Origin of the sequence: Faecalicatena contorta (assembly GCF_003149105.1) — a bacterium.
Classification (GTDB): Bacteria; Bacillota; Clostridia; order Lachnospirales; family Lachnospiraceae; genus Muricomes; species Muricomes contortus_C.
Genome location: NZ_QGDS01000008.1, coordinates 57672 through 115342, shown reverse-complemented (window position 1 = coordinate 115342; position 57671 = coordinate 57672). Strand labels below are relative to the sequence as shown.

Below are 57671 nucleotides of genomic sequence, written 5' to 3'. Positions count from 1 at the left end.
CTTTAGGAATAACAATAATTCCATCTACCTTCTGTGTAATGACATCTTTTACCTGCTCCAACTGTTTGTTGGCATCGCCCTGGCAGTTTGTCTCAATTACCTTGATGCCCTGTTCTTCCAAGGTATCTACAATCGCCTTATGTGCAGCAACCCAGAATTCAGTTTCCAGGTCTTCTGTACAAAGTGCTATTGTCTTACTTCCACCCTCACTGCCGCTGCTGGTACTTGTGCTGGTACTTTCTTCACTTTTTTTATCAGCACATCCGGCAAACATTGTTGCCAGCATTACAAGTGCCAATAAAATACTTACTCGTTTTTTCATAATTTTTTTTACCTCCATTTTTATTATGATTTTTATAGGTTGAGTATAATAAATTAGAGAGGTTTTCAAAAGGCAGATTTTTTTAGAAGGAGAATGGGGATTTTTTTAGAGATGTTTATGCAGCTTCCTAATTGTACAAAAAAATCTCTCAGACTGTGATACTATCACTAATCTGAGAGATTCTCTCTATTTTGTTCTATTCTTCTTTTTTCGTCCTCATCACAATAGCGGAATGCCGTCCTATATTCAACACAACTTCTCCATTTATAACAAGATACTCATCAGGTTCCATCGTATATCCTTCCTCATAAGAGTAAAGCAGGCGTTCCATACGTCCCGTCACAGGTACTTCTGCCAGCCACACAGGTATTGTGACTTCTTCTAAATCCTTACTGTTGTTTAATACTACTATAATTTGTTCGTCCCCCTGAAATCTGCCATATGCCAGGATATTCTTCCTCCAATAAAGCATCCTCAGAGAACCAGTTTTTAAAGGTGCCTCATTTTTATGGAGATGAATAATCTCTTTATGAAACTTCAGCATTTCTTCATCCCCGCTGTCCCACGGATATGTTCTGCGGTTGTCCGGGTCCGTAAAGCCGCATAAGCCAACTTCATCTCCATAATATAAGGTAGGTGCTCCCACCCAGGTCATCTGAATCACAACAGCCTCACGCATAACAGCCTTGTTTATGCCTTCTTCCGCTGCCTTATACCCTAATTGTCCTACCCGTCCTACAATATGGTTTGTACGAGTGAGAAAGCGTGAATGGTCATGGTTGGATAATTCATTCATTGCTACCTGGAGAGATGGTGTAAGCATAGTCGCCATAAAATGATTCATTGTATTTACAAAGTTGTCTGCATTTCCCCAAAGGTCTGTACGCCGCTCATCACTATGCTTTTCCATTCCGGTTAAAAACCAGGTTACCGGTTCCATGAATGCATCATAGTTCATGATACTGTCCCATTCATTCCCCCGCAGCCACTCGGTAGGATCTCCGTAGTGCTCAGCCAGAATCAGTGCATCCGGATTTGCCTCCTTCACTTCTTTTCTGAAGCGCTTCCAAAACATATGGTTATACTCATTGCTGTAACCTAAATCTGCCGCCACATCCAGGCGCCACCCATCCACGTTGAAGGGCGGTGACACCCATTTTTTACCAATACTCATAATATACTGTACCAGCAAAGGAGACTCCTCATAATTTAATTTGGGAAGCGTATCATGCCCCCACCATCCATCATACTGGTAATTATACGGCCATGCGGATTCACTTTCATTAAAAAAATGAAAGAAGCTGCGGTATGGACTTTCTGCACTGACAAACGCGCCTTTTGCATAGTCCTCCTGCTGCTCATAAATTCGTTCCCTGTCCATCCATTTATTAAAAGAACCACAATGATTAAATACTCCGTCTAAGATGACACGCATTCCCCGGCTGTGCATCGCCTCCACCAATTTGATAAACAACTCGTTGCTGGCCTCGAGATTTGCCTTCGCACCGGTCCGTTTCTGATACTTAGTGGCTGCAATATTATCCGTCTCCCGCTCAAGAAGAGTGTCCCCACCATCCTCTACGATTTTCCCATAGTGCGGATCAATATAGTCATAATCCTGTATATCATATTTATGATTAGAAGGAGAAACAAACAGAGGGTTGAAGTAAACCACCTCTACTCCTAATTCTTCAAGATAATCCAGCTTATCCATGACCCCCTGCAGGTCCCCGCCATAAAATCTGCGGATATCCACGGGTGCCGGCGGCTGGCTCCAGTCCTTTACCTTCTGACAGGGTTCTCCTATGTAAATATACTCCCGGTCTTCTACATCATTGGACGTGTCACCGTTATAAAACCGGTCTACAAATATCTGATACATAACGGCGCCCTTTGCCCAGTCCGGCGTAGAAAAGCCCGGAACAATAATAAACATATAAACATCCAGGATTTCCCTTGCAGCACCGCAGCGGTTATAATAACATACTTCCTCACCTGCCTTGATTTCAAAACAGTAAGAAAATGGTTCCGTTCCCAACTGCCACTCTATCTCATAATAGTCAAACTCTCCTAAGTCGTATGCCTTCTCCATCTGATACTTACCCGTCCCAGTGGAGAGAAACACCTCATCTGCATCACCTTTTGCTGTACGGAACCGCAGCCGTACTTTCTCATGCTCTTCCGGTTCCGCGGGAATCACATAGCTGGACGTTCCATCACTAAATAGTGCGTCCTTATTCATAAAAAGCCTCCTTTGGGGCAAGTCTCTCCCACCTTGAAAGTACTTGCCCCATTCTCATTTACTCTTCGAACAGTGCTTCAAATTCACTTCTCGTAATCTTCTCTTTTTCTAACAATAATTCCGCACATGCCTGAAGAACGGACTGATATTCTAATAAGATAGACTTTGCTTTCAGATAGCACTCATCTATAATACGTTTAATTTCTTCATCAATTGTACTTGCCACTTTTTCTCCATACCCTCTTGATGTATGGCCAAAATCACGCCCTATAAATACTTCATCACTGTCATTGTCGTAATTAATCAGGCCAAGGCGCTCGGACATACCAAACTTCATAATCATAGAACGGGCAATTGCTGTAGCCTGTTTAATGTCCTGAGACGCTCCTGTTGTAATATCGTCGAATACTTTCTCCTCTGCAGCACGGCCTCCCAGCGAAACAGTAATTTCCTGAAGCATATGCCCTTTTGTATTGAACATATCATCTTTTTCCGGAAGAGGCATAGTATAGCCCCCTGCTCCTCCGGTAGGTACTATAGAAACACTGTATACAGGTCCCACATCCGGCAATACATGGAACAAAATAGCATGGCCTGCCTCATGATAAGCTGTAATTCTGCGCTCTTTCTCAGATACAATACGGCTCTTCTTCTCCGGCCCAATGCCAACCTTTATAAATGCATGGCGGATATCGGCCTGTTCCAGATATACACGCCCTTCCTTTGCAGCTAAAATCGCTGCTTCATTCAAAAGATTCTCCAGATCCGCTCCGGTGAAGCCTGCTGTAGTCTGGGCTATCTGCTTTAAATCTACGTCATCACCCAGCGGTTTATTTCTCGCATGAACTTTCAGGATTTCTTCCCGGCCGCCTACGTCAGGCCTGCCTACAATAACATTTCTATCAAAACGTCCCGGCCTTAAAATAGCAGGGTCCAGAATATCCTTCCTGTTCGTCGCCGCCATGACAATAATGCCTTCATTCACCCCAAAACCGTCCATCTCTACAAGAAGCTGGTTCAAGGTCTGCTCTCTCTCGTCATGTCCTCCGCCAAGGCCGCTTCCTCTGCGCCTGGCAACTGCATCAATTTCATCAATAAAAATAATACATGGGGCATTCTTCTTTGCATCCTGGAACAAATCACGGACACGGGACGCTCCCACACCGACAAACATCTCTACGAAGTCGGAACCGGAAATACTAAAAAAAGGAACGCCTGCTTCCCCTGCAACAGCCTTTGCAAGCAAGGTCTTACCAGTTCCCGGAGGCCCCTCAAGCAGCACACCTTTCGGAATTCTCGCTCCCACCTGGATATATTTCTTAGGTGATTTGAGAAAATCTACGATTTCTTCCAGTTCTTCTTTTTCTTCCTTTAACCCCGCCACTTCCGCAAAGGTTACCTTTTTATCTGTCTCTGTACTCATCTTCGCACGGCTCTTGCCAAAGTTCATAGCCTTTGTATTAGCACCGCCTCCCTGGCGGTTCATAAACATAAATATCAGCGTGATGCCCAGGAGTGTAATAACCAGCGGCATCAGGATATTCGTGAGCCACGAATCTTCTGGGACATTCGGCATCTTATAATCGATTCCATGCTCATCCAGAAGCACCTGTGCCTCTTTTACATCTGATACATTTACTTGTTTTACAGTTCCGTCTTCTTTCAGCGTCACCGTTATAACTCCTGTAGGAACTGCCTTATTCTGTTTTATTGTCGCTTCCTGAATATTATCACTCTGCACTTCCTGTACAAAGCTTTGGTATGTCATTTCCTGATCTCTGACCTGCATTCTGTTTGCCAGCCAGAGTGTAAGGAAAACAATTACAATAAATGTAAGGAACGTGGCACCGCCTGCGTTTTTATACTTTTTGTTGTTCAATGGTGTTACTCCTTCCTATTCTACTCCTTCCACCAAACCAATATATGGCAGATTTCTATATTTTTGAGCATAGTCTAAACCATAGCCCACTACAAACTCATCCGGTATTTCAAATCCAACATACTCCACTTTTACGTCTTTTTCTCTTCTCTCTGGTTTATCCAGCAGCGTGCACAAACGCAGGCTCTTTGGATGCCTCTGTCTTAAAACATCCATCAAATAATACAAGGTTCTTCCTGAATCTATAATATCTTCCACAATCAAGACATCTTTTCCCTCAATCGACTCATCAAGGTCTTTTGCAATACGTACAACACCACTGCTGGAAGTCCCGTCCCCGTAACTGCTGACGCTCATGAAATCCAGTGAAACTGGTGTGGTAATTCTTTTTGCCAATTCACACATAAAAAAGGCGCCCCCTTTTAATACGCAGATTAAATGTACCTGCCTTCCCTCGTAGTCTTTACTAATCTGCTTTCCCAGCGCTTCAATTTTTTCATCTACTTCTGTTTCTGATATTAAAACCTTAATTCTCTCCGACATCCATTTTTTCCTCCGTTACTTTTATCTCCAGTATTTGGCGTGTCTTTCCTGTGACTTGGTAGGCACTGCTCATCCGATATCCCAATATCCATATAATCTGCCCGTCATCTGCAATCAGCGGGAGTTTCTTCCGTATTTCAGCGGGAATTTTCTCGTTAATGAAATAGGATTTTATCTTCTGTCTCCGGCCTGCCTGATCAATTATAATGCTGTCCTTGCTCCGCCTTGTTCTGACAATCAGATTGCTTTTTATTATATCATAATCAAACCATTTCGTGTAGGCTTTTTGCGGCACATGTTTTATAGAAAAATCCTCTGTCTTTTCCAGAATCGTGCAGCATATTTCCAGATTCAACTCCGGCACTACAGTAACACCCGGAATTTTAAGTTCTCTGGGACAAAATTCTGCTTCCTGGTCCTCCCCCGCTTTTTTAAGCGCTACTCCTTCATAATTTCTGAATGCTTTCACAGAATATGGAAGATTACGGCTCTTGCCGGACTGCTTATGGAATAATTCCGCCACAGCCTCCACATGGGCCATGGTAATATTTCTCTCCGACCCTGCTGCCCTTGCCAGACAAGCTCTCACCAGCAGTTTCTGAAGCACCTCCGGCTGTCTGCTAAACGCTTCCTCTTTTATATTAATATTCCCGTCCGGTGTTTCTGCCACACAGCTTTCATATGCACTCTCTGTCTGCATCTCCATATAATCCCAGACCTGCCGTATTTGCTCCATTGCTTCATTCATATGCCGCACAGCTTGGGCATTGACCTGTTCCTCCAAAATAGGCACTACAAAATGGCGCAGGCGGTTCCTGGTATAGTCATCCTCCTCATTGGTCTCATCCCGGCAATAATCACGTCCCAGTTTCTGCAAATGTATCTCAATCTCTCTGCGGTTCAGGCACAAAAGGGGACGAATTACATAACCGTTTACCGGACGTATTCCCCCAAGCCCTTTTAGGCCGGTTCCTCTTGCCAGATTCATAAGGAGAGTTTCTGCATTGTCATTCTGATGATGGGCCATAGCAATTTTTGTCCCCTGATATTTTACAAAGGTTTCCTCAAATGCTTCCCTGCGGACAATGCGTCCTGCCTCCTCAACAGATTGTTTCCTTTTTTTGGCGATTAATTCCACATTTTCATGATAAACTACACATTCTACCTGATGCTCTTCGCACAGCTCCTGCACAAACTGTTCATCTCTCCCTGCAGTTTCTTCCCGGATGCCGTGATTCACATGAACAGCTATAATCTCAATGTCCATGGTTTTTCGAAGTTCAAGGAGCACAAAAAGCAGGCATACCGAATCTGCACCTCCCGATATACCCGCAATTACTCTGTCCCTATCTGCAATCATATGATATTTCTCAATAAACATATTCACTTTCTTCATCATATGTCATACTATACCCAATTTCCCCCCGAAATGCAAGGGGGACTCGTACTCTCCAGACAGACAAAACGGTATTTTGCCGCCCGGTTTCAAGGGGCCCCTCCCTCTAGTTGGTTTCCCACATTCCAACCGCCAGCACTGTCATATCATCCATCGGCAGTTCTCCGGTCCAGTTCAATACCTGTTCCAATATATGGTGTGCCATTTCTTTGGGGTTATTCATTGCAGTCCCCCGGATAATGGTTTCCAGAAGAATATCCTGTTCACCCACAGGCAGGGCATCCATAATTCCATCGGTTACCATGATAACAAAGTCTCCGTCCTCTAACTGGCGTTTAACGGAATCTATTTCTATAGTATGCAGCACTCCAATGGGAAGACTTGTAGAACTTAAGTGTTCTACCCCGTCCTTCTTTTTAATAAAAGTGGATGATGCACCTGCTTTAATAAATTCACAAACTCCACTGTACAAATCAAATACACTCATATCAATGGTGGAAAAATGGATTTCCTCTCTTCCCATGACGAGGGTAGTATTTATCATCTGAATGGCAGTTTTCTCTGGAAATCCGGCTTCTAAAAGCTCTTCTAAAAGCTCTATAACCAGCGTACTCTCCCGGCATGCCTTTTCGCCTGAACCCATACCATCAGACAAGGCCACACCCTGGCGTCCCCCGGGCAGCTCCAGCATCATAAAATTATCTCCGGATATCTGGTTGCAGCCCTTCCCTATTCGTGCCACGCCCTGCAGGGTATAAAATGCAGGGCCTTCTATACATACCACAGTTGTGTAATCTTTCCCCAGAATCTGTCCATGTACCCCATCCAGCACAAATCTGCGGCCCATAACTTCTGACAGGCCCCGGACCAGTTCCTTTGTAGTGACACATTCGTTCTGCATTGCACGTGCAGTGACATGGACTTCATATTTCCCTTCCCGGTTCATAAAAAAATTGGTATATAGAACACGGATTCCTTTCCGCTTCAAATGTGCGCTGATTTTTTTCTCCAGCCGCTCGTCCGTAAACATGCTATCTTCCAGCTCTTTCGCCGTATTTCGAATCATATCGGCAAAAGTATCCATCTGTACCGCACAGCCTTCCCGGCTCTGGGCAATCCGGTTAATCCATATCATATTCTGCCTTGCATCATGGAACGCTTCCAGCATCTCCCTTAAAAATCTGGGCGCCATAATACATCTCTGCTGCAATTTTCTTTTTGTCTCTGTATTCAAATCGTTTCCGTAATTATCCACTGCCGACAGGATTTCATACCCCATCTGATACGTGTGAACAAAATTTTCTCCCCAGCACCAGGAGCATTTTTCGCAGTTTTCACATACCTTGTCTTTCACCCGCTCAAACATTGCCTCTATTTCCTCATTGCTGAGGGATTTTTTTTGCTCTTCCAATTTTAAAAAAGTATGAGACAGTTGTTTCAGAGAATCTGCAAATTTTTCTATCTGGGCCACATAGGGACTAGCATGTAAAACTTGTCCATCGTCCATATTTATCTCTCCTTATTCTCTCTATATATTCTATAGTGCGCATTTCCCGGAGGTTATTATATAATGGGAAACGCAGTTCCTATTACAAAACAAAGAGTTTGCGAAGCAAACTCTTGCGCCTGGGTTGCACGCATAGCGACATCTGCCGCCTACAACCCAGTGCGGTCCCCGGAGGGTATTTATGTAATAGGAGACACAGTTTCCTAATTACATAAATAAGCTCCAGGAATTCTCCTGGAGCTTATCTTTCGTAGTGTATATATAGTGTATTCATGTAATCTCTTTATTTAGATTATTCAAACACGCCTAACCTGCCGGTTTAAATATAATCTCATTCGGATCAACCAAACCCAGCTTCTCTTCGGCAACTTCTTTTACATATTCATCTGTCTTAACATACTCTTCGTACTCTTTGATCTCTTTTGTACGGTCCTTCTGCTCATTAATCTGAGCTTTCAGCTCCGCCTCCTGCTGTTTATAATCCTTGTTCCTGGCGTGCAGTGTCAGTGCATTTACCGTCAGCACACACACCAGTAATACCAATATCATAGTAATCACAGCTACACTACGCCTGTGACTGCCAAAACCAGAGCTTCGCTTCCGGTTTCCCGACCGGCGCATTCCCGCTTTTTTCCTATTTGTCATGTATACTCACCCTACTTATTTTTTATTAGACACCCCTGCTTAATAAAATTATTCTATCGGTTTTTACCTTTTTTTTCAAGGCTTTTCTTGATTTTTCCATATGTTTTTTTTGCCAAAGAAAGTACAAAATTGGCGAAAATTATTCCACATACCACACCTAGTACAAAGAACCATCTGATGCTACCATATGTCGTTTTATACATTTGGCGGAACAAATACGCACTGACCCCAATCCAATAAAAAAAGTCCTCTAAATTGATGACAGCTATGTGATGTTTAATCAGATGTCTCAGCAGCCTGAGTATTTGATAACTGAACAGTACGACAATTCCTGAGAGTCCTGCATAAAAAAATATTACTGCTTCTTTCCCTATTCCCAGCATCATAGGCGGACCTACTTAAACAGCTTTGCAAAGAAATTTTCATTCTGCCTTCCGGCCTGATTTGCACTGGAATATGCAATACTGTCAATACTTCCTGATAAATCCACTTCTCCCTTTTCCACACTTAAACGGTTTACATGTAAATCCGTTCCCTTCACCATTAACATTCCCTGTTCTGTTTCCAATAAGATTTCATTTAAATCAAAAGAAAGAACATCCAGGACTCCCGTGACCATACTTGTCTTTCTGTTGTTTACAACCAGTTTATGCACTTTAGGCATTTGCCGCTCTTCCATACACTTACCTTCTCCCTTCACTATGCTTTTCTATATATATGACAAGTCCCAGAAAAATATAACAAAGAGTCAGGCTTTGCCGGACTCCCACGCCGAAGGGCGGCCGCTTTAGCGTCCATCTTTCTTATGCATGAAGTGCGCATTCCCCGGATGGGTTTTATATAGTAGGAAACACAGTTTCCTACTTATATGAAAAGTGAAGAAAGATCCAGTAAGTATGTCTTATAAATATCTGAACAGTTCTTTTGCCTCTTCTTTCTTTGTCGTATCCTGAAGCTGAAGTACCTCTGCCTTCACTGCTTTCGTCCCAAACTGGATTTCTATAATATCGCCGGGTTTTACTTTTACCGATGCTTTTGCTGCAGTCCCGTTTACAAATACCCTTCCTGCATCGCATGCTTCGTTTGCCACGGTCCGTCTTTTAATAAGACGGGATACTTTTAAGAATTTATCTAAACGCATTTTTAATTCCTTCCCACCCGTTTATACAAAGACGTCCCCCTCCTTCGCTCCAAGGCGAAAGCGGGGGACATCTTCTGTAAGGTTATACTACTCTTTTATGGACTCTTCGCTTATTAAGCGTTCACTTCATCTTTTAGTGCCTTGCCAGCTTTGAATTTAGGAGCTTTGCATGCTTCGATCTTCATGGTCTTTCCAGTCTGTGGATTTCTTCCTTCTCTTGCTGCTCTTTCGCTTACTTCAAAGGTACCGAATCCTACTAACTGTACTTTATCACCTTTTTTTAACTGATCTGTAACTACATCAGTAAAAGCCTTTAATGCTTTTTCGGAATCTTTCTTGGAAATTTCGGCCTTTTCTGCAATAGCTGCTATTAATTCTGTTTTGTTCATGGATTATTTCCTCCTCTTTATTGTACTAGAATACAATATTCTACGGTTTAATAAAGGCTGTCATGTACTGGCGTTCACATGATTTGCCCTTATGTACTGTTATAACCGTTTCCATTATTTTTGTCAAGGAGTTTTCCCATTAAATCGCGTTTTTTGGCACTTTTTTAGAGTTTTGAAAACCTGTCCAAGGGAAATATGTTACATCATGTTATCAATCATGGCAAGAACTTCCTTGCCCATCTTTTCTGATTTGTCATCTGCATCCTGTAATGAGACTCCTTTGACACCATAGTAGAACTTTACTTTTGGTTCCGTACCCGATGGCCTTACGCAAACCCATGCATCGTCTGTCAGATCATAGTAAAGTACGTTGGAGCCGGGCAGACCGGTTCCTGTCACCTCTCCCGTTTCCATATTCTTGATAGTGTCTTCTTTGTAGTCTCTCGCTGCCACTACCTTATATCCGCCAATTTCTGCAGGAGGATTCTTACGCAGTGTATCCAAAATCTCCTGAATCTTGGCAAGCCCTTCAATTCCCTTTAATGTGATGGACTGGATATCATCTTTGTAATATCCGTAACGGTCATACAGCTCAATCATGGCATCCCACAAATTCATGCCCTTTGTCTTATAAAAAGCGGCTGCCTCACAGAGAGCCATGGTAGCAATAATTGCATCCTTGTCCCTTGCATATGTACCAATCAGACAACCATAACTTTCTTCAAATCCAAATAAATACTCACCTTTTCCGCTTGTCTCAAATCCAAGTATCTGCTGTCCGATATACTTAAAGCCAGTCAGTACCTCAATCAGCCCCGCATTGTAATACTTTGCAATCGCATCTGCCATATTGGATGTAACAATGGTTTTAATCAAATATCCGTCATCCGGAAGACCTTTTAATTCTTTTCTCTGTCCGATTTCATAATCAGCCAGCAGGCAGCCTGACATATTTCCTGTCAGAGTATGATACTCTCCATTCTTGTCCTTCACACGGACACCCAGACGGTCTGCGTCAGGGTCTGTAGCAAGTACAATATCCGCATCAATTTCTTTTGCCAGTTTCAGGCCCAGTTCAAAAGCTTCCTCTGCTTCAGGATTAGGATAGGATACGGTAGGAAATTCTCCATCCGGCAGTTCCTGTTCTTTTACCACAAATACATTTTCAAATCCAAGTTCCTTCAAAATCCGGCGGGCCGGGATGTTTCCAGTTCCATGCAGGGGGCTGTAAACAATTTTGATATCTTTTCCGGCTGCATCAATTGCATCCTGGTGAAGCACCTGTTTCTTCAGCTCCGCAATGTAAGCATCATCCACCTGGGCACCAATAACTTCATAAAGACCTGCTGCTTTTGCATCTTCCAGGTTCATAGTTTTCATTGTGGTGTAGTCCTCCACCGCCTTTACCTCGTCCATGATTCCTTTGTCGTGAGGCGGTGTGATCTGTGCGCCATCTTCCCAGTATACCTTATATCCGTTATATTCAGGAGGATTGTGGCTGGCCGTGATATTGATTCCTGCTATACATCCCAGCTCTCTGACCGCAAATGACAATTCCGGGGTGGGACGCAATGATTCAAACACGTAAGCTTTGATTCCGTTTGCAGCCAGGCAAACGGCCGCTTCCCCGGCAAACTCCGGTGACATACGGCGGGAATCGTAAGCCACTGCCACTCCTTTGTTTACGTTCCCGCCTTTTTTAATATAATTAGCCAATCCCTGGGTTGCTTTTCTGACCGTATAAATATTCATACGGTTAGTCCCTGCGCCAATGATTCCGCGCAGGCCCGCCGTACCAAATTCCAGATCTGTGTAGAAACGTTCTTTAATCTCGTTCTCATCTTCCTTGATACTCTCAAGCTCAGCTTTTGTATCTGCGTCAAAATATGGGTTTGATAACCACGCCTCGTATCTTGCTTTGTATTCCATGCTGGTACCTCCTGCCTTAAATAATATGCTCTTATTATACAACAGGCACCTATAAAATGAAAGTGAATATATTCTCTAAAAACCGAAGTTTTTCTTCTGTCTGCGTAATGGCTGTCTGCAGCTTCGCCACATTTTTTTCCGGAATCCAGGCTTTATTAGAATGATAATAAGTATTCGCTGTTTTCCAGAACTTTTCCGGATATGCAAGGCAGAGTGCAATACACTCCAATTCCCTTGAATCCAGAGGGCGCACACTTTGATATGCCTCCAGCATGGACTGCCCCAGACTTTCCTGCCACTGATGTTTTTCCATGACCTTTCTCAGAAAATAATAAAGATCCTGCACCTGTACGTCTACCCTAAAATGTTCAAAATTAGTGGTAGCTATTCCGTTTGACGTAAATAAAACATTGTGGTAATTATAGTCACCATGTACAAGGCTCTGGTTCTCAATACTTTCTTTGTATAGAACATCATATCCGGATTTTTCCAGACGTCTTGTTACTTCCTCAGCTAAATTATACATTTTTTCAAAATACTCCAGAAGAAGAAACTCAAATACACTTTTAGAAACTTTATTCCTCATAAAGCTACGTACTTTTTTCAATTCCCGGTTATGCCTTAAAAATTCTTCCCGCAGATGTCTCCCTGTAGGCGGACGTATGACCGAGGCGTCTTCCGCTTTCTGAGGAGGCCGCCACCTCATTTTATTGTGCAGTTCAGCCAGGTTCCTGGATGCCTGTAAAATTTCATATTCCCGCTTTACATCACATTCTCTGCCGGAATACCATTTTTTCAGCATATACCTTGAGCCATCCCGTGATTCACTGACCAGCCCGCCCTCTTTATTGTAAATCGGAGTATCTACATTGAAACAACCATCCTCCTCTAAGCTGTGAAGAACGGCATACAGTAAAGGGGCACGCCGGTCCGAAACATCGGTTTCTTTCAACAGCATTATGCCCTCTTTTGTGTCGCAAAAAAACGCACCCCTTATTTTGCGGGTGCCTTTTACTTCTATCTCATATTGTTCCAAGATTTCTAATTCATACTCTCTCATGGCTGCCCCCTGATTCTACGATTCTGACTCTTTCTAATGTATGAAAAGGGCAGCCCGAGTATGCTAGATACCAAGTTTTTCTTTCACATAGCTACATAATTTTTCTTTTTCATTCATTTCTGGTTCATCAATGACAAGCTCCAGAAGTTCATTCAGCATATCTCCCATCTGGCGTCCCGGCTGCATCCCAAGCTGCATCAAATCCTTTCCACTGATGGCCAGCTGTCTGAGGGTTACACATTGGTCGTTAATGAGTATTTCCTGGTAGATCTCACGCATTTCTACAATGTTTTCAATCTTTTTTCTCCGTTCATATGGGCTCTGTGCCTTCACATCAGCCATTCGTACGGCAAGATAGTAGGGAAACAGCTCTACGCCAATCCGGTTCATGGCGCGCCGTACATTTCTGGGTGTTGCTTCAATCCGGTAATCATGGTAGCACACAAGCCGGGTTACCTTTTTCACCGTGTCATTATCGAACTTCAAACGCCTTAAAACCTTGCGTGCAATTTCTTCACTGACAAGAGCATGACCTTTAAAATGATCCACTCCCACCTCATCTGTGGTCCTCATGAAAGGTTTTCCCATATCATGAAATAATATTGCCAGACGTAAAATTTTATCTTTTTTTACATTTTTCAAAGCACAAAGAGTGTGTTCCGCCACATCATATTTGTGATGAGGGGTATTTTGTTCCACTCCTGCCATTGCATCCCACTCGGGCAAAATCACTTTCGTGATTCCCAGTTCATATGCATCCTGAATCAGCTCCGGATGGTCTGACATGAGAAGTTTCACAAGCTCTACCTGTATACGCTCCGCGCTAATATTCTTAAGAGTCGGTGCTAACTTCCGGATAGCCTCCGCAGTCTCCTTCTCAATGGGAAATGCAAGCTGGGCAGAGAACCTGACAGCCCGCAGAATCCGCAGTGCATCTTCAGAAAACCGCTCCATAGGGTCTCCCACACACCGGATTAAATGATGATTCAAATCCTGCATTCCGCCAAACACATCCACAAGGCGTACCTCATCATTATAAGCCATAGCATTAATCGTAAAGTCCCTGCGCTTCAAATCCTCTTCCAGATTTGTCGTAAAAGTCACTCCGATAGGATGCCGGCTATCCTCATACGTGCCGTCAACCCGGTAAGTTGTAACTTCAAACCCTTCCTTACCAATCAGCACAGTAACCGTGCCATGCTCAATCCCTGTATCCACAGTCCGGCGGAACAGCCGCTTAATCTCCTCCGGCTTGGCCGAAGTCGTAATATCCCAGTCCTCCGGCTTCCGGCAGAGAATAGAATCACGCACACAGCCTCCCACCGCAAAGGCTTCATATCCGTGCAACTGTAGGTTGTTAATAATCATAATCACTTTTCTTGGCAGCTCTATCTTCATGTATCTCTTCCTTTCAAAGCGGCTTCAAAAGGGCTTTTTCAAAGGGGACAGTCCCTTTTGAAAAGGGTCAGTCCCCTTTGCAAGCCATTTTCAGAATTGTTTTACAATTTCTTGCTCACGTTTTTGGCAAGTAAATATTATAGCTTGTCTTTCCTGTTCGCTCAACCATTTTAAGGTTGATTTTAATCTTTTTTCGTCATAGTATACAAATGCATCGTCCAAAATAACTGGCTGGGGCTCCTCATAAAGCAGGTCTATTGCGGCCATTCTAAGTGAAAAATAGACTTGTTCCATTGTGCCCCGTGATACCCTCTCTACCGGAATTCTCCTGCCATCCCTGAACAGTACCATATTTAACTGTTCATCTATCAGCAGTTTTGTATACCTGCCGCCAGTTATCTGCTCAAGAATCTGGGATGCATTTTGATTTAATCTGGTACCGAATCCTTGTACCATATTTTTGGAGGCCTCCAGCATTTTTTCTTCTGCCAGCAACAGGGCCTGGCGTGTTACCCGGAGATTTTTAATTGGTTCTTCGGGTATTTCAAGTTCTGCCATTTGCTCCTGTAAGTTTTGAAGCATCACCCGTTTCTCCCTACACTCACCTTGTATTCTCTGGCTCTCCCATTGAAGTTTTTTCAGAGATTCCTCTTCTATCTGTTTTTCTTTTACAGAGGAGCTATTTCTGTAATTTCTCCAGTATTTCACTGTCCCCGCACAGAGAAGTCCCAGACCGGACACTAACAAAATCCACCAAAACCCGGAGATTATGCTATTGCCCGAAATCCCCGGCGAAGCTGCTGCAGATATACTCCACAACTCCCCCAGCAAACCTGTAAAAACACCAAAAATTCCAACCACAGCCAGCTTTTTAATACTCCTGTCTTTTTCTCCTGCTTGTTCTGGCTGTACTGTACTTTGTTTTCTATCATTTTGCTCAAGCTCTTTTTGCAGTCTTTCTATATCATTCAGCACATATTGACATTCCTGGCGTATCGTCTCTTTTTTCACTTCCTGATTTTCTGCCAGCTCTTTTATCTTCCGCTCTATTGTTTTTCTGCGCAGCCGCAGCGTTTCCAGTGCACCGTTAAGATTCACCGTACTGCTGCCGCTTTCATAATAATTTGCAGCATAATTTTTCAGCTCTTCTGCCAGCCCCTGCCCAGGTTTTGCAGTGAGTTGTCCTATAGCTGCCGTATTTTCAAAAGATTCCCCGGTCACCTGACCCAGCAGTATTTCAAGGTCTCCATCCTCCAGGGATAACTCTTCTCCATCATCTTCACATACCAGACTTGTACTTCTGGAATACCTGTCAAACTGGCGCTCCAGACGGAAACTCTTTCCTCCACTGGTGAAGCGCATAATACCTGCATAGTAATTCGGGTTTTCCCAAGGTTCATAACGGCTGAATTCATCATTTTGCGCCGCCCTTCCTCTTCCCCGCTCCATTCCAAAAAGCATGGCTTTTATAAAAGCGTAAATTGTAGACTTCCCGTATTCATTTTCACCATAAAAAATGTGGATTCCTTTGTTTATAAAAAAATGCTGGTCCGAAAATTTTCCGAAGTTCTTTAAATACAGTTCCTTAATCTCCATACTTTTCCCCCGCCGTAAAAAAGATATTTGCAATCCGTTCTGCTGCCTGCTCATAAATACAGGCGGTCTTGTGCCCCTGCATTCAAATTACAGGCGGCTGTCCAGCAGGGCCTGCACCCCTTCCTGCAAAGCCTGATGCTCTATACTGCCTTCCCCGCATCCTTCAAATGCTTCAATATATCTGCCTATGAGATTATTTTTATTCTCCTCATACAAAGACTGATAATCATAAGCCGGCTGGGTCTCATCCACAATTTCCAATATGTTCCCATATGTATCCATATGCCCGGTATCAAATTCCACTGCCGGGTCACGAAGCCCGCGGAGGATAAACTTGTACATGTTGCCCACACCTCGTTTTTCTATCACATCACTGATGTAATCCTTCAAGCTTCCGTTTGTCATAGACTCATTTGTACGCAGCGCCAGATGGATATATTCCCTCACTGCAGCTGGGATAAACTCTGTAAAAGTTCCTCTTTCCGTAATTTCTCCCCAGACATATCCGTGCTGTCCCGTATCATTTTTATCTACCGGCTCCAATGCCCCTGCGTAAACCGCAAGATTTTCTACTAAAACCTGGGGCTTGTGGATATGCCCCATGGCAATGTAATCAAACCCGGAAGTCTCCAGCGTTTCCCTTTTCACAGGTATATGCCGTTCATCTCCTCCATGTGCAAGCAGAATCTCATAACGGTATTTTCCGGGTGCCTTTATATGATACTTCTCTTCCCGTATCTCCCGGGCATGATAACTGAACCCATATACAGCCAGGTCCAATTGAGCCAGTACCGCACACCCCATCTCCGCCTCCTGCAGAAAATGCACATTGTGATTCCAGTCAAAGGTCCTATAGTAGGAATCCCTTTTTATATAGTCATGGTTTCCCGCAATAAAAACAACTTGTGTATGTAATAATGTGGAAAACAAATAGTTTACTTCTTTCAATTCCCGCAAAAGCGGCTGCCTGTGGAATAAATCTCCTGCAATCAGCAGAATATCTGCTTTTTCCTTCTCACACAGAGCTATGATGCGTGAAAAAGAATCCCACAACTCTCGGGGACGCCTCTCACTATACGTTTCTCCGGCATCCGGATGTGCCCCTAAATGCACATCAGCAATGTGAATAAATCTCATAAATACCTCCGTTCGCAGAAGCAAAATCCCTTTTGGTATACTTAAAAACTCAATTGAGGACGTAACCTTGTCCAGTTCGTTACGTCCTCAAATGCTGTTCAAAGCGGAAATCCGCTTTGCTATTTTCTCGTAATCTTACTGCCCTGCAAGGTTATTTTCGTTACTGTTCACAGGCAACCTGTAAACAGCAGCACCGTCTGCCCATTTAAATTCGCCTTCGGCGAGGGGGCAGGCTCACTGGCTGTTTTACGTTGTCGAGCCTGACCTATCAGCATAGTAACAGGTCAATAGTGAACTTTAACTTATTTTCTACAACTCGCAGTTTTTCACAGTTCTTGGGAACGGCACTACATCTCTGATATTAGACATGCCTGTGAGATACATGACGCAGCGCTCAAAGCCAAGCCCGAATCCTGCATGCCGCGTAGAACCGTATTTCCTGAGATCCAAGTAGAATTTATAATCATCCTCTTTCAGATCCATTTCTTTCATTCGCTCCAGCAGTTTTTCATAGTTATCTTCCCTTTGGCTTCCACCTATAATCTCACCAATACCCGGTACAAGACAATCCACCGCTGCAACAGTTTTTCCGTCCTCATTAAGTTTCATATAAAACGCTTTAATTTCTTTAGGATAATCTGTCACAAATACAGGACGTTTAAAGATTTCTTCTGTCAGATAGCGCTCATGCTCTGTCTGCAAATCCGTTCCCCAATTCACCTTATATTCAAATTTATCATTATTTTTCTCAAGCAGCTCTACAGCTTCTGTATATGTTACTCTTGCAAAATCTGAAGTCACTACATTTTGCAGTCTGCCCAGCAGTCCCTTATCCACAAAAGAATTGAAGAAATTCATCTCCTCCTGCGCATTTTCAAGAACATAGGATATAACATATTTCAGCATAGCCTCAGCCAAATCCATATTGTCAGTCAGGTCTGCAAATGCAATCTCTGGCTCAATCATCCAGAATTCTGCTGCATGACGTGTTGTGTTAGAATTCTCCGCGCGGAAGGTAGGGCCAAATGTGTAAATACTTCTGAATGCTTGTGCAAAAGTCTCTCCATTTAACTGTCCGCTTACAGTCAGGTTCGTTTCCTTGCCAAAGAAATCCTGGCTGTAATCTATTGTTCCGTCCGGATTCTTCGGCACATTTTCCATATCAAGGGTTGTCACCCGGAACATCTCTCCGGCACCTTCGCAATCACTGCCTGTTATCAGAGGCGTGTGGACATAAACAAACCCTCTGTCCTGGAAAAATTGATGGATTGCATATGCAATTAATGAACGAATACGGAATACTGCCTGAAATGTATTGGTTCTGGGGCGCAGATGAGAAATTGACCTGAGGTATTCGAAACTATGTCGTTTCTTCTGCAGCGGGTAATCCGGCGCCGAAGTCCCTTCTACCGAAACCTCATCGGCCTGAATTTCAAATGGCTGCTTTGCCTGAGGTGTCGCAACCAGCGTTCCCGTAACAATAATAGCCGCACCTACATTCTGCTTTGAAATCTCTTCAAAATTCTCCATTTTATCATGATATACAATCTGTAATGTTTCAAAGTAAGAGCCGTCATTCAAAACAATGAATCCAAATGTCTTGGAGTCACGTATACTGCGGATCCACCCGCCTACAGTTACCTTCTTGTCCAGATATTCTTCTCTGTTTTTAAATAGTTCCCGAATCGTTATTAGGTCCATTCCAAATACTCCTCATCTCATATGTTCTATTTTTCATTATCCCCGGCAGCACCGGAAACGTCCTCCGTAAGATTATAACACCGAATCTGTCTGAAATACAATCCCGTTCTGCCTGCGCGCTTCATCAATAACACGCGCGGTATTCAGTGAATACTTTATATAAGGATGCCCGATGCACTTTTCATCTGCCAGTCTTGCAAACTCTCTGAGCTCATATACCATATTATTCTCACTTGGTGTATATGGGATTTGCTCCTTTCTTCCATCCCGGTAAAGTATTTCTATTGCCTGGGGTTTCGCAACACCATCTACAAGAATATTTCCCTCTTCTCCCATGAATATACTCGGATTCACAGAATCTGTTATCTTCGAATAAACAGCTTCGGCTATTATATCCTGGTACTGCATCAGAACAATTCCGCTGCCTTCAAACCCATTTTCTAATTTCGTAGAAAACGCTTTTATTTCTTCCGGCATTCCAAGCAGTTTTACAAGTGTGTGTATGCAATATACTCCAATGTCCATAATTGCCGCATTAGAAAGCTCCGGATTAAATGCATTCAGTACCTCTCCCTGGCGGAATCTGTCATAGCGGGAAGAATACTGGCAATATTCCATCATTACTCTGCGCAGCTTTCCAATCTTAGGCAGACATTCCTTCACTATACTGAAGGCAGGATCAAAATCCGGCCTCATTGCTTCCAATAGTACCACCTGGTTCTTTTGGGCACACAAAAACATTTCGGAAACCTCTTTTTCGTTTACTGCTATAACTTTCTCACATAGTACATGTTTTTTATGTTCCATGGCCTTTAAAGCCTGGAAATGGTGTGCATAAGTGGGAGTTGCAATGTATACGGCATCAATATCCGACTTCAAAAATTCTTCGTAATCTGTATAAACGTTCTTAATATGATGTTTACCGGCAAATGCATCTCCTGTCTCCTGCTTCCTTGAATATACAGCATGAATGGACACTTCTGGCACCTGACCAGCAGCCTCTATCAGCCAGTCACTAATAAAATTTGTTCCTACAATCCCTAATTTCAGTTTCCCTTACCTCCTGTTTCAAAAACTCTACTACAATTCAGTCTTTCATCAATCTGCGATTCTATACAATTTGAAATTGTTCTTCCTCAGCCAGGCTCACTACAGTACAGTCATTGGAATAGGTACATTCCGGCAGAATGATCATGGCCTGCAGCTCGTCCTCATTTGCCGGCAATGGTGCAAGATGCCAAATAGCCGTATTAATTTTTACCATTACACCCTTCGGAACAAGAAATGCTTTTGTCAGATTTGTAACCGGGACACCTGCTGATGCAGGGGCAACGTGTATAATCATATCATCATTCAAAGGAAGAATCATTTCAGGTGTCGTAGTATGATATTCAACCTGCTTAATAATCATCTCCTCCGGTTTCTTCACAAGAATAGGAGAAAATCCAACCCTTGTACCATAAGATTCGCTGATCCTGTCCGGAAAAAACTTATGAATCTCCCCATTCAGGGAATAGCCCTGAGGCTCTGTCATGGAATAAAATGTCCCAAATGGGGCAAACCCCTCATACGTTAGTTCTTCTGTTTTAATCTCAATCATTTCTGCTGCCTCCTCTTTTATACTGCATCACCTGCAATTATCATCTCATCATATAACTCATTTTAGCTCTATTTCAAGGTAGAATCAATATATATTTCAATGTACCTATTGTAACAACCCAGGGTACAAAAATCAACAAACAAAAAGGACACCCCATAAACTTACGTTTTCCAGGATGTCTCTTTTGTCGGTTATGAATGATTTATCAACTTCCGTCGAAACGGCTTCTTCACCTATATTTTAATCTTCAACGGAACTTTCGTGAATATCTGCATGTGCTTTGAAAACGATACAGGCTAAAATACCCACAATACAAACTGCCGCTACAGGCTCCATGAAAATTATACGAAATACTACCGGAAAATTCTCTTTAACGGAGCTGGCCAGGCTTCCTATACCGTATCCAAGCCCAAGGGTAATTGCAAGAACTAAGCTGTTTCTATCGTCCAGACCTTCCTTCAAAATCATCTTTACACCATTCAGGAAAATCATTGCAAAAACAGTAATTACCGCACCACCCATTACACAGTTAGGCATAGCGTTGAAAATGGCTCCGATTTTCGGGAACAGACCCGCCAGCATCAATACAAGAGCTCCCATGGCAATACAGAACCTATTCACCACTTTCGTCATGGCAATGATACCTGCATTTTGTCCAAAGGCCGTGTTCGGCAATACGTTAAATATACCCGCAAAGGCACTGCCCACAGCATCTGCAATAATCGCGCCGGAAGTTTCTTCCGTAGTCGCATCACGGTCAAAGGTAGAAATCGTAATACCACTTGTATTCCCCATCGTCTCCAGACCACTTACTACATAAACTGCAAAGAATGGGAAAATAATATCCATTCGGAACAAAGGCTTAATTACAAATGGCATTGGCATACTTACCCACGACGCCTGAGACACACTATCAAAGTTTACCATACCCATCAAAGCAGCCAGTATGTAACCGACAACGATACCAATTAGAATCGCGGTGGCTTTCCACATACCTGTTGCAAAACGATTGAGAATTACGATGATCAGAAATACAACGCCGCCAACCAGCCAGTATTTTCCAGCACCTATATCCTCCGCAGCAGCTCCTCCAACAAAATAAGTCGCTCCTGTAGTAAGAAGCTTGATACCAATGGTGATGAGAACCGCACCAATTACCAATGGTGAGAAGAATTTCTTGAGCGGCTTCAAAAAAATACCCATGAGAATCTCGACAACACTACCTGCGATTACACCGCCTAATACATATCCCATAGCCTCAACAGGAGCAACCTGCTCTGCCATCAATTTCGCACCCAGCTCCTGCATGGTGGGGACAAATGCAAAGGCCGTTCCCATAACAATCGGGAGCCGCGCACCAATCTGAATAATGCCGAGTTTCAGGGGATATAACTGTACAAGTGTAACAAGTCCCGATACAAACATGGCACATTGAATCATCAAAATACGCAGTTCCGCCGGGAACGGAGCGTCCGGTGTGCTCATTGCCCCAGTCAGGATGAAAATAGGTGCCAGGTTTCCAACAAACATTGCCAAAACGTGCTGGAGACCAAGCGGAAGCGCCACAGAAATGGGCGGCCTGCCATCCAATTTGTAAATGAGATCATACCGATTTGAATTGTTCATATAACTACCTCCATAATTTATTGGCAGCGATATTACACGCTGCCATTACCGTACAAGCATATCACATACGGGCATTTTGGTCAATAAAAACCAATTCCAATGGTAATAATTGTCTATAATGCACAGTCGCTCTCCGCATACTCATATGCTCTGTAAGGGTTCTGTACCTTGAACATACCGCCGTCCACGCCTATAATTTCGCCTGTCACATAACTGCATTCTTCTGAGGCCAAAAATGAAACCAATGCAGCTACTTCCCCGCATGCACCAAATCTTCCAAGAGAAATCTGTTTCACCTGTACATCTCCTCTTTCTTTTATCATGGCATCTGTCATATCTGTATGTGTAATTCCCGGAGCATACGCGTTGACTGTAATTCCATAAGGTCCCAGTTCTGCCGAGGCAATCTTGGTCAGCATATCTACGCAGGCCTTACTGGCACCGTATCCTACAAGGCCGCAGTCTGCAAAGGAAGAAGAAATAGAAGACGCATTGATAATTCTTCCGTAATGCTGTTTCTTCATGTAAGGAATGACTGCCTTTGTCATCAAAAACGGACTTTTAAAATTCACAGCAAGGATATTATCCAGATATTCTTCTGTCATATCCTCGATGAAATTAAAATCAAAGATCCCGGCATTATTTACCAGAATATCTACTCTTCCAAAATGTTCTTCCACATAGTTCATAATCTGCGCAATATCTTCCTGTTTGGAAACATCACCATGAATAGCTGCAGACTCCGGTGTGTACTCCTGCATTTTCTGCTTTGTTTCCTGTACACTACCTTCATTGGAACGGTAAACAGCCAGTACAATATTTCCTCTTTTTGCCAGTTCAATACTTATAGCCTGTCCTATTCCTCTTGTCCCGCCTGTTACAATAGCAACTCTTTTTTCTGTCATCGACTCTACCCCGGCATTACGCCAAACCTTTCTGTTTTTATTTTCTACACTTTGGATGTTCCATACATAATAGTCCGTATGGCGCTTCATCTTCCTCATTTTTCATTTTACCAAAATGTGACTGTTAGAGCCATTATATTTTCCAATATCGTACATTTCTTGATTTTCGTCTTTTCCCATGCTATAATATGAACCGTTCCAAAGCCCTGAAAAATAAGGTCTTAAGGGCAATTATAAACCGTGTGTTCGTGACCTTCCACACGTAAAACAAAACTTCAATCTCTTCCTATTTATATGGGTTTATCAATAATTATAGAGTCTAGGAAACATCCATGTTTTCAGGCTTTATTTTTATCTTGTCTTATCTTCATTTATTCCATTGTGGGTAAAAAGTGGGTATACTCATACACCAAAAAAGACAGGATTTTAAGTCCTGCCTCTCTTTAAAATACATTTGCTATTTTTTCCATTTCCTCCATTTTTGTATCCGGTAATACATGGCTGTATAAATCCATTGTCATTGCTAAAGAACTATGTCCTAGAATTGTTTTCAACACCTGAGGCTGCATCCCAGCTTCTATCGCCCTTGTTGCAAATGTGTGTCGGAATATGTGAGGTGTAATTCGTGAAAAATCGTTGCCCGCAGCTCTAATCCTTTTAGTAATACGCTCAATCTCTGACTGTACTCGTTCCCGACTTAATGGCTCTCCTTTTTCATTACAGAATAAATACCTGTCCAGTTTTTCAACTTTGAATCCCCAATAATTCCGCTGTGCTTCTAATAGTTTCAATGTGTCAGCAGTCAACGGGATATCACGCCTTGATGTCCTGGTCTTTGGTGTGTCCTCCATATATCCCTGACCTTCGATATATTTCAAGGTCCGCTGTATATGGATAACACCTTTCTTCCTGTCTATATCGGTATACTTCAAGCCCCGCATTTCTCCATTTCTCATGCCAGTTCGGAGCATAACCCCAAAGAAATTGTACAAATAGCTACCCTTTGCATACTCCATAAATAACCCTTGCTGGTCTTTCGTCATGGCCTGCCTGGTCTTCTTTTCTGTTTGTCGTGGTAGTTCTGCCAGTTTAACAGGATTACGTTCTATTAGTCCGTTTCTCATGGCCTGCTGGAAGCATCCATTTAAAACAGCAGATACAACCTTGATACTGGATAAAGCATATTCTTCTTTTATCAGGTCATTATATAACTTTTGGATATGTTCCCCTCTAATATCTCCTATTTTCTTACTTCCCAATCTGTCTTTTATGATGCTTTGGTAATATTTTTCATAGCTGGTAAAAGTGCCAATCTTCACACGATTCTTTTTATATTCCTGCATCCAAGTATCAAACCATTCATTAAGCATGATTTTCTTTGCTTCCACAAAAAGGCCATACTCCAACTTATACTTTAATTCTCGCATTTTCTTTTTAGTTTCTGTTATGGTATCTGCATAGACTGAGTAGCTTTTATACTCATATTTGATACGTCCTTCATACCTCCCATTCGCCCTCTGCCTTATTCCCGGAGGAAGTTTCTTTCCGTTCTTGTCAACTGCCATACCATCCCCCCCCTAACAGGTCAGGCTCTCAAATATCAGAGCCATTGCATATTTAAAGCCGCTTTCAAATCCTTGTGCCTGCCCGTAACTGCTCCCTGCATAAATTAAATCAGCGATAGCTTCCTTTGTCAGGCTATCAGGCTTTTTCATCTTATCAACCAATTCTTTTCGTATCTGCTCGCTTAGTTCGTTGTCTGCCACTATGGCAGCAGGTGTTTTATTGTATGCATTCGCATATACCTTGTTAATCCTTGTCATATAACCGCTTCCTTTCTCTGCTGTGTGACAGCAGGCCATTCTTTCCTTGCATTTGGGCTATATGGCAGTATATAATCAATATAGCCCGTACTTGTGTGTATTGGGTTATGCTTATTTTTGCCCCTTGAGTGTTGCCGCACTCTTGGGGTTTTTGCTTTATGCTTTAATGTCTCTTATCTCTTTTTAAGGACTCCAAAATCTCCAGCTATGTTAGCAAATGCTATCATTTTCCAACATTTCAAAACGAACGTTTACCTTGTAAACCCTAAGTGTTTATTCCGAACATATCCTAATATGGCATATACCTTTTTAGGGTGTCGGAAATGTCGGGATAGCTCTGCCGCTGGGTTCAGGTGTTGATACACCGTAACCCGTAAGGCAAATGAATCACTTCCTTTTTTTAGCTCGCTCTGCTCGTTTCCCGTTTATATACCCAAGATAAAACATTGTCCAAACACAATCAAATGTTGCCGTATATCTATGCTCTCTCATATATTCTTTCACACTTTCACAACCAGCCATGATTCCACATTCCTGTAGTCGCACAATTTCTAAATCTCTTTTTTTCATTAAACCTTGTCCTTTCCCGGATTTCATAATGCTATGTGATTATTCGATAGCGTAGCACCAGCTATGCGCTCATATTGGTACATTAATACTAACAAGGATTTTATGCTACTGAAAATCTTCGGCTTTCCATAGTCCTCATATACTGCCCATATAGTTTACTATGGTCTGCCTTAAATGTCTTACTATCAAATTTATTAGAAATAACCTTAGTAAATCTTATAATGAAATCCCCGGCTTTCTGCTCTTCCAGATTCTTCTTTTCCATATCGGACTTGATTTCTTCTTTCAGTTCTGCAATCTGCTGTTCAATCTCTTTCTGCTGGGCTTCCAACTCTTTTAGCTTCCTGACTCTGTTCACTATCATTCTTTCTGTCATTGTGATGTCTCCCTTCTTTATTTTCCATATTGGCTCCGACATCCGGCCGAATCATCTTCCTGACTATTACTGCATCCTCTGACCGTTCACAGGTATATGGTTTTCAGCTTTACAACTTTTCGGGTTGTTCGTTTGCCTTACCTTTATCTTGATTACATTATACACTTATTCTTGACCATATTCAATTGACATTATACACAAATATTTGACCATGTTGTACACTTATTTTTGTGCATGTATTCACTTGTAAAAGTGCATGTTTTATACTATAATTATTGTATAATAAAGAAGAACATCGCCATTTTCCCGGTCAATGGTTCGGAAAGGAGGAGTTATGCCGATTAGCTATGATAAGCTTTTCAAACTATTAGAAAAGCATCAAATATCAACTTACTATTTGCGCCAGAACAAAATCATTGGACAGCAAACATATTACAATTTGAAAAACGGTAAAGGAAACTTGGGAACTGAGACATTAGAAAAATTATGTAAACTGCTGGACTGCCAGCCCGGCGATCTAATGGAATATATACCGGATGAAGATTAGGAGAATGCCGTTATGAAAAACATTACAAGCATAGATTGGAGCGCAACCGCTGCTTGGATTGCTTTAGCGGTTGCAATTATATCCCCCATAATTACAACTATCATTTCCAATTTTCATCAGGCTAAAATGAAACACTTGGAAATCCTGGAAAATCGAGGGCTTGATGTCATTGAAAATTATCTTGCCATTACATCCAAAGAGATATTAACCACTGGTATCTCAGAATCTTATCAAAAATGCTATGCGCAAATATTTCTTTACACACCAAAATCCATTTATTCTGATTTGGAAGAACTAAACACCTTGATATGCCACCCCAAAAACGATATGTTTCCAGATAAAGAAAAATGTATGTCTCTATTAGTCAGAATCAGCAAATCCCTAGGGATTAACAGTTGATGTAGGGTGCTATAAATAGCACTAGCACAAATAGGAACGTTAGACTTGATTATTTACTATAAATGTAGTATATTATAGACACAAAAAGAACAACCGCCAAAGTGGTTGGCCTAAATGAATTGTTGAAAATCCACCCAGTCCGCCAAGACTTTGAGGGTGGTTTTTCTATGCACTAATGACTAATCAAGTAAATGAAGGTCAGTAATGCGATTATGAACATTCCAAATTGCATCAAATCTTTGAAGTCAAATGGTTTTTTGTCCATTAGCACCACCTCCCATCTATGTAAAATGAGAGGCCAGCCACCCTATAACGGTTGTTCTGTTGGCAGTATATCATATCTTCACATATCCAATCAATACACAATTTACCAAGTATATACTTCTTGACATACCCCTGTGGCTTTGTATTTTGCTCGTACAGCCATTTTATAGCATTACGCAATGTTTTTATTCTAGTTATTATAAATCACTTAGAACATACAGTTAAACACTTTGTAGGCATCAAGCCTTTTTTCTTTGCAATCCAATAGTATTTACAATGTGAAAAAATATTTTCAGGAAAATGCACTATTGGAAACAGTCCCCTCCCCCGGTTCCCGTTCAAATTGCCGCATTACTAAGGAGGAGGGGGGTACCTTTAACTGCCTGCTGCCGTTCTTGCCTAATATCAAACCAGCTTCTCCTCACGAAAATCAGGCAAAAACCCCATACTTTTCTACCACGTTTTACCACACTTTTTTACATTCTCATGGCTTCCCTTTCAACTTCACTCCACCAGGTTTCATTGAATCGTCTTACACCTACATGCTGGAAACTGGCTGCCTGTATATACTCTTCATAATATCCTTTAAACTTCCGGCTCTTTGATGGCTTTCTAAGCTCCCTCATGGCTTTATCCTGTTGGTGCCGTACTGCTTCGCCAGAAATACTATATTGCTGTCCTATTTCCTTCATGGTCTTATTATCCATGAACCGACAGCGAATTACTGCAGCCTGCTTTCCGTCCAGACTGTCAACAGCTTCCCACAGCCATCTTTTCATAGCCTGATGGTCGTTATGCCTGATGATATTCTCATCCATATCATGACCAGAGGAAACTGCATCCCCAAGAGTAAGGTCTTCATCTTCACCCACTATCGGCTCATTTAGGCTGCGTATTTGTCCCATACAGACACTTTTCTTTATGGCTTGTAGTTTTTCCATATTGACATGTAGAAGGGCGCATAATGCTTTGTCTGATGGTTCCGCGCCGTAATACTTCCTATACTCGCTAATCGCCTTCTTATATTTATATATCCACTCATGAGCATGGGAAGGGATACGGACCGTACTGCCACAGTTTTCTATATACCGCTGCATACCCTGCTTTATCCAAAAGGCAGCATAATTTATAAACAGAACGCCCTGTTCCGGGTCATAGTGTTTTACTGCTTCACACAAACCGATATAGCCCTCCTGCTTTAAATCCTCCAGTTCTGCCCCATAGGTATACTTCACAGCCATTTTATGTATAAATCCTTTGTTCTGTTGCCACAGCAGGAGCATATTCGCTTTTACATTCTCCCCGGCCTGAATCTTGGCTGCTAACTGTTCATTTGACAGTTGCTTAATCGCTTCCTGCCGTCCGCATTCCTCTGTACGGACATCTATTTTGTTTTCAAGGTTCATTGACATATTAAGCCCACTCCCTTATATTATAATTAGTCTAGTTTTATCAAGTTCGTGGGCTTGTCATTTATGGCAGGCTCTTTTTATTCCTGGAAATTCATTTCTTTTTCCAGAAGCTCTGGCAGCTCACCATTTTTCACCGCTTGACACGCCATAGTAAAGCCATTTAGGAACTGTTCCTTTTCTGCTCCTGTCAGCATCTCCACTAATAAATCAACTAAATTTTTGCTCTCTGCTGCATTTAGCGGTAATTCAATAAGATAATCACTTACAGCCTGTACATTACTTTTCGTAATTTCTCCCCGCTCCACTTTTACAACTGTCTCGGGGAATTCAATTACAAGCCCCGGACCGTCCTTTTCCGGCTTAGTTTCATAAACCAATTCTCTAACTTCCATATCATCTACATCCGGGTACAGTTCTTCCAGTTCATCCATAAAAAGCTGCTCTGCCACATCCTTCTCAATCTTCATTTCATCCATAATCTCATTAATCCTCATTTCTCTTCTTGTCATTTTACATCCCTCCAACATATAAATTTTCTAAGTTTTTCTAAGTTCTCCTGCAACTATTTATCTATAAGCCTGATATGATGTACCGGAAACAACAGCATAATCCCATCCCCTAAAGATACAACTCCCTGCCCTCCAGAAAAAGCTATCAATGTACCCGTTACGGTATGGAAATTCATATCGCTTGTTTCTTCCGCGCTCATCAATATCTCCGCCCATTCTTTCTTAAACAGCAGCTTGCTCTGTTTTACTTCTTCCGCTCCATCTGATATAGCAACTTTACATTTTCTATTCATGTTTTGTTTTCCTTTCCAGCTCGCTTATATATGCCAGGGTCAAATCCTTTGAAAATGCGGTCTGATACTTTTGGTAAAATGCGTCACTATCAGCAAGCACTTTCTCCCAGTATGCCCCGGTATCCTCCACGACCCAGTTTTCCTGTAGCAGCTTCCAGTAGTCCTGGAACATCTCAAATTCTTCACTGCCCTTTTGCAATTTCACCTTTCCCATATCTGCCCCTAATCAAATGGAGTCGGCACTTTTGCCGATTGAAACCCACTGTAATCCTTAATCGCCTCATCCGTTTCAACAAACCTCATTTCACCACCATCAAAACGGTAGACAATCCTTCCGAGTTCTCCCTGCCTGTTCTTATCCACTTTCAGGCCCTTCCTGGACTTGTCCTCATTATCTAGATTCCAAAGCAGAATGATAATACTTGCATCCTGTTCAATATCTCCGGCTTCCCGTAGTTCTCCCATTGTTGGCTCTTTAGTTTCCCGCATTTCACTGGTACGGTTTAGCTGAGACAATGCAATAATGGGAACATTCAGTTCCATTGCAAGAGATTTGATTGCCTTTGATATTGCACCTACTTCACTGGTTCGGCTCTGATATCTGACATCTGCCTTTATCAACTGTAAATAATCAATGATGATACAATCCAATTCCTGATGTCTGCATTCGTTCCGTATTTCAGACACCGACTTTGTACCGCTGCTGATTAGAATTCCCAACCCTCTCAATACCTCATTTGCCTTTTCAAATCTCTCCTTTTCATCACCTAAGAATTTAAATCCCCGGCGAATACGGTTCAATCCGATACCGCTTTGATTACTTAACAGCCTTTCATAGACCTGCTTATCAGACATTTCCAGATTATAGAACCCCACCTGCTTTCCCGCTTTTGCCATTTCTAGTATGACCTGTGACACAAATGCAGATTTTCCTATCCCGGGCCTCGCCCCTATGATAATCACGTCCCCGCCCTCAAGACCGCCTGTAATATCATCTAACTTGGAAAATCCTGTATACAGCCTGTCTATATCCTGCTCTTTGAAATATTGACTCTGATATGCTTCAACAATTGCAGACATCCGTAGAGATTTCTTTTTCTCATTACGTTTCAGCAATTCCAAGTCCTGTATCAGTGCTGTTATACTTTCTTCAACGTCTGCTGCCGTTATCTGTGTATGGGATAGGATATCTTTCAGGGTACGGGCTTTATAATCCCTTACAACGCTTTCTGCGTAACTGACAATTTCAGTGGATGTAATTGTCAAACCTATACATTCCTTTATTGCCTGCCCAATCTGCTCCCGGGAATATAATTTACATTCAACGGCCTGTGATATGGTTACTACATTCGCCACCTTCCCAATATCATAGTTCTTTACAATCTCTTTGTAGATTTCTCCCAGCAAAGGATTTCGGAACATGTCCGGTTTCAAAATGTCATAAATCTTATGTATGGCGTTGATATCCATGAGGAGGGAACCGATAACAGATTGTTCTGCCAAGTCACTCATGCTGCTCCTCCTTCACCACATAATCAAGAAGCTGGTTTCCTGTAAGCGTGTCAAAATTCTTGTAATACTCCAGTTCCGTTCCTGCCGCTTCCTGCTGTCTGATATAGTTGTGTACCGCAAGATACATTTCCCGGTTTGTCAATTTTCTACGCTTCCCGTTTACCATCCTGCCTTTCAACCAAGAACAGTAATTTGAAAATGCTTTTGTTTTTCCTCTCTTTTTCGGATAGATAGCATAGATTTTTTCAAAGTCAGACTCTCGTTCGTCCGCTTCCGGCGAACAAATATTATTATCTATACTATACTTACCTATACTAACCTGTGCTTCCAGTTTGGATACATCCTGTATACATCCCGTATCCATGCCATAGATACCGTCCTCAACTGCCAGTTTTTCAAACTCTTTTTGATAGATGGTGGGCTTATATCTGTCACGCTGAATATAATTATTCTGTTTCCAGTGCCTGACTACAATTACCCCGTTTTCAAGAGCTAAAATATATCCTTTGGCCAGTAATAACTTCAAATCATCCTCGCCACAGTTTACGAGCTTTGTAATCTTTTTAGGGGCCGCCACAAAACCATCATCATCTGCCCTCATTCCAAGATGGAAGTACAAGGATTGTGTGGAGGCCGGCATTTCAAGAAAGTTATCGGTGTCTACCACATCCAGGCTGAACATTCTCCTGTTTGCCATTTTTCTACTCCTCCTGCTCCTGTGAATCGTTCAACGCCCTTTTCGCACTCTGTATCGCTATAAATGTATTACTGGCCCGATTCTCCAAAGACTTACAAAACTCCGCTATCTCTGCACGGTTCACTGGAAGGAAATACCCACCTGTTGTGGAAGAACAAATCACTGCCCCTCTCTTTCGCTCCTGTGCGATATACTGCTGTAATTCTCTTGCAGAACTGCATCCGACCAGTTTTACAAGTTCCTGTGTAGGGATCGCATTTTCTTTTCCCACTGGCAGCAGGCTGGCTATAGGATAATCCACTTTTGGATAGTCAGCCTTGCCGGGCTGATTATCTGTATGTACTTGGTTATGCTTATTTTTTGCCATTACTGTACCCCCGTTAAAGAGTTGAAATACTCATCCACTTTTCGCCTGTCCCATAATACTCTGCGGCCTATCTGAACTTTTGCACCTATTTTCTCGCCGAGTTTCATTGCATTGTTTCTTCCCAGATTGGTGTAGGCCCTTAATTCCTCTGTATCCATCAACCGGGATTCTCCTGTAATTGCCGTCACTGTTCTGTTTCTCATAAATTCCTCTCTTTCCATTTATCATTGTTTATATACCTCTTGTAATTCATGCAAGCATTTGTTACAATTACTATTATAAAGTAACATTTTTATTATAGCAATGTTTTGTTACTTATTTATTTCAAATGTAACAAATTTAATCATTTCAGAATTTTGAATGGGAGAAAAAAAATGGATGTAACAAAAAAAAGCATTAGGAACACAACAAAGACAACAAATGTGTCATATACAGCTAAATCATTTGGGAGAAAATTAATAGAATTACGAAACGAGAAGGACATTACGCAGGCTGACTCTGCTGAGTTAATTGGCATAACTAGAAATACTCTTAGTATGTATGAAAGAAATGAGCGTTGCCCTAATATAGATATTGCAGTAAATGCGGCTAATGCTTATAATGTCTCTTTAGATTATTTATTTGGAATAGGATATAGGGAAAAGAAAAAAAACCATGAAAGTCTTTATGACTATTTCTCAGAAGAATCTCTTGATTTCCTTAGTGATACGCATATAAGATATTTTGTTGATAGTATGCTTTCACATCCAAACTCTAAGAAGATATCTGACATACTATATGCAATACAATACAAGCCTTTGATAAACTCTTACGAGATTAATTATATATCAAGGTTAATTTCCGACTTGTTATATTCAATGGTAGTAGATATAAATAAGGATGCCTACGAGTTGCGTCCTATGTTAGAGAATGAACTTAGTGAGCTATTAGAGGCTGTTAATGATTGCATCAGTAAGATAGAGCAAAGAGAAAGACTACTTAGAACAGATTACGACAAATATTTAGACTGTGAAGACAGCATTAATACTGAACTGGAAAGAATAAAATCATTACTAGAAAATGCTCCAGACACCGAATATAATCAGGCAAGGGAAGCCGGTTTTACTTCTGCTATTAAAATGATTGCAAATGGAGAAATGGGCGTTCCTAGTCTTATTTCACCTGAAGACGATATAATTAAAGAGATGAACTTATTAACGCCGTATCTAAACAAAATACCTTTAAAGAAAAGGATAAATATGTCCATTGAAGAAGAGTTTAAAACAGCAAGAGAGATAATGGAAAAAGAACAAAAAAAGTAATTATGTGTTGCTTTTTTCCAATTTCAGATATTCTTTATATTTGTATCTATAAATATCTTCTCATTGTGGGTACAAAGTGGGTACAACTTGATTTTTGATTTCCTCTGTGCTATACTACAAACCGTTGAAATCGGCTTATTCTGCCATTTTCAGCACAAAACTAACGTGTGTTCGTGACCTTCCACACGTAAAACAAAACTAAAGGAGATTAAAAATGAAAAAATTGAGAATCAACAATGTGCTTTTTATGGCACAGGCAGCTATGATTGCTGCTATCTACGTGGTGCTCACCCTTGTGTTTGCACCCTTCAGTTATGGTGAAGTGCAGGTTCGTATTTCCGAGGCACTGACCATCCTTCCGGTATTCACCCCGGCTGCAATCCCAGGCTTGTTCATCGGATGTCTTATCAGTAATATACTTGGCGGCTGTATTCTGCCCGATATTATTTTTGGAAGTTTCGCCACCCTGATAGGTGCGGTCTTTACCTGGCAGCTTCGCAATAAAAGTCCGTTTCTGGCTCCGCTGCCCCCTATTTTATCCAATATAATTATTGTGCCGCTTATCCTGCGCTATGGATACATGGTGCCGCTCCCAATTCCCTTCATGATGTTAACCGTAGGCATTGGACAAGTGATTTCCTGTGGAGTATTAGGAATGATTCTATACACGGCATTGAATAAATATAAACATACTATTTTCAGAACACCTTAATACGTAAAAGAAAAAGAACCTTATACACAGGCATTTTACAGTACTCCTAAATGCCCATGCGCAAGGTTCTTCTTGTTATTTCACATATCCAATAAACGTATTCCCGCTTCCCTTCACCATCTCTTCCATATCATTCACGCTAACCGTGTGCTCCTCTCCACTGTCAGGATCTATATAGGTCACATCGGTTGTACTATATCCGGTCAAAAGTATTGCATGGCTGGAATCTGTCATAGCAATTACAGGAAGTCCTTTATTAATCACATAAAGTACCTGACTTAAAGTACATCCCGTTAAATTCACTCTTTTCGCCTGGTATTGGTTCATCTGCTCCTCGCATGCCTCGAAAGAAGTTTGATGTTCCGATTTCTTAAATGCCTGTGCAGCTGTATAGTAGACCAGGTCACGGTTTCCTTTTTCCCAAATATAGGTCTGCTCAGAGGAAATTACCACACCGGACACCTGTTCAGCCTTTTGAATTGCATAAGACGCCCTGTTATAAATTTCTATTAGTTCTCCTGTTCCGTATACATAATATTTATCCGATTTTACCTTGCCATCAAATGCAATGGTAACCGGCTCATTCAGCATGACCTGTTTTGGCCTCAGGATTTTAGGTAACTGGTCAGGAATTCCATCCACATACTTTAATCTCATCTGTTTCTTTTTCAAATCAGTCGAGTAAGGCTCCAATGAAATATTACTTTCCTTCCGCACAGCATTATTACTAATATAATCCTGTGCCGTATCCGTATAGGTTTCTCCGGACTTTGTCACCCGGTTAAGTGTAACAAGATTATCCTCAACAAATATATCCGAAATGTAAGTCCCCTCCACAGTATAGGTTTTCACTACCTCGTTTTTACCATCCAGGATTTCCAATTCATACATAGGCAGTATATCTTCTCCTGCCACCGTTTTCCCCTTATCATCTGCTCTTTGGCGTCCATAGATGAAATCGTTGATCACAAACCCAAGAGGCCTTATAGACTCCCCTGTACTTGCCTCTAAGGTTCTTTCCTTACCTGTTTTTAGATTGAGGACCATAATTTCTCGTGCATCTTCCAGAGAACCACTTGTTTGATAAGCAAGCAGATGTCCGTCATCTGATGCTGTATACTGTCCTTCTTTTAAGTCCTCAGCCAGTACTTCCTGTTTGTCTTTTTCCAAATCCACCTGATACAATGTTCCACCAGCCAGAACGTAAAGTACCTCCCTGTCATGACTGTAGTAAACCATTTTTCCCAGTTCATCCTCAGCGATAGCAAAAGATTTATTGCTTGGAATAAATGCCTTCTCTTCTACAGCATTTTTCTCAATATCAAAATAATAGATATCTACGCCTACTCTGCCTTCATAAGTCCCCCTATTCATATACCCATAAACGGCAAAAACTGTGCTTCCATTCTCATCCATACTGATAAGCCTGACTGCATGCTGGTCATAACGGCTGCGTATATCGTGTCCCTCTCTATTTGCAAAACTAAATACCAGGGACAGCTCATCTGATTCCTTATTATAGGTCCATAAGTCTCTCTCTTGTACAAAAGATACAATTGTCCCGTCCTTATTTGTCTCATATGAAGTATCCGGAGAAGTAATTCCGAGTAATATTCCCGTTTCATCCAACACTTTTTTATTTCCATTGAAAACCTGATTCATACTTCGGTTATAATCTAAAAGATAAACCTCATCTCCGCTGTGTCTCACACGGAAAAATTCTTTTATATTATAAGTCTCTACCTCATCCTGGTCTCCTGTACACGTGACCTGATATTTTGCAAGTAAAGAGGTATAAACACTATTACTTTCCTTGATACTCCACTCCACAGGGCTGGATATTTCCGGTTCCAGGTTTCCCCATGTAACCTGTGTACTGTTTGAGTGAATTGTTACCGTCTGATAAGTCGTGTTATCGCCTTCTTCATTTGGTTCCAAATACTGGGACAGTTCAGAAGCATTTTTTTTGCTGAATGTCTTTGAATGAAAACCATCTGCAAAATCAAGGCACTCTTTTACAGCAAGATCCTCCGGTCTTTCAATTCTTGTGTAGAAATATATTTCTTTCTTTTCAGTTTCTAATGTTACTTTTAAAACAGCTTCAGAAACATTTTCTCCCAAAGTGCTGTTCAAGTCTAATTTAATGGTTGAAGCTGCCAAATCTTTGACTTCATCCTTGCCGTAAACATCTTCTCCATTTAAAGAATATACTTCATATTGAATTGACTGGATGACATTTTCATCCTCTTCTATTATCATTTCAAGAGTACCGTTATTTTCTAGCGGTGTAACCGTATCCCTCATAGCAGTAATATCCATATCGTCCACATACCCTGCAAGAGTATTTACATTTCTGCCTGCCACCGTAAATGAAATTCTGGGCAGTGTAGGATCACCCAGGTCAACTGTCAAATCATCTGTCCCCCTATTTGTAATCAGGCTGCTTATGACAAGCGCAATGAGAAATATGCCTGCCAAAATCCCAACCTTTATCCACCTCTTTTTTTTCATTTGTCTGTCCCCTTTATTTTAAAAATATCATATCTGTTCAAAACCATAAACAGATACAAAATATCATCTTTCTTCATCTCCATATAGCAGCTTTCCTAATGTAGGCTTTACCTGCAAAAACGTTTCACACTCCCGGATTTCCCGCCTTGCACTTACATTATCTTTTTTACTTTTCACAGCACGCAATAAAATATTCTTAGGTGTATGCTCCATGTCAATAAACTCTAATACCTGCGTCTCATACCCCGCTGTCTCAAGGTATTTCGCGCGCAGCCCGTCTGTAACAAGAGCCGCAAACCGCTCTTTCAACAGCCCATAATCCATAATCGGAGCCAGCATTTCATTTGCTATTTGCTTATTCAGTTCATGCTGGCAGCATGGAACCGAAAGAATCACCTGAGCGTTCCAGCCAATCGCCTTAGCCAGTGCATAATCTGTAGCGGTATCACATGCATGAAGAGTAACTACCATATCTACTGCCTGTACTCCCTCATAATCCGCAATGTCTCCCACTAAAAAAGTCAGTTTCTCATATCCATATTTCCGGGCCAGCCCACTGCAATGTTCAATCACATCTTCCTTTAAATCGAGGCCAATGATACGTATATCATACTCTTTCAGCTCATGAAGATAATAATACATTGCAAAAGTCAAATAAGACTTTCCGCAACCAAAATCTAAAATCGTCAATTCCCGTCCCTTGTCAAGCCTGGGCAGAATATCCTCAATAAACTCTAAGAAGCGGTTCATCTGCCGAAACTTATCAAACCTGGATTTCACAATTTTCCCCTCAGAAGTCATTATTCCCAAATCTTCAAGAAAAGGTACTGCCATCCCTTCACGTAAAATATATTTCTTAGTGCGGTTATGGGAGAGCGCTGCCTCCTCCAATTTCTTTTCCAGGTGCTTCTTTTGAATCGTCACCTTCCCCTTTTTACTTACAAGTACCGTATAATTTACGCTCCTCGTAGTTACCTGCAGCTGTCGGAAATTTCCCATATACTCCACAATCCGCCCTGCCGCCTCCTCAGGCATAAGATTTTCATGAAATACCTGTGTCTTCGTAAAAGATTCCAACTGAAAATAAAAGTTCCCCTTCTTCCCAACCGGCCTCACCTTAATCTTCAAAACACCATCCGACCTGCGCGGATTACTCATAATCCCCTGGACAAACTCTATATTTAAAACATTATTTAATAATTCCTGCAATTTCTCCATAAAATACCCCTTAAAATATTCTTTCCAATTCTTTTACTAATTGTAAAGCAAAACCTCCAATGGTGCAAGAATCAGTTCCAACTTGAAAACACTTTATAACATCAGTATCTTCAAAAGGCATAAACATATAAGAAAAGATGAGAATATTCTGAAAATGGTCAGCAAAAGGGTCAGTCCCTTTTCAGAAGGGACTGACCCTTTTTTAATTAGCCTACTTCATTCTTGGAAACTCTATTGTTACCTTAAACAAATCTCCATCAAGATACAGTTTGAACTTGCCTCCCTGCATCTCTGTCAGGCTCTTGGCTATAGACAGTCCCAGCCCGCTGCCCTCCGTGCTTCTGGCTATATCTCCTCTAATAAACCTTTCTCCCAATTCATCAGCAGAAATATTCAGGGCACTCTCAGAAATATTTTTCAATGAAAAGCTTACCTTTCCTTCATCTACCCAAAGATCTGCATACACCCGGGTTCCTGGCATGGCGTATTTGGCTGCATTGTTGTAAATATTCTCCAGTACACGCCATATGCGTCTTCCATCTACGTAAATAATAGCGGATTCATCTGTAATGTTCTGAACCATTTTCAGTTTCCTTTTCTCGAACTTTTCAGTAAACTCTCCTGCCGTCTGGTTAATCAGCTCAACCAGATTTACATCCATCAGTTCCAGAACAATATTCCCGCTGCTTACTTTTGATGCCTCAACTACATCTTCTGTCAAAGTCTTCAGACGCTGGGCCTTTTCCTCCAGAATATCCAGATATCCCTGGATTTTAGGATCATCAAAATTCTCCCGTTTCAACAAATCTACATAGTTGATGATAGAGGTCAGTGGTGTCTTAATATCATGAGAAACATTGGTAATCAGGTCCGTTTTTAGTCTTTCACTTTTCATGCCTTCTTCTACTGCGCACTGAAGCCCATTTCCTATATTATTCATCATTTCTGCAGTGTTCAGATTCTCACCTTTCAGCCCATCCAAAGGAATCTGATAATCTACATTTCCAGAAGCAATCTCCTGAATTCCTTTTCGAAGCCTGTTCTTGGCAATTGTATTTTTTACAATAATATATAATGCCGCGGCTCCCTCAAAAATAAATATCAGCAGGACAGAAACTATCCCGTCATTAATAGCTATAATAAACAAATCTAATAAAATAAATGCTGCCGCAATAAATACTATTTTAAATATAGAGCTGCGGTTCTCCCAAAGCTCTTTTAAAAATAGAAGAACATCCCGCAGCAAACTATTTTTCCAAAGTGTTTTTGCCTTGATTCTGCGAATCAGGCTAAGATAACCGGCTAAAAAGCAGGCTGCTGTATATGCTGCTGTAAGCCCCACCTCTGCCAAATCAGATATAGCCAGATAGCTCCCGGAATAAACACCTGTATAAGCCATAGTATAATAGCCTTCTACCGCATAAGAAACTCCACTTGTAAAAATATTCCCCCATATATTTACCATAAAAAAAACAGGGAAAATCCATATTAGAATGATAAATGCTGCCCCTAATTCCGTTTTCCAACGGTCAAATGCAGTCAGATGAAGTTCTTCATCTTCTGTTTTACCGGCAATAACAGCCATCCAGATTAAAATCAGCAGAAATATTATAGAGCAAAATACACTGCCAAATGCCGCCTGCTTTAAATATGGGGCATAAGTATCATATGCCTGCTTATCTGTATAAAAATTATCCTGTATTGGAAAATCTGTGTCTATAGATGCTGCAAATATACAGTCGGTATTTTGGCTGCAGATATAGGATTTCACTGCTGAATGCCATTCGTTGGCAGATATATCCATATTTGTCTCAAATTCCGCCAGCTTCGGCCTTACAATCAAGTACTTGCTTTTCGCTCCTGACTTCATTCTCTCCAGGTTCGCTTTAACCTCATCATAACTTTGATACTGGTCATTGTTTGTATAAACTGTTTTTGTGTTTTCATTTACAAACATGTAAGTAAAGTTTGTATTTCCTTCCTTCCACATGTCGCCTGTGTACAAATATTCTTCTATCTGTGAAGAAATTGAGCCTAGCACACTCTCCATATAGTTATAAACCTTTGATAATTTTCCGTTCAACTCCGGTGTCTTGTTCACTACCTCCAAAATATTTGCTGCATCTGCAGGGGCATACTTCTCTTTCAATGCTCCGCTAAATGTCCAGCAATCCGTATATTCTGTATTTCCATCCGCATTTTTAATAATTAGATTTCCATCCGAATACCCGGAAGTATAGTATCCATCCTCCAGCTCCGTTAAGAAATCAGAAACAGATTTATGGTCCACTTCCAACAAAAGCTTTTTATCCTGTATCAGGGTCTGGAACTCTCCCATATAATAATAATGATAGGTTCCGTCAGGTTTTTGGCAGACCACAATGTTATTATCACGATAGTCCGCACCTTCCTCCATATATTCACTGCTCCAGTTTTTTAAATCTTCCAGATCATAGGTGAGCCCGGATATATTTTCGCCGGTTATCTTTCCGTTCCTGGCCAAATCTACAATATCAACCAATTTATTGGAATCATATTTGCCTTCCGTTTCAAAATTGTGTTTCATGGAAAGCCCTTCCATTACACTCCATGTGGCGTTATATACCATATTTTTAAAGCTCGTGGACTCTTCATAGGGTTCAGTAGAAAAATTGATGAAGTCTTCTCCCTTCATATTTCCCGCAAAAGCCAAAAGAACCACGATGCTCAAAACCGCTGCTACCGCCATAATATGTGCAAAAAGCAGCAGAATACCCTTTGTCACCGGCTTCTTATACCAGTTTTTCATATTACTCCTTTCTAGAGTTTTTCAATCTTATAACCAACTCCCCAGACCACCTTCAGATATCTGGGCTCTTTGGGATTAATCTCTATCTTTTCCCTGATATGACGGATATGCACCGCAACCGTATTGTCTGCTCCGATTGCATCTTCATTCCAGATAGATTCATAAATCTGATTTATAGAAAAAACTCTCCCTTGATTTTTCACTAGTAATAACAAAATATTGTACTCAATCGGTGTCAGCTTCACGACTTCCCCATCTACCGAAACTTCCTTCAAATCATCGTTAATAGCAAGACCCCCAACCTCATAGACCTTCTCAGACTTTTCACTCGTATTCCCGCCAAGCTGAGTATACCGGCGCAGTTGTGACTTTACTCTCGCCACAAGCTCCAACGGATTAAACGGCTTTGTCACATAATCATCAGCACCCACATTCAGCCCCAGAATCTTATCCGCATCTTCCGACTTCGCGGACAGAATAATAATAGGAATACTATTGTTCTCCCTAATTCTAAGTGTTGCCCTAATTCCATCCAGCCTGGGCATCATGACATCAAGCACAAGTAAATGTACTTCTGCCGTTTCCAGAACCTTTAATGCCTCTGCACCGTCATAAGCTTTCAGTATATGATAGCCTTCCTGAGTTAAATATATCTCGATTGCTTCCACAATTTCTTTATCATCATCACAAACTAAAATATTATACATTTTCATCACCTCCTCTACAGTATACATGATATCTGTGATTTTTTAAGACCCCTTGGGGAAAATCTTATAAATTTCTTAAATTAAAATTACTCTGCCTGATACTTTATTTCTTTATTATTACCTGCACATCTTAATATGAAGAGGATTGCTATGAGCTGCCCCTCTTCATAGTTTTTTCAAAAATCATACATAAATTGTTAAATTATCCCTCACATAACTAACACATTTTCCATGTATAGTAATAACTATCAAAGGACAATAACCTTTTTTATATAAATTTTCTTTTTCATAATTTTTTCAAGGCCGGGAGTAATCCCGGCCACTCCTTTTTCCATTTCTTCCATTTACCTCCTATTGCGAAATTGTTACGTAATTGTTACAATTCTATTGTGATTAGCTAACACAAATAATAACAATAATAATCATCATAAGGAGGACTAAGCCATGTGTTTTAACTTTAGTAACTGTTCTGAGTTAATCAACTATCTTTGCAATGCACTCAATCGTGGATGTTAATTTTAAGGCTCTGGCTTAAAGCCAGAGCCTTTTTTATAATTCGGGCCACGCCTCCTTTCTTTTAAATCTTTCATCTTTAAGTAACATTCCACCCCCCAAGAACAATTTTATTATTTTACACATATAATAAAATGATAATATAACCATACTTTTTATGGTAAAAGGAGTTTTTATATGAGTTTTCAAGGACTTAACGTCAGTGAATTCCAGGGAATTGTAGACTGGGAGCGGGTGAAGTCCGCCGGGTACCAGTTTGCCATGCTCTGCGCCGGACATGGTTTTGGCATTTTAGATAAAAGGTTCCAGCAAAATGCCGCAGAATGTAACCGGATTGGGCTTCCTATAGGCGCATACTGGCTTTGTCATGCTATCAACCCGGAAACAGCCCGGCAAGAGGCTGATGGCTGTATAAATGCAGTTTCTTCCTATTGTCTGGAATACCCTGTATGTTATAACATAGAGCAGGCGACAATTAACTACGCCGCCCAACATGGTGTAACTGTAACACCTGCGCTGGCAGCTCAATTTGTACAGAGTTTCTGCAGCAGAGTAGAAGAACTGGGGTATTATGCCATGCTTTACTGCGACCGGAACTTTCTGCATACTTATTTTCCTTCAGACCTTTCCAAACGCTATGCACTTTGGTACGCATACTATGGAAGTCAATTTGATAATACTCACTGCAGTATCTGGCAGTATACTAATCAAGGACACGTACCGGGAATCAGAACTAATGTCGATTTAGATTTAGGATTTACCGATCTTCCTGCCATTATCCGGGATGCAGAGCTGAATCATCTGGATGGCAGTTCCCCCCCCTCTGGTTCGACCGTACAGAATTACATTACTTATGTCATTCAGCCAGGAGATACTCTGAGCGGCATAGCAAAACGTTATGGAACTACTTATCAGACTCTTGCCGTCCTAAATGACATTCCCGATCCGGACATAATTTATCCCGGCCAGACTATCCGGGTTCCTGAAGATGGAACCTCTACCTCTGTTTACTATACTATACAGCCTGGAGATACTCTGAGTGAAATTGCTCTCAAGTTCGATACAACTGTAAGTACCCTGCAAAATCAAAACAATCTCAGCAACCCGGATTCCATATATGCAGGACATATAATTAGAATCTCATAATACCAATTTTAGAATTTCATAACAAATTTCCCAGTTCTTTTATAGAAATGACATACTTTGTGCACATTTATCCTATATACTGAATTTAGATAGTTGATAGAACAACTATCCCCCCTCATAAAGTTAAGACATCTTAGAGGAATCCTAGATGTCTCACTTTACTCTCATTCCTTTAGATATTATGAAAACAAGCAGAACCCCATTTAGCCGATACTAAGTGGGGTTTCTGTTATTTTTCATATACAAGAAATAGGGTGGGGTGAAAAAACATGATACTAGTAATGCAGATATGAAATAGAAAAAATTAAAATAATCTTATCACCATTCATTAGTACCTTACCCACTACAAATAGCTCGAAGTTATTAAGAATCCGGGCTATTCCTTTTTATTAATATAATTGGAACCTATCTATTGCAGCTCCAAAAGTTCCAGCATATCCATCCTGACCATTTTTTGTTTCATTGTCATATTGCCAAGGCCAGTAGTTTCCATTGATAGGGCTAACACGATATTGCGCCTTCTGGTAACCGTGCTCTGAAACAATATCCGATGGTGTATTATAATACACCTCAATCGCATCAATAATCTTACCATTTCCTGCATATCCGTTATTATGGTCATTCCAGTTATACCCAGTTATATATGGGAGCCAGCCGTCCCCCTTAATATGTACCCGATATTTTACTGAACCTTTATTTACCTTTATAGTAATATCAGTAATGGCCACTCCTCTGACACCTGCAAAATCCGTTAAATTAGTTACTTCGGGGTAACTGCTTCCCCCCGCTTTTACAGCATATGTAAATACAATACCTGTACCAATACGCCCGATATTTTGCTTAATCCCCGAAGTATCCGGTGCAGCTGCATATATTGGCGCTGATATGTTTCCTTTCATCAATTCAATAATTTTTTTAATAAAATATGCCTTACAAGCTGCCGCACCCCCATGAATCTCTACACTTCTATGCGGGCAAGCTGTAGCAAATACCTCTTGATGCAGTCTTATAGTACTGTTAGACGGTACAATGCCATACTGTTTACACTTCTGTGCTGCTAATACGAGAGCCCTTTCCTCATTGGTTTTGAATGTCTCTAATTCTCCCCTGCTCTGGCAAATTTCGATGGAGAGATAGTTTAGATTTCCATCGAAGTTACCGCAGTGCCACGCACAGTTCGCATCTTCCTCTGCCTGCAGTGTATCATCTGAGGCTACATAATAATGTGTGAACCCGATTGATAGGTTATGCGTCTGCAGCCAGTTCTTATAATATGCTGCAGTAGCGTTTTGACTTCCCGCATCGTTGTGCAGGAATATCCCCACGGGGTTTCTGCTTCTTCTTCCAGCTACTCCTCCACAAATGCTCATTCTGATATCTCCTTCCTGCCGACTTTGCGCCGGTGCAAAAAGAGGACGATGTTACTCGCCCTCTGTGGTTTCTGTAGTTCCGACCTCAGGTAATCCTGCTACACTGGTTAGCAACGAAAGAACTCCGGCTAGTGCGGCGGCAGATACTACATACTTCCAATTAACCTGTCCCATAGCTGCGGCGGTTCCGATTCCGGCTATAGCAGCCTGCGCTACAGTGCGCACTGCACGAACCCCACTCGCTACTAACCATTTTTTTGTAAAAACATTTTTCATAATAACCGCCTTTCTTTTATGCATATTTCCACCCAAATCTGCCAGCTGTTTTGTATCTATAGTCTTTTCTGTCGCTTGCCGCAATGTGTCCTGTACCGATTCCAGGTGCCTTTCCAGCCTCTTTCTGAGACTCAAAATAAAAACGACCGCCATCTTTCAAAATGGCGATCACTGGTTTTTTCTTACTCTCTTGCGCTCTTCTTAGATTTTCAGGGTGGTAATGCATACGTCCTTGTGCTGTTGCATGTTTCCTTTGTAAGTTGTCCATTCAAGATTGGATACTTCGTTATTGGAAGAATTATTATCTATATGATTTACTACATCACATCCGTCAGGCTTTGGTATAAATACAGCCGCCACAGGCCTATGTATTGACAAGGTTTTTGCTTTTCCATCTTTGCTTAGATGTGCCCTTAGATATCCATTCTTTTAGTCTTGATTTTCAATAATATTCCGGGTCTGATATGATTTCTTTTATCAATCCTTTCAAAGCACTTTACTCTGCCCAGGTTACCTACTTGATATACTCCTTCATATCCATGTATATCTCTCCAGATCTCCATAAGCATTTTTCTCCCATTTATTAAATCTTAACTGCCCGGATACCTGCGCATTTTGCCCATTCTTTCCAGTCTCTATTCTTCATTCTATTTCTCCTTTCCCTGAGACTCTGTTGGCAATGCCATTAGCGCCTCATACATTTGTGTTCCTACGCCATTACCCTTTAGTGTGTGATACTGCTGGTATTCGTCTTCTAACGCCTGTTTGACGTACAGAGGACAATATCTCAAATCATCATGGTATTTGTTATATAGCCGTATCAAATCGGCTCTGAGCAACGCCCTTATCCCCTTACGGGTGGCGGATATTTGTTTGTACATGTATCCCATGCCACCTGTCATAAAAATAATTAACTGCCAATTGTTTGAGATAAACTCAATCATGTAACTTCCTCCTGATGTTTTTATGCATAAAAAGAAGATCTTTCGGTCCCGATCTGATTCTCATATCAGCCTCTCCCTATGCAAGGGGCGTAAAACTTATAGAATTGCTGGTGCCAGTTTGTGATTCTATATTTTTAAGAATCATTCCTTGTTTGACAAAAGTAACGGCATGAGTGTTTCCAGTAGCCCCAGAAGAAGCCGTACTAGCCTGGATGTCTACGTAGTTAATTTCATCAGCCCCATATAGTCGAGCCCGAATCCAACTATTAGTGCTGTAACTAGCCCCAAGTCGTAAATAACCATCACTTGGAAACACGTATCGAGTTTGCCCCATTAAATTAACAGCCGTCCCAAGCTTGTTTTTAACAATTTTATCATTAAGCACGCGCCCTTGATACGATGAAAGAGCCTCTCCATTAGCATAGCCGGTTGCCCCTAGGTCATTGCGCGTTTTGACGTGGCCGTAATTCGCTGTGGTGCCTACTCCATAACCGGTACCTGAACTTGCGTGATTAGTGGGTGCCTTCTCATTTAATTTGGTTGGAGATAAAACATTTGTACTTAATAAATTTTCATTCGCATCCCTGTCAACAAACCAAATTCCACTATAGTCAAACCACACGTGTCCGCTTCCCGTCTTTACCCAATTAGACGTAGATGCATTGCTTTGATTTTCAAATTCTATATCAATCTTTCCACCTGTTATTGTCGTTGTTCCCACGAGTCTGTTATGCATTCCTGTTGAAGCAGTAAAGTCATTTTTAAAAACAGCACCGTCAAACTCATATCCCTTAAAGCTATCAGCTTCAATGTTATCCGCCCGCAACTTAAAGAGTGCCCAGGCTGAACCTGTCCAGCGGTATGTAGCATTTTTAATTAACCCTGCTACGGTTCCGGTATGTTTCCACAGCATTCCCTCATACTTGGTTGGCGGCTCCGTAGGCAGTTCCAAAATGCCCATCGGGTCACCCTTGTCTCCTTTTCCTCCTGAATCCCCCTTCTCTCCTTGCGGCCCCTGGGTACCTTGTTCGCCTTGCGGACCTTCTACTTTCACCCAGCTATACATACTAGGGTTGTTTGAGTCCGTAGATATGAAATCCACGTAATACCCCATCCACTTTCCGGGTTCTTCCCCGTTGTTTCCTGTGAATGTCTGCCCTCCATCGTCCGAATACTTAATATGCAAGTACTGTGTCTTCCCATTCTCTCCGTCCGATACATCTGCAATAGTTACCTCTGCGAAACATTTTAATTCTCCTGTGGCGTTTAATGCCTCAACCCGGTATACGGCTTTTTCCATCACATCCGCAGCGTTTACTGTAATATTTGCATTGGTGGATATTGCCACACCATCCTTGTACCATTGTAAGGACAACTGGTTTGTTACAATGGCGGTTCCTCTGGATACTCTGACGGTCAAATTAGTACTACCTTCACCGTTTTTAAAGACAAGCCCATTAGTTGTAATAATATCTGCTGTATACGGTATTGCCCCCTGTATAAGTGCTTCTAGCCTGCTCTGTATGCTGGCAGACAATTTGTTTTCAAGAGCCCGGATGTTTGAAAATGTAGTCTTATTCTTATCTGGCTGCGAAAAAGATATTTCCTGCTCACTCACACGGGCCTCTAAAAGCAATAATGGAGTAAATCCAGAATCATGCATTTTAATGGTGTCCCCTATGTCTAATTCCATAAATCCATCCACCTCATAAGTAATTGCTGGCATATAAACAGACTTTAGCTTTGCCAGCGCCTGACTATACAGCGTATTGACATTATTTGTCTCATAAGTCCAATCCAGATTGATATATTTGTCCCCTGTAGGGTTTGTCATCTGGGAGGGATAATCATCCCGCATGGAAGGACAATAAATATGTGTATCGCCCGTAGGACTCTTAAATAAAACATTTCCGTTTGCATCCAGCTCTGTCTTGTCCAATGCTGCTATGGTAAGCCCATCTGTACCGATAGGCTTGATTGCCGTATATAGCCCTGTCTTGTCAACAGTTCTTCGGATTTCTTTGATTTGCTTGCCGTAATAGAGCGTTAAATCATTTCGTCTGGTCCCTACACCTTGATAATTGTCATCGTGTTTCCGGTAGATATTAAGCATAATCTTATCCAATGTTCCGTCACGATTCAGATGTGTCACAAATTCGCATTCTGCATCGAATTTATTCACCAGGGACAGCAGCCTTGCTAATTTTGTGTCCGTACCTGTCCATTCCAGAGTCCGGGATAAGGAAGAGACTTCATTGATCCCGATTTCAAGTTGTGCAAGGTGCAGGTCAAGAGGGTACGTGGAAAAATACTGGGCGAATGTCTTTGCGGATTCCGCCTTATATTCCTTGCTTGTTTCATTTAAAAGTTCAAGATTCAAATTCTCACAATAGCAGGTAAGATTCGATTCCGTCTCTTCCACTTTCATTATATTAAAAAGGTAATTTTTTCCTCTGTATCGAAACGATACATACCCTTTTTCATTCAAAAAAAGGGTATCTGGATGTCCTGTTTTGGGTACAGAAAAATCAAATGTACTGGTTGCCTCTGTTAAATACCGATGCCACGTCTCATTAAAATAATGCAGGGTATTGGGTTTCTCGTTATCCAAAAAGGTTACCCGGCTTAATGTTTTGTCGTGTACGCTTATTAGCATTATATCCACCTCTTTCTGTATTCCACAGTAACTGTTGGCTTAGTTTGACACCAGGGGGACGGATAAAACTCTATGTCTGTTTCTCCAATTGGGAGCATGGCAAATTCACTGCCATCTACAAGTTCATTGTTTGCTGGAAGTCCGTTTACTGTGATGCTGTCTGATTCCGTGTCCACCACAATTTCACTGTCTGCTCCGTATCTGTTGGGGATGTCTTTTATTTTATTTACATAGTCCTTGCGACCACGTAACTCGCTGAGCCTGCATACAGTAACATATTGCGATGATGTTATATTTCTGGTTCCGTATTGCCCGATAAACACCTGTACACCCATAACCTTTGTATTGGCCAGTTCTGGTACATTTGCTTCATAGTACCGCCCAAAATAGAAAAAGCGTATCCTGCCTCCCTCTTTTAAAAGGTCCTCATAACCTTTGGAGTAAATAAAATGGTTGTCCTTTTCATAGATGGAGGGAACGAAATCTATCCTGAATACTTCTTTTCGGGTATTCCCGCCGACCCAACCTTGCACATATGCCTTATTTCCTGTTGTGTCCTCTTTGTGTACCTCGAAACCAGCAATTAAGTTACCGCCTGCATCTACCAGCATGACCTGTATCAGACCTGTCTGTCCCATGAGCCCTGTCATGAAATGCAGCCGAAACCATAGATAAAAGTTTTTCGCCCCAACCTCTCCGTTACTGTCAGCAGGGAGATTCCATTGACAGCTCCCCCCGTGCCAGTGCGTGCCGCTACCTGCTGTTTTGAGCCTTAAGTATCCGTCACTGCCAAGCTCCAGTGTGCCATTGGTAAGGATTGCGGGATTCTTCGCATTTACTCCTGCATATGGTTTAAAGTCAGTTATCCCGGCTGTAAGGACTTCGCTACGTGTATAAGGTTCTACATCTGCCTCATCACGGTTTCCTATTTCAAGTGCACCGCCTTTTTGGACGATGCCTAAATAGCCGTTTTCCGTCGCGTGCTTTATCCGGTATACTGGGTATACCTCTGCACTTCCATCATTATTTACATGAGCGGTCAGTATACCATTTTCTGTGACTGCTGTATCCGAATTCAGCATATCGGATATCAGGTGAGGATCAGGACAGTAAAATGCCATTTCTCCAACCACCGATATCTGCCCTGAATCGGGTTCATCTACTGTAACAAGTGTACCAACATAATGCGCATTTGGTTCATCTGCAAACCTTAATTTCCGGTTATCTCCTTTGCAGAAATTCTTTAACTGCCGATATTGCGCCATGAAAGCAGATGCTGTACTTGCCTGTAGAGAAAACTTCACGGTGATTGTTCTATCAGGCTGCCTTTTTCCATAGTACTCCATCCCATCAATGCCAACGGGTCGGTCTTCATCCGTTACATTGTATTCCAGGCTTTCACGTCCACTTACTGCAAGTGTACGATAACCAGCTATATGATTTTCTATATATTCCCCATCAATGGATAATGCCTCCGACAGGAGGGGGCCCATTGATGGCCCGTGTTCTTTTGTATCTTTAAAATTATACATGTGTCATGCCTCCTAATCGATTTTTTCTTCTACTGTCAAAATTGTTTTTTTCTTCTACATACTCCGCAGTTCCATAACCCACTTCTCTACCATCCAAATTAACCGGTACTTCAAATACATACCTTGTCTTTTGGGTAAACGCAGCTCCATTGCTAAGCAATTCTGCATCTCTTGCATTTAATGTCGCTCCGATTGCTACTGTTCCGCTTGATACGATACCATTAAAATCAATGGCATTGTTTCCGTAATCCTGCAAATACCCTATTTCTCTCATTACAGTACCTGTCAAGGAAGAGGCAGCATTAACCACCTTAGACATAGACTTGTCAATACCACCTGCAATACCTACATCCAGCATTTTGCCTACCCATATCCCCCAACGTGAAGGTGAATGTATTCCAAAATAGCCAAGAACCTTGTCCTTAAAGCCTCCCAGAACACCACTGGCGGCCTCCCATAGAGCTCCTGCCGCTGATGATATACCGTTTGCAATACCGCTTATGATATTCAGACCGATAGAGCGCCAATCCGTTCCCTTAATTTTGTTAATAACCTCCACGACCAGATTCCCTACCGTCGAAATAAGCGCCGGAATTGACTGAATCAATCCAGCTATTAACTGTGCTATGATTTGTACCCCAGCATTTAAAACCTGTGGTAAGCTCGTGATGATTCCTTTTACAATCTCCACAATAAACTGCACTGCAGCATTAAGTATTTGTGGAAGATTATTAATCAGTCCCTCAACCAGTGTTGTGACAATCATTACTGCTGAACCGAGCACTGTTGGTAAACTATTGGCAAGCCCTGTAACGAAACCTGTCATTGCTTCCAGCGCTGCGACAATAAGCACCGGAAGTGCTTGTACAATACCCTCTGCCAGCTTTTGCAGTATCTCCAATCCCATGCTTAAGATAGTGGGCAAATTGGCTGTCATCTGCTCTGAAAAAGTGTTGATAATGCTCACCACACTGTCAAGCAGCAGGTTCATATTGCTTAGGATACCATCAACTAATGACATAAGAATACCCAGTCCACAAATCAATAACTGCGGCACAAGGGATATAATCTGATTAATCAGTGTTGTCACTAACGTAATTGCTCCCTGTAACAGTATATCCATATTAGACGTAACTCCCTGCACAACGGCTGTCAGGATGTTCATTCCTGCCTGTACAACCGTGGGCAATAAGGCACTTATTGTCATCATCAGCATATTTAACAGTTTTGCACCGGATTCAGCCAGCGCAGGAATACTGCTCGTAATGCCAGATACTAAATTGTTAATAATCTCCGGCCCTTTTGTCGTTACTATCTGAATCATACTGTCAATCTGCGAACCAAATTGCTGATATACTGCCCCGAGTCCGATAACGACCAATCCCAGTATTGCTGCTGGTCCAATAACAGCCAATGCCAACTGGAATACAGACATCAGACCCTTCACCATTGCACTCAATGCCTGCATACCCACACCTGCAGACTTTTTTAGACCGTTTCCAATCCCAGAACCCAAAGCTGAAAACATGCCTCCTACTTTGCCGGCTGCTCCATCAATTTTGTCATACACGCTCTCTGGCAAGATGTCCATCATTTTTAGCTGAACATTTTCAACCATTTTCCCAACTGGTGCTGTTATCTTCGAACCTAAATTCGAAAATTTTCCTCCTATTTTACCGGCTACTCCATCTATTTTGTCATACACACTCTCCGGTAAGATGTCCATCATTTTTAACTGGACTTTTTCAACAGCTCCATGTACTCCGGCGGGCAACTTTTTAAAAACCGCTATTGTCTTATCAATACCTGCTTTAGATACACTTGCCAACTTTTCAATACCTGATTTATATACACTTGTGAACTTCTCAACCGAACTCTGCATCAAAGTGGTCATTGCCCCCATTCCCTTTGATACTTTACTTACAACAGGAAGTATTTTTTCTAAGGTAAGGTTATTCAGTGATGGCACCATTGATTTAATTGTATCCGTAATAAGAGCTAACTGTTTTTCTGCTGTGTCTGCCCCAGCAAAGGAATTTAAAAAGTCCTCTACTTGCTTAGATGAACCCTCAACAGCTTCCAGTATCTTTGTGAATGCCCCTTCGATTTTCGATAAGTCGTTTACTTTCAATATCTTATCAATGCCACCTAGCGTATTTGCCATCTTGGAAATACCGCTTTTATCAACTGCGCTTAAAATTGCTTCTGCGCTATAGCTCTCCATTATTACCTCCTTTCTGCCTGCGCACAGCCTGCATAATACGATCATTCAACAGCTTAGGCCGGTCTCCCATGTTCAACATATTTCTTTCAGCCTTTTCATAATCAAAGAACTGTTTAAATGTTCTGTAGAAAGGCTTTCCATTTTTCTTGGTTGCCCCAACCTGCCTGCTGACCCATGCCTGCTTATGCATGGCGGCCTCCCGATCGAGGTATCTCAATCGGAAGGCTTTCATGCGCAGTTCGTATTCATACATGGTTGTGCGATCAATTTCTAAAAAATCATTCATATTCAGATATCGCATACAATTGACCACGATATCCTCATAAGTTAGGCTTTCTTTATTTTCTTCTCTTCCTTCTCCATCTCTTCCAACAGATTCGCTACCTTTAGCTTGGTAGCATTTGACTTTTTTAGCTCAGTCACCACACTGTCAAACAGATTTTCGATGTCCGTGTCTTTGTTGTCAATGTACCCATCCAACTCGGACTGTTTAATTCTGGGCGTTTCCGTTTCATTGGCAGCGTAGAGCAGGTCAGATAACGCCACAACGTCACGCATAATCAACTTAGGCATTTCCGACTCTAACCCCATTCCAAATTTGATTCCGCTCTTCTCAAAAGAGTTCTTGCCGTCCAATTTACGGACGAATCCAATCCCAAACCTAAAACCATATTCCTTACCATTAATTGTCAATTCCATGTACTATATCCTCCCTATTCGCCTTTTGGTGTATCCGCAAACACATAGTCTGCAATTTCCTGCTGTTCCAATGTGACAGTTACATCACCACGTTTTCCGGCTCCATTAATGCCGAATGTCAGTGATACTTCTGTAAAATCTTCTGCAGAAGAAGTCTTCTCAAAACTTGTTAAATAGCCCTGAAAATACATCCCTTTAAACTTGTTCTCTCCAGAAGATGCTTTTTCCTCAAGATTAGCCTCCCATATTTCAATCAGCTGGTCATTGTCCATCGCATCTTCGAGAGCATTAATCATGGTATCTCCCTTGGAAAGGATGGATGTTGCTGTGACCTCTACCTCTGCTGTCCCCGGTGTTCGGATACTCCCATCCTTTGTAGCTGTGCTTTCTGCATCTTTAGATTTTGTCCGCCCATTCTCAGTTGTAAAGGCAAGCAGTGTACCATCTGTAGTAGCCGCGTCGCTTTTAATCCTGTATAAATATACAATTTTCTTTCCCTGTACTGCCTCTGCAAATAACTGCAAATTCATTAATTCTTTTTTGTTCATATTCTTTTCCCTTTCTTTAACTAGAATCTATAATTTAGTTCCAAAGTTCCGTGTAACAACGGCTCTTCTGTGATATTATCCGGCAAATACACTACATGCCTTGCTTTGGATTTTATAGCCTCTTGGATTTCTGCATCCCAGGTTTCCTTTATACCCGCAATTGCATCCTTTCTTTTCCCGGCATCTTTAATGAATGCTATGTATTCCGCAAAAACGATTGGAAGATTCTGTTTCTGCAGATCTTCTTTCACTGCCATGAGAAGTTTTACCTTCTCAAATTCAGTCTTTTCAGCCTCAAACTCTTGCCGTTCTTTCTTTCGCTTATACTCTTCTCTTTCGCCCTTAGACATTTTGGAGAGCTTTTCGGCCTCAGAAAGTTTATCATCTGTAAGTGCCTGCCATTTCTGTTGCTTTTTCGTTACTGCCGTCTGTATAGCTTTCTGTACCCGGCGGTCAAACTCCGCTTGATTGCCATCACCCCTTAAAAATTCTTCAAAGGTCAGAGGTTCCTTCTCCTCCTTATCACCTGGGCTGTGTCTGCCCCTCGCTGCTCCGTCACCATTACTCCCATGAATCCCAGTGCCGTCTCCGCCCTCTGCAAATAGCTGCAGATTATAGGGTATCTTTATTACTCTCATTACTAAGTATGTTTTGTTTCTCATAACTTTCCTTTCCGCGCCCACTCCATTCACCGTCGTGCCCAGAGCATTCACTGTAGTTTAATGTCAGTTTCGGACAAAATTATGTAATCCGAACGTAATCCGGATAGGTATCCGCAATGCCGCAGACACCAATAAAAAAAGAATCTACCAACAATTTTGCTTTTTCTGATAAATCCTTTGTTTTTAAAATAAACACACCTGAATCCAATGTGTACTCTGGATTGTCCTCTACCAGATTATCCAGAGATGCGGCCAGTGTCTGACTCAATGCTGCCACCCCTGCACACACAATATCTTGACCTGATGGAGCATAACCCGCATGGCCAAATACTCTTATCTCATCCTTTAGGATACTTACTTCAATCAACCCACATCCCTCCTTAACAATCTTTTCTCTGTTGTTCTTATTTTCTAAAGCATCATCCGGCTTGTTCTCCTTGCCGATCTTCTTGCTCTTTCTTTCTCTTCCTGATGTTAGCATAATAGCACAGGTATTACTGACATGAGCTGACATCTTCCGGTATATCCAAATGTGTCAACGCACTCCCATGAAACCTATGGATTTGCCGCTCATCGTACCCCATCTGCTGTGCAATCTCCCAAAATTTCAACCCTTTTATGTATCGGTAAAACATCACATCACGCTCATTTTCATTCTGCAGCTGACCAATTCTCCATGAAATATCCTTATAAGTCTTTACCTGCCCAACACCCTCTTCGTAAAGTTTTTCCTCCAAAGCATCCAGATGCGCCACATATCCGGATAAGTCTTTCTGACTACGTGCATGTGGCATCCCGTCAATGTTCATGGATGGATTTTTTTTTATCCTGCGAACCTCCTCCAGTTCAGCCTCAATACGCTTTATCCTGCGTCCATGCCACAGATACCCCCGCAGATACTCTTTTTTCTTGTCATTCTCATTAGTAACTGAGTTTTCCTCAATCCTTGCCACCTGCACCCACTCCTTTTCCAATCTCATATTTCTCCGCCAGATATTCCAGCATATCCTTATGTTCCATCTGTCCGCCCTGCTGCTGTATCATAACCTCCGCCTGGTAAGGCTTCCGCTTGAATGTCTTCACTGCCCTCTTGGGGGGTGTTTCATTCTCAAGCCCCGCATAATGGTCACGGCTGTCCTGTTTAATTTTTTTCCTGGTTCTCAATGTATCACTCCTTTGTTAAAAACACTTCTTATATAAAACTCTGTATTCTTGTATGCCATTTACAAAATCCCTGCACGGATACATTCTGCTACACTCCATACAATATTCATAATGTCTGCATTGCCCGCACGTTTTTTCATTCAATGGCTTGCCCTCCTTCTAAAATTCAGCAATATTACTACATTGACTCTCGTTTCTAATAATGATATACTTCAAATATCGAACAAGAGTTTGGTTTTTACTGCTATATATCTCTTTCAAACAGATATGCTATTTCATATTCTGGAAAAAACACTCTTTTAATTAGTAGAACTTCGTCAATAGAAAATCCACACTTTACAGTACCATTAGCCTTATCTGACACAGTGTTAAGTTGACATTCAAGAAGTTCTGCCACCTGTTTAAAGGTAATCTTTTTTTCTTTCATTGCCTTTAATAAATTGCTGTACATGTAATCCTCCTTTCTTGATGTTTGGAAGTTCGAACTTTATATCACGATTATATTCGAATATTCATATTTTGTCAACACCAAATATACGAAATTACGAATATTTCGTGAGTAGAACTTAAAATCATTTGGTTCTCCGAATATTTTTGTTTACTTTCTTTGATTTATCATATATAATCAAATCATCTTAGAAAGAGGTGTAATACATGGAAAAGGCAAGAATACTCAATGAATTAATTAAAAAACAGGGATACAATCCCCGCTCCTTTGCTGAAAAATGCGGACTTCCATATACGACGGTATACACAATACTAAAAAATGGTGCTGGGAAAGCTAATGTTAATAATGTAATAGCAATGTGCAGAGCTTTAGGGATTACAGTAGAACAACTGGATGAAATGTCCAAAGGGGCACCAGCAACTCCTTATGAACCGTCCTATGAAGACGTGGAACTGTTAATTGCCCGCAATGGAAAGGAATTTTCTACAGAACAAAAAATGAAATTAATCAAACTTTTGTCCGAAATAGATTAAGTTAGGACTGATTTATTTGGATAACGATCAAATACTCGGAGCCACTATCAAGGTTTTTGCAGAATGCAATGTAAAATCATTTCCTATAGATTGCATAGCACTCCTAAAGTACTACGGATACAGGATATTTACCTATGATGAACTTTTGAACCGGAATGAAGAGTTGTATGAAATGTGTATGTGCTGTTCAGAAGATGCATTCAGAGATGGTAATTCAAGGATTATAGCTTACAACGCAAATAACCCCAAAGGGCGTGTACGCTTTTCCCTTATGCATGAACTTGGACACCATGTCATGCAGCATACAGGCGAGTCAGAGCGTAATGAACAGGAGGCGAATGCTTTTGCAAGTTACATATTAGCCCCACGAATGTCTATCCATTATTCCAAGTGCAGAAGTTTTGAAGATGTATCATATATTTTTGATGTATCATCTGAGGCTGCTGCTTACGCGTTTGATGATTATTGCAGGTGGTACAAGCGTGTCCTGACCTATAAAATGACATATTTAGATAAGGCTATGTATGGACAGTTCTATAATAAAGATATGGATTGTTTTATATGGAATATAAAACAATGTGATTTCTGCGGTAAAACACTTTATAATTCATATTATGATCACTGTGATTTTTGTTGTGTTCCAGAATTTGAACCAAAGCCTTGTTGCCCTTATGATTCGGATATGTCTGTTTTTGATATAGATTTGTTCAGGAGTTGGGAAAATAAGTGGCTTTACGGTGATTGTTAAATTGGTGTAATGCCTATTGGTTTTACATATTCATACTATTAAAGAATATCAATTGATTTAAGAGTTTCATAATAATTTTTCGTTTTCTTTTATACTTCTAACATATTTTGGACACAATTTTCTTTTATACTAGGTCTTAGATAGTTGATAAACAACTATCTCCCCCCTCATAAAGTAAAGACATCTTGGGGAGACCCAGGATGTCGCACTTTACTCTCATTCCTTTAGATAACTATAAAACAACAGAATCCCCGCGAACCTAAGGTTCTCGGGGATTCTGCTGTTTTGCAGTATATTATCTCAATATTATTTTTCCTTCTCTTTATCCGGAAATAAATCAGGCCGTAAATGAGTCATATCTGTTGGATTCTTCTCAACGCGGAGAATCGGATTCGGACAATATACATTATAAGTCTCCCTGGAATTCATCTTAATATATGTTCCCGGATCATTCAGGGCTTCTTCCTCTTCTTTTGTTGGTCTGGGCGGCCTTGTATAAACATATGCAATATGAGGATACAGGCTGTCTCCAGGAGTTTTTCCGAATACACTTTGCTTCGCATGGAAATATAAAGCTGTATAACCACCTGCATCCATATGCGCTAATCCCGGGGCAGGATTGGCCAGCAGGCCTGCAATATACTAATTAATTTAATTGAAACCCCCTCCGCCACTACTGAACATGTACTGTTAAATACCGAATTGATTGTGCGGGATTCAACTGCTGCACTTACAAACCTGAATAACAAATAACTCAGTCAGAAACAACACAAATGGTGAGTGATTTCATTAAAAACGTCTCTTTTACGCTTCTTATTATCAATTACTCACCATATAAGGTTACTTGTTATCTATTAAATTTATTTTCTTATTATATAAAAAGAGAACAGGTCAAGCCCTGTTCCCAAATCAACACCTCATATAAAGCATACTTCAGCTAAGATTATATTTTACTTTCCAGCCATTCGTACAAATCTTCATACACTTGTTTTCTGTCCGTCTCATTGAGCAGTTCATGCCTGTCCCCGGCATATAACCGCAAAGTAACATCCTGGATGCCTGCTGCCTTATATTTCTCGTAAATCTTCCTGACTCCCTTGCCAAACCCGCCCACGGGGTCCTCAGCTCCTGCAGCAATCAGTATAGGCAAAATCTTTGGTATCATATAGATACTCTCTTTTTTCTG

The 57671-nt window shown here is 41.4% G+C and carries 64 protein-coding genes (2 of these 64 cut by a window edge); 7 read left to right on the top strand and 57 right to left on the bottom strand.

The window, feature by feature from the left end; translation table 11 throughout:
- From A8805_RS14020 to A8805_RS13900, 25 genes are all read right to left on the bottom strand, one after another.
- On the bottom strand, positions 1–322 hold the start of the coding sequence (locus tag A8805_RS14020) for a sugar ABC transporter substrate-binding protein (RefSeq protein WP_242992404.1). The gene continues 725 nt to the left of window position 1, outside the view; 322 of the gene's 1047 nt are visible here — the first part of the coding sequence; its start codon is at positions 320–322; the stop codon falls past the left edge of the window.
- A gap of 196 nt (positions 323–518) precedes the next feature.
- The gene (locus tag A8805_RS14015; RefSeq protein WP_109712191.1) at positions 519–2564 is read right to left on the bottom strand and encodes a glycoside hydrolase family 13 protein; all 2046 of its coding nucleotides are present in this window, start codon (positions 2562–2564) and stop codon (positions 519–521) included.
- 58 nt (positions 2565–2622) lie between these two features.
- Positions 2623–4443, bottom strand: coding sequence for an ATP-dependent zinc metalloprotease FtsH (gene ftsH, locus A8805_RS14010; RefSeq protein ID WP_109712189.1), 1821 nt, complete (start codon positions 4441–4443; stop codon positions 2623–2625).
- Between the two features lie 15 nt (positions 4444–4458).
- Positions 4459–4986, bottom strand: coding sequence for a hypoxanthine phosphoribosyltransferase (gene hpt / locus A8805_RS14005; RefSeq protein ID WP_109712187.1), 528 nt, complete (start codon positions 4984–4986; stop codon positions 4459–4461).
- Positions 4970–6385: a tRNA lysidine(34) synthetase TilS gene (tilS, locus tag A8805_RS14000; protein WP_330405953.1), complete on the bottom strand. Its 1416-nt coding sequence runs from the start codon at positions 6383–6385 to the stop codon at positions 4970–4972. The genes hpt and tilS overlap by 17 nt, the downstream gene beginning before the upstream one ends.
- 103 nt (positions 6386–6488) lie before the next feature.
- Complete coding sequence (locus A8805_RS13995) at positions 6489–7889, bottom strand: SpoIIE family protein phosphatase (protein WP_109712185.1); 1401 nt, start codon at positions 7887–7889, stop codon at positions 6489–6491.
- Between the two features lie 306 nt (positions 7890–8195).
- Entirely contained in the window at positions 8196–8534 is a 339-nt protein-coding gene (locus A8805_RS13990; protein ID WP_109712183.1) for an FtsB family cell division protein, read from the bottom strand.
- A 53-nt stretch (positions 8535–8587) separates the two neighbouring features.
- Positions 8588–8920, bottom strand: a complete 333-nt coding sequence (yabQ, locus tag A8805_RS13985) for a spore cortex biosynthesis protein YabQ (protein WP_109712181.1) — start codon at positions 8918–8920, stop codon at positions 8588–8590.
- 8 nt (positions 8921–8928) lie between these two features.
- Positions 8929–9213 carry a sporulation protein YabP gene (gene yabP, locus A8805_RS13980; protein WP_109712179.1) on the bottom strand — a complete coding sequence of 95 codons (285 nt, stop codon included), beginning with the start codon at positions 9211–9213 and terminating at the stop codon, positions 8929–8931.
- A gap of 222 nt (positions 9214–9435) precedes the next feature.
- Positions 9436–9675, bottom strand: coding sequence for an RNA-binding S4 domain-containing protein (locus tag A8805_RS13975; protein ID WP_109712177.1), 240 nt, complete (start codon positions 9673–9675; stop codon positions 9436–9438).
- 113 nt (positions 9676–9788) lie between these two features.
- Positions 9789–10064, bottom strand: coding sequence for an HU family DNA-binding protein (locus A8805_RS13970; RefSeq protein ID WP_109712175.1), 276 nt, complete (start codon positions 10062–10064; stop codon positions 9789–9791).
- Positions 10065–10262: 198 nt separating this feature from the next.
- Complete coding sequence (locus A8805_RS13965) at positions 10263–11993, bottom strand: phospho-sugar mutase (protein WP_109712173.1); 1731 nt, start codon at positions 11991–11993, stop codon at positions 10263–10265.
- Positions 11994–12042: 49 nt separating this feature from the next.
- Positions 12043–13053 (bottom strand): CotS family spore coat protein, encoded by a 1011-nt coding sequence (locus tag A8805_RS13960; RefSeq protein WP_109712171.1) that lies wholly within the window; start codon positions 13051–13053, stop codon positions 12043–12045.
- Between the two features lie 63 nt (positions 13054–13116).
- Positions 13117–14451 carry a CCA tRNA nucleotidyltransferase gene (locus tag A8805_RS13955; protein WP_109712169.1) on the bottom strand — a complete coding sequence of 445 codons (1335 nt, stop codon included), beginning with the start codon at positions 14449–14451 and terminating at the stop codon, positions 13117–13119.
- A 90-nt stretch (positions 14452–14541) separates the two neighbouring features.
- On the bottom strand, positions 14542–16047 hold the full coding sequence (locus A8805_RS13950) for an ATP-binding protein (protein WP_109712167.1): 1506 nt from the start codon (positions 16045–16047) through the stop codon (positions 14542–14544).
- Between the two features lie 87 nt (positions 16048–16134).
- Positions 16135–17184: a metallophosphoesterase family protein gene (locus A8805_RS13945; RefSeq protein WP_109712165.1), complete on the bottom strand. Its 1050-nt coding sequence runs from the start codon at positions 17182–17184 to the stop codon at positions 16135–16137.
- A gap of 309 nt (positions 17185–17493) precedes the next feature.
- Positions 17494–18885 (bottom strand): asparagine--tRNA ligase, encoded by a 1392-nt coding sequence (gene asnS, locus A8805_RS13940; RefSeq protein ID WP_109712163.1) that lies wholly within the window; start codon positions 18883–18885, stop codon positions 17494–17496.
- 72 nt (positions 18886–18957) lie between these two features.
- A complete protein-coding gene (locus A8805_RS13935) occupies positions 18958–19923 on the bottom strand; it encodes a Gfo/Idh/MocA family protein (RefSeq protein ID WP_278321249.1) in 966 nt (321 codons plus the stop codon).
- A 73-nt stretch (positions 19924–19996) separates the two neighbouring features.
- Positions 19997–20485, bottom strand: coding sequence for an ureidoglycolate lyase (locus A8805_RS13930; protein ID WP_109712159.1), 489 nt, complete (start codon positions 20483–20485; stop codon positions 19997–19999).
- A 240-nt stretch (positions 20486–20725) separates the two neighbouring features.
- Positions 20726–22111, bottom strand: coding sequence for a uracil-xanthine permease family protein (locus tag A8805_RS13925; protein WP_109712157.1), 1386 nt, complete (start codon positions 22109–22111; stop codon positions 20726–20728).
- Positions 22112–22224: 113 nt separating this feature from the next.
- The gene (locus tag A8805_RS13920; protein WP_109712155.1) at positions 22225–23115 is read right to left on the bottom strand and encodes an SDR family NAD(P)-dependent oxidoreductase; all 891 of its coding nucleotides are present in this window, start codon (positions 23113–23115) and stop codon (positions 22225–22227) included.
- A 344-nt stretch (positions 23116–23459) separates the two neighbouring features.
- Positions 23460–24581, bottom strand: a complete 1122-nt coding sequence (locus A8805_RS13915) for a tyrosine-type recombinase/integrase (RefSeq protein ID WP_109712153.1) — start codon at positions 24579–24581, stop codon at positions 23460–23462.
- Positions 24582–24593: 12 nt separating this feature from the next.
- On the bottom strand, positions 24594–24839 hold the full coding sequence (locus A8805_RS13910) for a hypothetical protein (RefSeq protein ID WP_146199451.1): 246 nt from the start codon (positions 24837–24839) through the stop codon (positions 24594–24596).
- Positions 24840–25226: 387 nt separating this feature from the next.
- Positions 25227–25409 (bottom strand): hypothetical protein, encoded by a 183-nt coding sequence (locus A8805_RS22355; RefSeq protein ID WP_109712148.1) that lies wholly within the window; start codon positions 25407–25409, stop codon positions 25227–25229.
- A gap of 100 nt (positions 25410–25509) precedes the next feature.
- Positions 25510–25785 (bottom strand): hypothetical protein, encoded by a 276-nt coding sequence (locus A8805_RS13900; protein ID WP_109712146.1) that lies wholly within the window; start codon positions 25783–25785, stop codon positions 25510–25512.
- Positions 25786–26119: 334 nt separating this feature from the next.
- On the opposite strand from A8805_RS13900, the gene A8805_RS13895 reads away from it, so the two are divergent.
- Entirely contained in the window at positions 26120–26332 is a 213-nt protein-coding gene (locus A8805_RS13895; RefSeq protein ID WP_109712144.1) for a helix-turn-helix domain-containing protein, read from the top strand.
- A 12-nt stretch (positions 26333–26344) separates the two neighbouring features.
- Positions 26345–26731, top strand: coding sequence for a hypothetical protein (locus A8805_RS13890; protein ID WP_109712142.1), 387 nt, complete (start codon positions 26345–26347; stop codon positions 26729–26731).
- A gap of 172 nt (positions 26732–26903) precedes the next feature.
- Here the strand turns inward: A8805_RS13890 and A8805_RS23005 are convergent, their stop codons facing one another.
- From A8805_RS23005 to A8805_RS13850, 9 genes are all read right to left on the bottom strand, one after another.
- Positions 26904–26963 carry a putative holin-like toxin gene (locus A8805_RS23005; RefSeq protein WP_255350427.1) on the bottom strand — a complete coding sequence of 20 codons (60 nt, stop codon included), beginning with the start codon at positions 26961–26963 and terminating at the stop codon, positions 26904–26906.
- A 508-nt stretch (positions 26964–27471) separates the two neighbouring features.
- Positions 27472–28407 (bottom strand): sigma-70 family RNA polymerase sigma factor, encoded by a 936-nt coding sequence (locus A8805_RS13885; protein ID WP_109712140.1) that lies wholly within the window; start codon positions 28405–28407, stop codon positions 27472–27474.
- 77 nt (positions 28408–28484) lie between these two features.
- Entirely contained in the window at positions 28485–28916 is a 432-nt protein-coding gene (locus tag A8805_RS13880) for a hypothetical protein (protein WP_109712138.1), read from the bottom strand.
- Between the two features lie 53 nt (positions 28917–28969).
- Complete coding sequence (locus A8805_RS13875; RefSeq protein WP_109712136.1) at positions 28970–29209, bottom strand: hypothetical protein; 240 nt, start codon at positions 29207–29209, stop codon at positions 28970–28972.
- A complete protein-coding gene (locus tag A8805_RS13870; RefSeq protein ID WP_109712134.1) occupies positions 29202–29423 on the bottom strand; it encodes a hypothetical protein in 222 nt (73 codons plus the stop codon). Before A8805_RS13870 ends, A8805_RS13875 begins: the two co-directional genes overlap by 8 nt.
- 8 nt (positions 29424–29431) lie before the next feature.
- Positions 29432–30721 (bottom strand): replicative DNA helicase, encoded by a 1290-nt coding sequence (locus A8805_RS13865; RefSeq protein ID WP_109712132.1) that lies wholly within the window; start codon positions 30719–30721, stop codon positions 29432–29434.
- Positions 30714–31418 (bottom strand): hypothetical protein, encoded by a 705-nt coding sequence (locus tag A8805_RS13860; RefSeq protein ID WP_109712130.1) that lies wholly within the window; start codon positions 31416–31418, stop codon positions 30714–30716. The genes A8805_RS13865 and A8805_RS13860 overlap by 8 nt, the downstream gene beginning before the upstream one ends.
- A gap of 4 nt (positions 31419–31422) precedes the next feature.
- Complete coding sequence (locus tag A8805_RS13855) at positions 31423–31785, bottom strand: hypothetical protein (protein ID WP_109712128.1); 363 nt, start codon at positions 31783–31785, stop codon at positions 31423–31425.
- Positions 31785–31988 (bottom strand): hypothetical protein, encoded by a 204-nt coding sequence (locus A8805_RS13850; protein ID WP_146199450.1) that lies wholly within the window; start codon positions 31986–31988, stop codon positions 31785–31787. Before A8805_RS13850 ends, A8805_RS13855 begins: the two co-directional genes overlap by 1 nt.
- Before the next feature lie 171 nt (positions 31989–32159).
- On the opposite strand from A8805_RS13850, the gene A8805_RS13845 reads away from it, so the two are divergent.
- Both A8805_RS13845 and A8805_RS13840 read left to right on the top strand, forming a co-directional pair.
- Entirely contained in the window at positions 32160–33086 is a 927-nt protein-coding gene (locus A8805_RS13845; protein ID WP_109712124.1) for a helix-turn-helix transcriptional regulator, read from the top strand.
- A gap of 214 nt (positions 33087–33300) precedes the next feature.
- Positions 33301–33798, top strand: a complete 498-nt coding sequence (locus A8805_RS13840; RefSeq protein WP_109712122.1) for a QueT transporter family protein — start codon at positions 33301–33303, stop codon at positions 33796–33798.
- 75 nt (positions 33799–33873) lie between these two features.
- On the opposite strand, the gene A8805_RS13835 is transcribed toward A8805_RS13840, so the two are convergent.
- The 4 genes from A8805_RS13835 to A8805_RS13820 all read right to left on the bottom strand — a co-directional run bounded on the left by A8805_RS13835 (position 33874) and on the right by A8805_RS13820 (position 41022).
- Positions 33874–36309: a C39 family peptidase gene (locus tag A8805_RS13835; protein ID WP_109712120.1), complete on the bottom strand. Its 2436-nt coding sequence runs from the start codon at positions 36307–36309 to the stop codon at positions 33874–33876.
- Positions 36310–36372: 63 nt separating this feature from the next.
- Positions 36373–37527, bottom strand: coding sequence for a class I SAM-dependent methyltransferase (locus A8805_RS13830; RefSeq protein ID WP_109712118.1), 1155 nt, complete (start codon positions 37525–37527; stop codon positions 36373–36375).
- Between the two features lie 211 nt (positions 37528–37738).
- Positions 37739–40315 (bottom strand): sensor histidine kinase, encoded by a 2577-nt coding sequence (locus A8805_RS13825; protein WP_109712116.1) that lies wholly within the window; start codon positions 40313–40315, stop codon positions 37739–37741.
- A gap of 11 nt (positions 40316–40326) precedes the next feature.
- A complete protein-coding gene (locus tag A8805_RS13820) occupies positions 40327–41022 on the bottom strand; it encodes a response regulator transcription factor (RefSeq protein ID WP_109712114.1) in 696 nt (231 codons plus the stop codon).
- Positions 41023–41712: 690 nt separating this feature from the next.
- On the opposite strand from A8805_RS13820, the gene A8805_RS13815 reads away from it, so the two are divergent.
- Positions 41713–42681 (top strand): LysM peptidoglycan-binding domain-containing protein, encoded by a 969-nt coding sequence (locus A8805_RS13815; protein WP_109712112.1) that lies wholly within the window; start codon positions 41713–41715, stop codon positions 42679–42681.
- 389 nt (positions 42682–43070) lie between these two features.
- Here A8805_RS13815 and A8805_RS13810 read toward each other — a convergent pair whose 3' ends face one another.
- The 17 genes from A8805_RS13810 to A8805_RS13735 all read right to left on the bottom strand — a co-directional run bounded on the left by A8805_RS13810 (position 43071) and on the right by A8805_RS13735 (position 55207).
- Complete coding sequence (locus tag A8805_RS13810) at positions 43071–44051, bottom strand: N-acetylmuramoyl-L-alanine amidase (protein WP_109712110.1); 981 nt, start codon at positions 44049–44051, stop codon at positions 43071–43073.
- Positions 44052–44102: 51 nt separating this feature from the next.
- Complete coding sequence (locus tag A8805_RS13805) at positions 44103–44351, bottom strand: holin (RefSeq protein ID WP_242992402.1); 249 nt, start codon at positions 44349–44351, stop codon at positions 44103–44105.
- Positions 44344–44595 (bottom strand): hypothetical protein, encoded by a 252-nt coding sequence (locus A8805_RS22180; RefSeq protein WP_181392852.1) that lies wholly within the window; start codon positions 44593–44595, stop codon positions 44344–44346. The genes A8805_RS13805 and A8805_RS22180 overlap by 8 nt, the downstream gene beginning before the upstream one ends.
- Complete coding sequence (locus A8805_RS23135) at positions 44529–44687, bottom strand: HNH endonuclease (protein WP_207657705.1); 159 nt, start codon at positions 44685–44687, stop codon at positions 44529–44531. Before A8805_RS23135 ends, A8805_RS22180 begins: the two co-directional genes overlap by 67 nt.
- Positions 44688–44740: 53 nt before the next feature.
- Positions 44741–44890 (bottom strand): NUMOD4 domain-containing protein, encoded by a 150-nt coding sequence (locus A8805_RS13795; protein ID WP_181392844.1) that lies wholly within the window; start codon positions 44888–44890, stop codon positions 44741–44743.
- Between the two features lie 84 nt (positions 44891–44974).
- Positions 44975–45271: a hypothetical protein gene (locus A8805_RS13790; RefSeq protein WP_109712104.1), complete on the bottom strand. Its 297-nt coding sequence runs from the start codon at positions 45269–45271 to the stop codon at positions 44975–44977.
- A gap of 76 nt (positions 45272–45347) precedes the next feature.
- Entirely contained in the window at positions 45348–47927 is a 2580-nt protein-coding gene (locus A8805_RS13785) for a phage tail spike protein (RefSeq protein ID WP_109712102.1), read from the bottom strand.
- Positions 47927–49459, bottom strand: coding sequence for a distal tail protein Dit (locus tag A8805_RS13780; protein ID WP_109712100.1), 1533 nt, complete (start codon positions 49457–49459; stop codon positions 47927–47929). The genes A8805_RS13785 and A8805_RS13780 overlap by 1 nt, the downstream gene beginning before the upstream one ends.
- Complete coding sequence (locus A8805_RS13775) at positions 49452–51683, bottom strand: phage tail protein (protein ID WP_109712098.1); 2232 nt, start codon at positions 51681–51683, stop codon at positions 49452–49454. The genes A8805_RS13780 and A8805_RS13775 overlap by 8 nt, the downstream gene beginning before the upstream one ends.
- Positions 51670–51969: a hypothetical protein gene (locus A8805_RS22175; protein WP_207657704.1), complete on the bottom strand. Its 300-nt coding sequence runs from the start codon at positions 51967–51969 to the stop codon at positions 51670–51672. Before A8805_RS22175 ends, A8805_RS13775 begins: the two co-directional genes overlap by 14 nt.
- A 41-nt stretch (positions 51970–52010) precedes the next feature.
- Entirely contained in the window at positions 52011–52382 is a 372-nt protein-coding gene (locus A8805_RS13765; RefSeq protein ID WP_109712094.1) for a tail assembly chaperone, read from the bottom strand.
- A 14-nt stretch (positions 52383–52396) separates the two neighbouring features.
- The gene (locus A8805_RS13760) at positions 52397–52930 is read right to left on the bottom strand and encodes a phage major tail protein, TP901-1 family (protein ID WP_207657703.1); all 534 of its coding nucleotides are present in this window, start codon (positions 52928–52930) and stop codon (positions 52397–52399) included.
- A 20-nt stretch (positions 52931–52950) separates the two neighbouring features.
- Entirely contained in the window at positions 52951–53568 is a 618-nt protein-coding gene (locus A8805_RS13755; RefSeq protein ID WP_207657702.1) for a DUF4355 domain-containing protein, read from the bottom strand.
- A 103-nt stretch (positions 53569–53671) separates the two neighbouring features.
- The gene (locus A8805_RS13750; protein WP_242992400.1) at positions 53672–54073 is read right to left on the bottom strand and encodes a ribosomal-processing cysteine protease Prp; all 402 of its coding nucleotides are present in this window, start codon (positions 54071–54073) and stop codon (positions 53672–53674) included.
- Between the two features lie 13 nt (positions 54074–54086).
- Complete coding sequence (locus tag A8805_RS13745) at positions 54087–54572, bottom strand: hypothetical protein (protein WP_109712090.1); 486 nt, start codon at positions 54570–54572, stop codon at positions 54087–54089.
- Complete coding sequence (locus A8805_RS13740; protein WP_109712088.1) at positions 54532–54756, bottom strand: hypothetical protein; 225 nt, start codon at positions 54754–54756, stop codon at positions 54532–54534. Before A8805_RS13740 ends, A8805_RS13745 begins: the two co-directional genes overlap by 41 nt.
- 244 nt (positions 54757–55000) lie before the next feature.
- On the bottom strand, positions 55001–55207 hold the full coding sequence (locus A8805_RS13735; RefSeq protein ID WP_109712086.1) for a helix-turn-helix domain-containing protein: 207 nt from the start codon (positions 55205–55207) through the stop codon (positions 55001–55003).
- A 203-nt stretch (positions 55208–55410) separates the two neighbouring features.
- Between A8805_RS13735 and A8805_RS13730 the strand changes: the two genes are divergently transcribed.
- A complete protein-coding gene (locus A8805_RS13730; RefSeq protein WP_109712084.1) occupies positions 55411–55737 on the top strand; it encodes a helix-turn-helix domain-containing protein in 327 nt (108 codons plus the stop codon).
- A gap of 16 nt (positions 55738–55753) precedes the next feature.
- The gene (locus A8805_RS13725) at positions 55754–56485 is read left to right on the top strand and encodes an ImmA/IrrE family metallo-endopeptidase (protein ID WP_109712082.1); all 732 of its coding nucleotides are present in this window, start codon (positions 55754–55756) and stop codon (positions 56483–56485) included.
- A gap of 306 nt (positions 56486–56791) precedes the next feature.
- Here the strand turns inward: A8805_RS13725 and A8805_RS13720 are convergent, their stop codons facing one another.
- The gene (locus tag A8805_RS13720) at positions 56792–57082 is read right to left on the bottom strand and encodes a hypothetical protein (RefSeq protein ID WP_109712080.1); all 291 of its coding nucleotides are present in this window, start codon (positions 57080–57082) and stop codon (positions 56792–56794) included.
- 346 nt (positions 57083–57428) lie between these two features.
- A protein-coding gene (locus A8805_RS13715) for an alpha/beta fold hydrolase (RefSeq protein WP_109712078.1) crosses the window boundary here: on the bottom strand, positions 57429–57671 show its final stretch. Its footprint extends 684 nt past the window's final position; only the last 243 of its 927 coding nucleotides appear in the window; the start codon falls outside the window, past its right edge — the gene reads right to left on this strand; the stop codon is at positions 57429–57431.

Coding starts and splice junctions, on each gene's coding strand:
- yabP (WP_109712179.1), bottom strand. CDS start 9,213: ATGGAAGAGCGGCAAATGCCTAAAGTGCATAAACTGGTTGTAAACAAC.
- A8805_RS13885 (WP_109712140.1), bottom strand. CDS start 28,407: ATGTCAATGAACCTTGAAAACAAAATAGATGTCCGTACAGAGGAATGC.
- A8805_RS13780 (WP_109712100.1), bottom strand. CDS start 49,459: ATGTATAATTTTAAAGATACAAAAGAACACGGGCCATCAATGGGCCCC.
- A8805_RS13870 (WP_109712134.1), bottom strand. CDS start 29,423: ATGGGAAAGGTGAAATTGCAAAAGGGCAGTGAAGAATTTGAGATGTTC.
- A8805_RS13835 (WP_109712120.1), bottom strand. CDS start 36,309: ATGAAAAAAAAGAGGTGGATAAAGGTTGGGATTTTGGCAGGCATATTT.
- A8805_RS13815 (WP_109712112.1), top strand. CDS start 41,713: ATGAGTTTTCAAGGACTTAACGTCAGTGAATTCCAGGGAATTGTAGAC.
- A8805_RS13730 (WP_109712084.1), top strand. CDS start 55,411: ATGGAAAAGGCAAGAATACTCAATGAATTAATTAAAAAACAGGGATAC.
- A8805_RS13895 (WP_109712144.1), top strand. CDS start 26,120: ATGCCGATTAGCTATGATAAGCTTTTCAAACTATTAGAAAAGCATCAA.
- A8805_RS13930 (WP_109712159.1), bottom strand. CDS start 20,485: ATGATTGAGATTAAAACAGAAGAACTAACGTATGAGGGGTTTGCCCCA.
- A8805_RS13820 (WP_109712114.1), bottom strand. CDS start 41,022: ATGTATAATATTTTAGTTTGTGATGATGATAAAGAAATTGTGGAAGCA.
- hpt (WP_109712187.1), bottom strand. CDS start 4,986: ATGTCGGAGAGAATTAAGGTTTTAATATCAGAAACAGAAGTAGATGAA.
- A8805_RS13890 (WP_109712142.1), top strand. CDS start 26,345: ATGAAAAACATTACAAGCATAGATTGGAGCGCAACCGCTGCTTGGATT.
- A8805_RS13785 (WP_109712102.1), bottom strand. CDS start 47,927: ATGCTAATAAGCGTACACGACAAAACATTAAGCCGGGTAACCTTTTTG.
- A8805_RS13990 (WP_109712183.1), bottom strand. CDS start 8,534: ATGACAAATAGGAAAAAAGCGGGAATGCGCCGGTCGGGAAACCGGAAG.
- A8805_RS22175 (WP_207657704.1), bottom strand. CDS start 51,969: ATGAATGATTTTTTAGAAATTGATCGCACAACCATGTATGAATACGAA.
- A8805_RS22355 (WP_109712148.1), bottom strand. CDS start 25,409: ATGAAAAAAAGAGATTTAGAAATTGTGCGACTACAGGAATGTGGAATC.
- A8805_RS13825 (WP_109712116.1), bottom strand. CDS start 40,315: ATGAAAAACTGGTATAAGAAGCCGGTGACAAAGGGTATTCTGCTGCTT.
- A8805_RS13840 (WP_109712122.1), top strand. CDS start 33,301: ATGAAAAAATTGAGAATCAACAATGTGCTTTTTATGGCACAGGCAGCT.
- A8805_RS13850 (WP_146199450.1), bottom strand. CDS start 31,988: ATGAGAAACAGAACAGTGACGGCAATTACAGGAGAATCCCGGTTGATG.
- A8805_RS13865 (WP_109712132.1), bottom strand. CDS start 30,721: ATGAGTGACTTGGCAGAACAATCTGTTATCGGTTCCCTCCTCATGGAT.
- A8805_RS13795 (WP_181392844.1), bottom strand. CDS start 44,890: ATGGAGATCTGGAGAGATATACATGGATATGAAGGAGTATATCAAGTA.
- A8805_RS22180 (WP_181392852.1), bottom strand. CDS start 44,595: ATGGACAACTTACAAAGGAAACATGCAACAGCACAAGGACGTATGCAT.
- A8805_RS14015 (WP_109712191.1), bottom strand. CDS start 2,564: ATGAATAAGGACGCACTATTTAGTGATGGAACGTCCAGCTATGTGATT.
- A8805_RS13975 (WP_109712177.1), bottom strand. CDS start 9,675: ATGCGTTTAGATAAATTCTTAAAAGTATCCCGTCTTATTAAAAGACGG.
- A8805_RS13790 (WP_109712104.1), bottom strand. CDS start 45,271: ATGATTGAGTTTATCTCAAACAATTGGCAGTTAATTATTTTTATGACA.
- A8805_RS13775 (WP_109712098.1), bottom strand. CDS start 51,683: ATGGAGAGCTATAGCGCAGAAGCAATTTTAAGCGCAGTTGATAAAAGC.
- tilS (WP_330405953.1), bottom strand. CDS start 6,385: ATGATGAAGAAAGTGAATATGTTTATTGAGAAATATCATATGATTGCA.
- A8805_RS13925 (WP_109712157.1), bottom strand. CDS start 22,111: ATGAACAATTCAAATCGGTATGATCTCATTTACAAATTGGATGGCAGG.
- A8805_RS13945 (WP_109712165.1), bottom strand. CDS start 17,184: ATGAGATTTATTCACATTGCTGATGTGCATTTAGGGGCACATCCGGAT.
- A8805_RS13845 (WP_109712124.1), top strand. CDS start 32,160: ATGGATGTAACAAAAAAAAGCATTAGGAACACAACAAAGACAACAAAT.
- yabQ (WP_109712181.1), bottom strand. CDS start 8,920: ATGATGCTGGGAATAGGGAAAGAAGCAGTAATATTTTTTTATGCAGGA.
- A8805_RS13855 (WP_109712128.1), bottom strand. CDS start 31,785: ATGGCAAAAAATAAGCATAACCAAGTACATACAGATAATCAGCCCGGC.
- A8805_RS13955 (WP_109712169.1), bottom strand. CDS start 14,451: ATGAAGATAGAGCTGCCAAGAAAAGTGATTATGATTATTAACAACCTA.
- A8805_RS13880 (WP_109712138.1), bottom strand. CDS start 28,916: ATGACAAGAAGAGAAATGAGGATTAATGAGATTATGGATGAAATGAAG.
- A8805_RS13965 (WP_109712173.1), bottom strand. CDS start 11,993: ATGGAATACAAAGCAAGATACGAGGCGTGGTTATCAAACCCATATTTT.
- A8805_RS13755 (WP_207657702.1), bottom strand. CDS start 53,568: ATGAGAGTAATAAAGATACCCTATAATCTGCAGCTATTTGCAGAGGGC.
- A8805_RS13810 (WP_109712110.1), bottom strand. CDS start 44,051: ATGAGCATTTGTGGAGGAGTAGCTGGAAGAAGAAGCAGAAACCCCGTG.
- A8805_RS13805 (WP_242992402.1), bottom strand. CDS start 44,351: ATGCATAAAAGAAAGGCGGTTATTATGAAAAATGTTTTTACAAAAAAA.
- A8805_RS13765 (WP_109712094.1), bottom strand. CDS start 52,382: ATGGAATTGACAATTAATGGTAAGGAATATGGTTTTAGGTTTGGGATT.
- A8805_RS13750 (WP_242992400.1), bottom strand. CDS start 54,073: ATGCTAACATCAGGAAGAGAAAGAAAGAGCAAGAAGATCGGCAAGGAG.
- A8805_RS13900 (WP_109712146.1), bottom strand. CDS start 25,785: ATGACAGAAAGAATGATAGTGAACAGAGTCAGGAAGCTAAAAGAGTTG.
- A8805_RS13970 (WP_109712175.1), bottom strand. CDS start 10,064: ATGAACAAAACAGAATTAATAGCAGCTATTGCAGAAAAGGCCGAAATT.
- A8805_RS13860 (WP_109712130.1), bottom strand. CDS start 31,418: ATGGCAAACAGGAGAATGTTCAGCCTGGATGTGGTAGACACCGATAAC.
- asnS (WP_109712163.1), bottom strand. CDS start 18,885: ATGGACCTAATAACGATTCGGGAACTATTTAAAAACAGAGAAGAATAT.
- A8805_RS13915 (WP_109712153.1), bottom strand. CDS start 24,581: ATGGCAGTTGACAAGAACGGAAAGAAACTTCCTCCGGGAATAAGGCAG.
- A8805_RS13995 (WP_109712185.1), bottom strand. CDS start 7,889: ATGGACGATGGACAAGTTTTACATGCTAGTCCCTATGTGGCCCAGATA.
- A8805_RS13720 (WP_109712080.1), bottom strand. CDS start 57,082: ATGGATGCAGGTGGTTATACAGCTTTATATTTCCATGCGAAGCAAAGT.
- A8805_RS13960 (WP_109712171.1), bottom strand. CDS start 13,053: ATGAGAGAGTATGAATTAGAAATCTTGGAACAATATGAGATAGAAGTA.
- A8805_RS13950 (WP_109712167.1), bottom strand. CDS start 16,047: ATGGAGATTAAGGAACTGTATTTAAAGAACTTCGGAAAATTTTCGGAC.
- A8805_RS13875 (WP_109712136.1), bottom strand. CDS start 29,209: ATGAATAGAAAATGTAAAGTTGCTATATCAGATGGAGCGGAAGAAGTA.
- A8805_RS13910 (WP_146199451.1), bottom strand. CDS start 24,839: ATGACAAGGATTAACAAGGTATATGCGAATGCATACAATAAAACACCT.
- A8805_RS13735 (WP_109712086.1), bottom strand. CDS start 55,207: ATGTACAGCAATTTATTAAAGGCAATGAAAGAAAAAAAGATTACCTTT.
- A8805_RS13830 (WP_109712118.1), bottom strand. CDS start 37,527: ATGGAGAAATTGCAGGAATTATTAAATAATGTTTTAAATATAGAGTTT.
- A8805_RS13760 (WP_207657703.1), bottom strand. CDS start 52,930: ATGAACAAAAAAGAATTAATGAATTTGCAGTTATTTGCAGAGGCAGTA.
- A8805_RS13920 (WP_109712155.1), bottom strand. CDS start 23,115: ATGAGGAAGATGAAGCGCCATACGGACTATTATGTATGGAACATCCAA.
- A8805_RS13745 (WP_109712090.1), bottom strand. CDS start 54,572: ATGAGATTGGAAAAGGAGTGGGTGCAGGTGGCAAGGATTGAGGAAAAC.